At 71.5% G+C, this 57,671-nt stretch carries 52 protein-coding genes and 1 tRNA gene; 7 read left to right on the plus strand and 46 right to left on the minus strand.

The window, feature by feature from the left end:
- Nucleotides 1-138: 138 nt before the first annotated feature.
- Nucleotides 139-2,781, minus strand: coding sequence for a DNA polymerase I (polA, locus tag EDF48_RS09380; protein ID WP_228505226.1), 2,643 nt, complete (start codon nucleotides 2,779-2,781; stop codon nucleotides 139-141).
- 127 nt (nucleotides 2,782-2,908) lie between these two features.
- Here polA and EDF48_RS09385 point away from each other — a divergent pair, with 127 nt between their 5' ends.
- Entirely contained in the window at nucleotides 2,909-3,277 is a 369-nt protein-coding gene (locus EDF48_RS09385) for a hotdog fold thioesterase (RefSeq protein ID WP_111084165.1), read from the plus strand.
- Nucleotides 3,278-3,323: 46 nt separating this feature from the next.
- On the plus strand, nucleotides 3,324-3,698 hold the full coding sequence (locus tag EDF48_RS09390; protein ID WP_131879602.1) for a VOC family protein: 375 nt from the start codon (nucleotides 3,324-3,326) through the stop codon (nucleotides 3,696-3,698).
- Nucleotides 3,699-3,710: 12 nt separating this feature from the next.
- On the opposite strand, the gene EDF48_RS09395 is transcribed toward EDF48_RS09390, so the two are convergent.
- From EDF48_RS09395 to EDF48_RS09415, 5 genes are all read right to left on the minus strand, one after another.
- Complete coding sequence (locus EDF48_RS09395; protein ID WP_159571203.1) at nucleotides 3,711-4,181, minus strand: GNAT family N-acetyltransferase; 471 nt, start codon at nucleotides 4,179-4,181, stop codon at nucleotides 3,711-3,713.
- 276 nt (nucleotides 4,182-4,457) lie between these two features.
- Nucleotides 4,458-5,063: a response regulator gene (locus EDF48_RS09400; protein ID WP_071291723.1), complete on the minus strand. Its 606-nt coding sequence runs from the start codon at nucleotides 5,061-5,063 to the stop codon at nucleotides 4,458-4,460.
- A 74-nt stretch (nucleotides 5,064-5,137) separates the two neighbouring features.
- Nucleotides 5,138-5,219: transfer RNA gene (locus tag EDF48_RS09405), tRNA-Leu, on the minus strand.
- A gap of 12 nt (nucleotides 5,220-5,231) precedes the next feature.
- Nucleotides 5,232-6,740: a HAMP domain-containing sensor histidine kinase gene (locus EDF48_RS09410; protein ID WP_131879606.1), complete on the minus strand. Its 1,509-nt coding sequence runs from the start codon at nucleotides 6,738-6,740 to the stop codon at nucleotides 5,232-5,234.
- Nucleotides 6,737-7,420 carry a response regulator transcription factor gene (locus EDF48_RS09415; protein WP_243692451.1) on the minus strand — a complete coding sequence of 228 codons (684 nt, stop codon included), beginning with the start codon at nucleotides 7,418-7,420 and terminating at the stop codon, nucleotides 6,737-6,739. The genes EDF48_RS09410 and EDF48_RS09415 overlap by 4 nt, the downstream gene beginning before the upstream one ends.
- A gap of 147 nt (nucleotides 7,421-7,567) precedes the next feature.
- Between EDF48_RS09415 and EDF48_RS09420 the strand changes: the two genes are divergently transcribed.
- On the plus strand, nucleotides 7,568-8,050 hold the full coding sequence (locus EDF48_RS09420; protein WP_131879608.1) for a hypothetical protein: 483 nt from the start codon (nucleotides 7,568-7,570) through the stop codon (nucleotides 8,048-8,050).
- A gap of 79 nt (nucleotides 8,051-8,129) precedes the next feature.
- Here the strand turns inward: EDF48_RS09420 and EDF48_RS09425 are convergent, their stop codons facing one another.
- Genes EDF48_RS09425 through EDF48_RS09435 form a run of 3 tightly spaced genes read right to left on the minus strand, consistent with a single transcriptional unit; the run spans nucleotide 8,130 to nucleotide 11,300 of the window.
- Nucleotides 8,130-9,308, minus strand: coding sequence for a helix-turn-helix domain-containing protein (locus tag EDF48_RS09425; protein ID WP_131879610.1), 1,179 nt, complete (start codon nucleotides 9,306-9,308; stop codon nucleotides 8,130-8,132).
- A 52-nt stretch (nucleotides 9,309-9,360) separates the two neighbouring features.
- Entirely contained in the window at nucleotides 9,361-9,759 is a 399-nt protein-coding gene (locus EDF48_RS09430; RefSeq protein WP_111083940.1) for a DUF779 domain-containing protein, read from the minus strand.
- The gene (locus EDF48_RS09435) at nucleotides 9,759-11,300 is read right to left on the minus strand and encodes an aldehyde dehydrogenase family protein (protein ID WP_131879612.1); all 1,542 of its coding nucleotides are present in this window, start codon (nucleotides 11,298-11,300) and stop codon (nucleotides 9,759-9,761) included. Before EDF48_RS09435 ends, EDF48_RS09430 begins: the two co-directional genes overlap by 1 nt.
- 211 nt (nucleotides 11,301-11,511) lie before the next feature.
- Between EDF48_RS09435 and EDF48_RS09440 the strand changes: the two genes are divergently transcribed.
- Nucleotides 11,512-12,051 (plus strand): DUF308 domain-containing protein, encoded by a 540-nt coding sequence (locus tag EDF48_RS09440; protein ID WP_165901426.1) that lies wholly within the window; start codon nucleotides 11,512-11,514, stop codon nucleotides 12,049-12,051.
- Nucleotides 12,052-12,054: 3 nt separating this feature from the next.
- On the opposite strand, the gene EDF48_RS09445 is transcribed toward EDF48_RS09440, so the two are convergent.
- The 18 genes from EDF48_RS09445 to EDF48_RS09530 all read right to left on the minus strand — a co-directional run bounded on the left by EDF48_RS09445 (nucleotide 12,055) and on the right by EDF48_RS09530 (nucleotide 33,176).
- A complete protein-coding gene (locus EDF48_RS09445; protein WP_131879616.1) occupies nucleotides 12,055-13,149 on the minus strand; it encodes a VIT1/CCC1 transporter family protein in 1,095 nt (364 codons plus the stop codon).
- Between the two features lie 130 nt (nucleotides 13,150-13,279).
- A complete protein-coding gene (gene pyk, locus EDF48_RS09450; protein ID WP_123294333.1) occupies nucleotides 13,280-14,725 on the minus strand; it encodes a pyruvate kinase in 1,446 nt (481 codons plus the stop codon).
- Between the two features lie 157 nt (nucleotides 14,726-14,882).
- Nucleotides 14,883-16,340, minus strand: coding sequence for a glutamate synthase subunit beta (locus tag EDF48_RS09455; RefSeq protein WP_131846522.1), 1,458 nt, complete (start codon nucleotides 16,338-16,340; stop codon nucleotides 14,883-14,885).
- Entirely contained in the window at nucleotides 16,333-20,850 is a 4,518-nt protein-coding gene (gene gltB / locus EDF48_RS09460) for a glutamate synthase large subunit (protein ID WP_131879878.1), read from the minus strand. Before gltB ends, EDF48_RS09455 begins: the two co-directional genes overlap by 8 nt.
- 202 nt (nucleotides 20,851-21,052) lie before the next feature.
- A complete protein-coding gene (gene lgt, locus EDF48_RS09465; RefSeq protein WP_123294331.1) occupies nucleotides 21,053-22,051 on the minus strand; it encodes a prolipoprotein diacylglyceryl transferase in 999 nt (332 codons plus the stop codon).
- A gap of 98 nt (nucleotides 22,052-22,149) precedes the next feature.
- A complete protein-coding gene (gene trpA / locus EDF48_RS09470; RefSeq protein WP_123294330.1) occupies nucleotides 22,150-22,944 on the minus strand; it encodes a tryptophan synthase subunit alpha in 795 nt (264 codons plus the stop codon).
- Nucleotides 22,941-24,155 carry a tryptophan synthase subunit beta gene (gene trpB / locus EDF48_RS09475; RefSeq protein ID WP_123294329.1) on the minus strand — a complete coding sequence of 405 codons (1,215 nt, stop codon included), beginning with the start codon at nucleotides 24,153-24,155 and terminating at the stop codon, nucleotides 22,941-22,943. Before trpB ends, trpA begins: the two co-directional genes overlap by 4 nt.
- A gap of 64 nt (nucleotides 24,156-24,219) precedes the next feature.
- Entirely contained in the window at nucleotides 24,220-25,005 is a 786-nt protein-coding gene (trpC, locus tag EDF48_RS09480; RefSeq protein ID WP_123294446.1) for an indole-3-glycerol phosphate synthase TrpC, read from the minus strand.
- Nucleotides 25,006-25,021: 16 nt separating this feature from the next.
- Nucleotides 25,022-25,261: an HGxxPAAW family protein gene (locus tag EDF48_RS19095; protein WP_159571188.1), complete on the minus strand. Its 240-nt coding sequence runs from the start codon at nucleotides 25,259-25,261 to the stop codon at nucleotides 25,022-25,024.
- Nucleotides 25,258-25,923: a Trp biosynthesis-associated membrane protein gene (locus EDF48_RS09490; protein WP_123339700.1), complete on the minus strand. Its 666-nt coding sequence runs from the start codon at nucleotides 25,921-25,923 to the stop codon at nucleotides 25,258-25,260. The genes EDF48_RS19095 and EDF48_RS09490 overlap by 4 nt, the downstream gene beginning before the upstream one ends.
- Complete coding sequence (locus tag EDF48_RS09495; RefSeq protein ID WP_131879620.1) at nucleotides 25,920-27,464, minus strand: anthranilate synthase component I; 1,545 nt, start codon at nucleotides 27,462-27,464, stop codon at nucleotides 25,920-25,922. The genes EDF48_RS09490 and EDF48_RS09495 overlap by 4 nt, the downstream gene beginning before the upstream one ends.
- A complete protein-coding gene (hisI, locus tag EDF48_RS09500; protein WP_131879622.1) occupies nucleotides 27,461-27,907 on the minus strand; it encodes a phosphoribosyl-AMP cyclohydrolase in 447 nt (148 codons plus the stop codon). Before hisI ends, EDF48_RS09495 begins: the two co-directional genes overlap by 4 nt.
- Nucleotides 27,908-27,950: 43 nt before the next feature.
- Nucleotides 27,951-28,736 carry an imidazole glycerol phosphate synthase subunit HisF gene (gene hisF / locus EDF48_RS09505; protein WP_243692450.1) on the minus strand — a complete coding sequence of 262 codons (786 nt, stop codon included), beginning with the start codon at nucleotides 28,734-28,736 and terminating at the stop codon, nucleotides 27,951-27,953.
- On the minus strand, nucleotides 28,733-29,572 hold the full coding sequence (gene hisG, locus EDF48_RS09510; protein ID WP_111083926.1) for an ATP phosphoribosyltransferase: 840 nt from the start codon (nucleotides 29,570-29,572) through the stop codon (nucleotides 28,733-28,735). The genes hisF and hisG overlap by 4 nt, the downstream gene beginning before the upstream one ends.
- 70 nt (nucleotides 29,573-29,642) lie before the next feature.
- Nucleotides 29,643-29,906, minus strand: a complete 264-nt coding sequence (locus EDF48_RS09515) for a phosphoribosyl-ATP diphosphatase (protein WP_111084162.1) — start codon at nucleotides 29,904-29,906, stop codon at nucleotides 29,643-29,645.
- A 59-nt stretch (nucleotides 29,907-29,965) separates the two neighbouring features.
- On the minus strand, nucleotides 29,966-30,625 hold the full coding sequence (gene rpe / locus EDF48_RS09520) for a ribulose-phosphate 3-epimerase (protein ID WP_131879624.1): 660 nt from the start codon (nucleotides 30,623-30,625) through the stop codon (nucleotides 29,966-29,968).
- 44 nt (nucleotides 30,626-30,669) lie between these two features.
- Entirely contained in the window at nucleotides 30,670-32,244 is a 1,575-nt protein-coding gene (locus EDF48_RS09525; RefSeq protein WP_243698080.1) for a transcription antitermination factor NusB, read from the minus strand.
- On the minus strand, nucleotides 32,241-33,176 hold the full coding sequence (locus EDF48_RS09530) for a methionyl-tRNA formyltransferase (protein ID WP_131879626.1): 936 nt from the start codon (nucleotides 33,174-33,176) through the stop codon (nucleotides 32,241-32,243). The genes EDF48_RS09525 and EDF48_RS09530 overlap by 4 nt, the downstream gene beginning before the upstream one ends.
- 96 nt (nucleotides 33,177-33,272) lie before the next feature.
- Between EDF48_RS09530 and EDF48_RS09535 the strand changes: the two genes are divergently transcribed.
- Nucleotides 33,273-33,728 (plus strand): DUF4383 domain-containing protein, encoded by a 456-nt coding sequence (locus EDF48_RS09535; protein WP_123339707.1) that lies wholly within the window; start codon nucleotides 33,273-33,275, stop codon nucleotides 33,726-33,728.
- 210 nt (nucleotides 33,729-33,938) lie between these two features.
- On the opposite strand, the gene EDF48_RS09540 is transcribed toward EDF48_RS09535, so the two are convergent.
- The 14 genes from EDF48_RS09540 to EDF48_RS09605 form a co-directional block, all read right to left on the minus strand.
- Nucleotides 33,939-35,939 (minus strand): primosomal protein N', encoded by a 2,001-nt coding sequence (locus tag EDF48_RS09540; RefSeq protein ID WP_131879628.1) that lies wholly within the window; start codon nucleotides 35,937-35,939, stop codon nucleotides 33,939-33,941.
- An 8-nt stretch (nucleotides 35,940-35,947) separates the two neighbouring features.
- Nucleotides 35,948-37,159 carry a methionine adenosyltransferase gene (metK, locus tag EDF48_RS09545; protein WP_111083919.1) on the minus strand — a complete coding sequence of 404 codons (1,212 nt, stop codon included), beginning with the start codon at nucleotides 37,157-37,159 and terminating at the stop codon, nucleotides 35,948-35,950.
- 5 nt (nucleotides 37,160-37,164) lie between these two features.
- Nucleotides 37,165-37,428 carry a DNA-directed RNA polymerase subunit omega gene (rpoZ, locus tag EDF48_RS09550; RefSeq protein ID WP_114849971.1) on the minus strand — a complete coding sequence of 88 codons (264 nt, stop codon included), beginning with the start codon at nucleotides 37,426-37,428 and terminating at the stop codon, nucleotides 37,165-37,167.
- A gap of 27 nt (nucleotides 37,429-37,455) precedes the next feature.
- Nucleotides 37,456-38,358 carry a guanylate kinase gene (gmk, locus tag EDF48_RS09555; protein ID WP_131879882.1) on the minus strand — a complete coding sequence of 301 codons (903 nt, stop codon included), beginning with the start codon at nucleotides 38,356-38,358 and terminating at the stop codon, nucleotides 37,456-37,458.
- Between the two features lie 62 nt (nucleotides 38,359-38,420).
- Entirely contained in the window at nucleotides 38,421-39,305 is an 885-nt protein-coding gene (pyrF, locus tag EDF48_RS09560; RefSeq protein WP_279432383.1) for an orotidine-5'-phosphate decarboxylase, read from the minus strand.
- Nucleotides 39,302-42,595 carry a carbamoyl-phosphate synthase large subunit gene (gene carB / locus EDF48_RS09565; RefSeq protein WP_131879630.1) on the minus strand — a complete coding sequence of 1,098 codons (3,294 nt, stop codon included), beginning with the start codon at nucleotides 42,593-42,595 and terminating at the stop codon, nucleotides 39,302-39,304. The genes pyrF and carB overlap by 4 nt, the downstream gene beginning before the upstream one ends.
- On the minus strand, nucleotides 42,595-43,794 hold the full coding sequence (gene carA / locus EDF48_RS09570; RefSeq protein ID WP_131879632.1) for a glutamine-hydrolyzing carbamoyl-phosphate synthase small subunit: 1,200 nt from the start codon (nucleotides 43,792-43,794) through the stop codon (nucleotides 42,595-42,597). Before carA ends, carB begins: the two co-directional genes overlap by 1 nt.
- Nucleotides 43,791-44,354, minus strand: a complete 564-nt coding sequence (locus tag EDF48_RS09575) for a hypothetical protein (protein WP_131879634.1) — start codon at nucleotides 44,352-44,354, stop codon at nucleotides 43,791-43,793. Before EDF48_RS09575 ends, carA begins: the two co-directional genes overlap by 4 nt.
- Nucleotides 44,351-45,709, minus strand: a complete 1,359-nt coding sequence (locus tag EDF48_RS09580) for a dihydroorotase (RefSeq protein ID WP_131879636.1) — start codon at nucleotides 45,707-45,709, stop codon at nucleotides 44,351-44,353. The genes EDF48_RS09575 and EDF48_RS09580 overlap by 4 nt, the downstream gene beginning before the upstream one ends.
- Nucleotides 45,706-46,665, minus strand: a complete 960-nt coding sequence (locus EDF48_RS09585) for an aspartate carbamoyltransferase catalytic subunit (protein ID WP_111083912.1) — start codon at nucleotides 46,663-46,665, stop codon at nucleotides 45,706-45,708. Before EDF48_RS09585 ends, EDF48_RS09580 begins: the two co-directional genes overlap by 4 nt.
- Nucleotides 46,665-47,264, minus strand: a complete 600-nt coding sequence (gene pyrR, locus EDF48_RS09590; RefSeq protein ID WP_131879638.1) for a bifunctional pyr operon transcriptional regulator/uracil phosphoribosyltransferase PyrR — start codon at nucleotides 47,262-47,264, stop codon at nucleotides 46,665-46,667. The genes EDF48_RS09585 and pyrR overlap by 1 nt, the downstream gene beginning before the upstream one ends.
- A gap of 24 nt (nucleotides 47,265-47,288) precedes the next feature.
- Entirely contained in the window at nucleotides 47,289-47,741 is a 453-nt protein-coding gene (nusB, locus tag EDF48_RS09595; protein WP_123294314.1) for a transcription antitermination factor NusB, read from the minus strand.
- Nucleotides 47,742-47,749: 8 nt separating this feature from the next.
- Nucleotides 47,750-48,313, minus strand: a complete 564-nt coding sequence (efp, locus tag EDF48_RS09600) for an elongation factor P (protein WP_111083909.1) — start codon at nucleotides 48,311-48,313, stop codon at nucleotides 47,750-47,752.
- 90 nt (nucleotides 48,314-48,403) lie between these two features.
- Nucleotides 48,404-50,095, minus strand: a complete 1,692-nt coding sequence (locus tag EDF48_RS09605) for an AarF/UbiB family protein (RefSeq protein ID WP_131879640.1) — start codon at nucleotides 50,093-50,095, stop codon at nucleotides 48,404-48,406.
- 437 nt (nucleotides 50,096-50,532) lie between these two features.
- Between EDF48_RS09605 and EDF48_RS09610 the strand changes: the two genes are divergently transcribed.
- The gene (locus EDF48_RS09610; protein WP_123937793.1) at nucleotides 50,533-50,712 is read left to right on the plus strand and encodes a hypothetical protein; all 180 of its coding nucleotides are present in this window, start codon (nucleotides 50,533-50,535) and stop codon (nucleotides 50,710-50,712) included.
- A gap of 7 nt (nucleotides 50,713-50,719) precedes the next feature.
- On the opposite strand, the gene EDF48_RS09615 is transcribed toward EDF48_RS09610, so the two are convergent.
- Nucleotides 50,720-51,334: a nucleoside deaminase gene (locus EDF48_RS09615; protein WP_131879642.1), complete on the minus strand. Its 615-nt coding sequence runs from the start codon at nucleotides 51,332-51,334 to the stop codon at nucleotides 50,720-50,722.
- Between the two features lie 421 nt (nucleotides 51,335-51,755).
- Here EDF48_RS09615 and EDF48_RS09620 point away from each other — a divergent pair, with 421 nt between their 5' ends.
- A complete protein-coding gene (locus tag EDF48_RS09620) occupies nucleotides 51,756-53,069 on the plus strand; it encodes an LLM class flavin-dependent oxidoreductase (RefSeq protein ID WP_207913244.1) in 1,314 nt (437 codons plus the stop codon).
- Here EDF48_RS09620 and aroB read toward each other — a convergent pair.
- Genes aroB through mltG form a run of 4 tightly spaced genes read right to left on the minus strand, consistent with a single transcriptional unit; the run spans nucleotide 53,066 to nucleotide 57,624 of the window.
- The gene (aroB, locus tag EDF48_RS09625) at nucleotides 53,066-54,163 is read right to left on the minus strand and encodes a 3-dehydroquinate synthase (RefSeq protein WP_207913245.1); all 1,098 of its coding nucleotides are present in this window, start codon (nucleotides 54,161-54,163) and stop codon (nucleotides 53,066-53,068) included. The two genes, EDF48_RS09620 and aroB, sit on opposite strands and share 4 nt — an antisense overlap.
- Nucleotides 54,160-54,717 (minus strand): shikimate kinase, encoded by a 558-nt coding sequence (locus EDF48_RS09630; RefSeq protein WP_347812846.1) that lies wholly within the window; start codon nucleotides 54,715-54,717, stop codon nucleotides 54,160-54,162. The genes aroB and EDF48_RS09630 overlap by 4 nt, the downstream gene beginning before the upstream one ends.
- Before the next feature lie 59 nt (nucleotides 54,718-54,776).
- Entirely contained in the window at nucleotides 54,777-55,997 is a 1,221-nt protein-coding gene (gene aroC / locus EDF48_RS09635; protein ID WP_123294309.1) for a chorismate synthase, read from the minus strand.
- A 43-nt stretch (nucleotides 55,998-56,040) separates the two neighbouring features.
- Entirely contained in the window at nucleotides 56,041-57,624 is a 1,584-nt protein-coding gene (mltG, locus tag EDF48_RS19415) for an endolytic transglycosylase MltG (RefSeq protein ID WP_243698081.1), read from the minus strand.
- Between the last annotated feature and the right edge of the window lie 47 nt (nucleotides 57,625-57,671).

The following is a 57,671-nucleotide window of genomic DNA, read 5'->3' on the forward strand; positions in this document are numbered from 1 at the left end:
CGACTCGAGGGCATGAGCCCGGTTCAATACCGAGCTCACGCCCTCGCGGCCTAATCTGACTTCACGGTCCAACAAACCGGGACCAGTTCACTGGCACCGAGCCTCCCGTCCGTTCTGTGGTCGCGTCGCGACCCGCGGTCAGTGCGCCGCGCTCTCCCAGTTCGCGCCGAGGCCGACCGAGACGTCGAGCGGCACGGTGAGTTCGGCGGCGTTGCCCATCCGGGTGCGGAGGATCTCCTCGACGCGGTCCTGTTCGCCGGGCGCGACCTCGAGGATGAGCTCGTCGTGCACCTGGAGCAGCAGGTGCGACTCGAGTCCGCCGTCGCGCAGGTCCTGGTCGACGCCGAGCATCGCGATCTTCATGATGTCGGCCGCCGAGCCCTGGATCGGCGCGTTCAACGCGGCGCGCTCGGCGTTCTCGCGCAGGACGCGGTTCGGGCTCTTCAGGTCCGGGAACGGCCGGCGACGACCGAAGATCGTCTCGGTGTAGCCGTCCTCGCGCGCCTGCTCGACGACGTTGCGCAGGTAGTCGCGCACGGCGCCGAACCGGGCGAAGTACTCGGTCATGAGCGTCCGGGCCTCGGACTGCTCGATGCGGAGCTGCTTCGACAGCCCGAACGCGCTCAACCCGTAGGCCAGGCCGTACGACATCGCCTTGACCTTGGTGCGCATCTCGGCGGAGACCTCGGCCGGCTCGACGCCGAACACCCGGGCGCCGACGAAGCGGTGCAGGTCCTCGCCCTCGTTGAAGGCCTGGATCAGACCGGGGTCACCGGACAGGTGCGCCATGATGCGCATCTCGATCTGCGAGTAGTCGGCCGTGATGAGCGTCGTGTACGGCTCCGCGACGGCGAACGCCGACCGGACCCGGCGTCCGACCGCGGTCTTCACCGGGATGTTCTGCAGGTTCGGATCGGTCGACGAGATGCGGCCGGTGCTGCTGCCGGTCTGCTCGTACCGGGTGTGGATGCGCCCGTCGACGATCGCCGCGTCGAGCGTGTCCACGATCTGGCGGAGCTTCGTGGCGTCGCGGTGCTGCAGCAGCAGTCCGAGGAACGGGTGCGGGTGCTGCTCCTGCAGGTCGGCCAGGCTCGCGGCGTCGGTCGAGAACCCGGTCTTCGTCTTGCGGGTCTTCGGCATCGCGAGCTCGGTGAACAGGACTTCCTGCAGCTGCTTCGGCGACCCGAGGTTCACCTCGTGCCCGATCTCGGCGAACGCCTGCTGCGCCAGGTCGGCGGCACGCTCCCCCAGTTCCTTCGACAGCCCCGTGAGCACCGGGCGGTCGATGCCGACACCGATCGTCTCCATGCTCGCGAGCACCGACACCAGCGGGAGCTCGATGTCGTCGAGGACCTTGAGCGACGACTCGTCGATCCGGGCACGGAGCGCCGTGGTGACCCGCAGGACGAACCACGCGTGGACGCCGACGTTGACCGGGTCGGTCTCCGGCACGAGCTGGTTCGGGTCGGCGGTGGGGAGCTCTTCGCCGAGCTCCTGGTAGACGAGGTCGGCCAGCGGCTGCCCCTGCTTGCCGGGCTGGGCGAGCCACCCCGTGATGCGGGCATCGCCGGCGATGCCGTTCACGACGAAGCCCGCGGTCGCGAGCACCTTGATCGCGGTCTTGGCGTCGTGGAAGTGCTTCGGGGCGTCGGAGGCGAACCACGCCGACAGCTGCTCGTAGTCCTTCGCGCCGCTGCCACCGGGCACCTGGACGGCGTCGTCGTGCGTGGCGATGCCGATGGTGCTGAGTCGGCCGTCGATGACCTCGACCGCGACGCCGTAGCCGTTCGCCGCCTCGGAAGCGTTGCGGCGCTCGAGCCAGTACCCGAGTTCCTCGTCGATCAGGGTCTTCACCGACGGCGGGGTCGCGGCGCCGTCGGTTACCCCGCCCTCGGCCGGCTGCTCGGACGGTTCACCGGAGCCAGCGACCTTGAAGACGCGGTCGAGCAGCGTGCGGAACTGCAGCTTGGCGAACAGCTCGCGCACGGCGGTCTCGTCGAGGGGCCGGAGCGCGACGTCGGCCGGACCGACGGGCAGTTCGACGTCGGTGACCAGGCGGTTCAGCCGGCGGTTCCGGACCGCACGGTCCTGCTGCTCGCGCAGGTTGTTGCCGACGACGCCCTTGATCTCGTCGGCGTGCTCGAGGACCCCCTCGAGCGAGCCGTACTGCGTGACCCACTTGACCGCGGTCTTCTCGCCGACCTTGTCGATGCCGATCAGGTTGTCGCTGGTCTCGCCGACGAGCGCGGCGATGTCCGGGTACTGGTGCGGCTCGATGCCGTAGCGCTCGTACACCTTGTCGCGGTCGTACCGGGTGAGCTCGGAGACGCCACGGACCGACGGGTACAGCAGCGTCACGTCGTCGTTGACGAGCTGGATGGCGTCGCGGTCGCCGGAGACGACGTACACCTGGTACCCCTGCGCAGCACCCTGGGACGACAGGGTCGCGAGGATGTCGTCAGCCTCGTAGTCTTCCTTCGTCACCGTCGTGATGCCCATCGCCTCGAGCGCCTGCTGCAGCAGCGGGATCTGCCCCTTGAACTCGGCCGGGGTCTCGGAGCGGGTGCCCTTGTACGCCTCGTACTCACGGGTGCGGAACGAGAACCGGGAGATGTCGAACGCCACCGCCAGGTGCGTCGGCTTCTCGCGCTGCAGGAGCATGAGCAGCATCGAGATGAAGCCGTGGATGGCGTTCGTGTGCTGCCCGTCGCGGTTCACGAAACTGTCGACCGGCAGCGCGTAGAAGGCCCGGAAGGCGAGCGAGTGGCCGTCGATGACCATGAGGGTAGGCTTTGCGGAGTCCGACACCCGGACAGCCTACCGACGCCATCCGACACGGGAGTTCGAGCGCGTGACCGACGAAGCCACCATCACCGGGAACGTCGACGAGCGGCTCGCTGCCCGTGGGATGGGCGAGCTCGCCGACAAGATGGGCATGGTCATCACCGAGATGTCGGCCGACCGCGCCGTCGGCAGCATCCCGGTCGAGGGCAACCGTCAACCGGTCGGCCTGCTGCACGGGGGCGCCTACGTCGTCCTCGCCGAGAGCCTCGGTTCGATGGCCGCCAACGTGCACGCCGGCGAGGGCCGCTACGCCGTCGGCATCGAGCTGAACGCCTCGCACACCCGCAGCGCCACGTCCGGCACCGTCACCGGTGTCTGCACCGCGATCCACCTCGGCAACACGCTCACCACGCACGAGATCGTGCTCACCGACGACCAGGGGCGCCGCTGCTCCACCGTCCGCATCACCAACCTCATCCGCGAGGCACGCTGAACTGCGAACAGCGCTGAACCCCTCGCACGCACGCAGGGAGTCCGTCATGGACTGGAAGATCGAACTCGTCATGTTCCCCGTCAGCGACGTCGACCGGGCCCGCGAGTTCTACGAACGCATCGGCTTCACGATCGACCACGACCAGCGCGTGTCCGACGACGTACGGTTCGTGCAGGCCACCCCGCCCGGGTCGGCGTGCTCGATCGCGTTCGGCGAGGGCATCATGTCGCCCGACGTCCAGCCCGGGTCGCTGAAGTCCGTCCAGGTGGTGGTCCCCGACGCCGACGAAGCCCTCGCCCACCTGCAAGGACTCGGCGTCGACGCGATCGGTGTCGACGAACTGGCCTGGGGTCGCTTCGTGTTCTTCACCGACCCGGACGGCAACGCCTGGACGCTCCAGCAGCTCCCCGCGCGCGGCTGAGGCACCGGGCGCTCAGTCCTCGGGCGGACGCTGCAGCAGCAACCGTGCGTCGCCGAAGCCGAGCCGTCGGTACAGCCGCTCCCCGTCGACGCTCGAGTGCACCGAGGTCCGCTCGACGCCGAGGTCGTCCGCGATGTCGAGCAGCGCGGTGACGAGTCGTCCGGCGACGCCGAGCCCGCGCAGGTCGGGGTGCACGTAGACGGTCTGCACGTCGGCGGTCAGGCGTCGCCCCGGCCGGTCCGGGGTCGGCGGCCGGGCGACGAGTCCGAGCCACGCCATGCCGAGCACCGCACCGTCGCGCTCTGCGACGACACACCGGTGCGTGTCCGGGTGTTCGCGGGCGAAGGCCGTCATGGCCGCGCGGTAGTCGTCCGGCGTCGCGGCCGGCTCGGCGCCGCCCTCGCCGACACTCCACCGCCACCGCAGGTCGGCCACCGCCGGCATGTCGTCAGGCCGGGAGGCCCGGATCACCACGTCGTCCACGGCTCCAGCCTGCCAGGTGGTCACCTCCACCGCCCCACGCGCCCGTGGCCGCCAGTGCATGCGTCCGCACACTCCGACAGACCACGCGTCGATCGACCGGTGTCGTGTCGGAACATGCACACGCACAGGATGCGTCCGCACACTCCGACAGAACACGCGTCGATCGACCGGTGTCGTGTCGCAACATGCACACGCACCGAGCGCCCCACGCGCCCGGGAACGCAGCAGCGCCGCCGGACCGGGGTCCGACGGCGCTGGTGTGAGCGACGGGTGGTGCTACTTCTTGGCGCTGAGCTGCTCGATGATCGCCTTGGCGACGTCGTGCATCGTCAGGCGGCGGTCCATCGAGGCCTTCTGGATCCAGCGGAACGCCTCGGGCTCGGTGAGGCCCATCTTCTCGTTGAGCAGGCCCTTGGCGCGGTCGACGAGCTTGCGGGTCTCGAAGCGCTCGACCAGGTCGGCGACCTCGGCCTCGAGCGTGATGATCTGCTGGTACCGCGAGAGGGCGATCTCGATCGCGGGGAGCAGGTCGTTCGGGGTGAACGGCTTGACCACGTAGGCCAGCGCGCCGGCCTCGGTAGCACGCTCGACGAGGTCCTTCTGGCTGAACGCCGTGAGGAGGACCACCGGAGCGATGTGGTTCTTGGACAGCTTCTCGGCTGCGGAGATGCCGTCGAGCTGAGGCATCTTGACGTCCATCACGACGAGGTCGGGACGGAGGTCGGTGGCGAGCTGCACGGCGGTCTCGCCGTCGCCGGCCTCGCCCACCACGTCGAACCCGTTGTCGCGGAGGATCTCGACGATGTCGAGGCGGATGAGCGACTCGTCCTCGGCGACGACGACGCGGCGCGGTGCTGTTGCAGTTGCTTCTGTGTCACTCACAGCCGCAAGCCTACTAGACGTCAGAAGTGCTTCATGTCAGCACACGGCGATCCTTGGACAGAACAGCCGCCTTGTACGAGTGGCGGGACTTGAACCCGCACGCCGTGAGGCAGAGCATTTTGAGTGCCCCGTGTCTGCCGATTCCACCACACTCGCGAGGCCTCCAGGCTAGCAGGGCCCCCGCCCCTCGACCGCCGCCGGCAGCCGCAGCTCGAACACCGCACCGCCGAGCACGTCGCCCGCGCCGCCTTCGTGGTCGTCGGCGTGCTGCAGGGACCCGCCGTGCGCCTCGGCGATGCCCCGTGCGATCGGCAGGCCCAGTCCGGCCCCGCCGGAACGGGCGTCGCGAGCGGCCTCGAGGCGGACGAGTCGGTCGAACACCCGCACGCGGTCCTGGGCCGGGATGCCCGGACCGTCGTCCGCCACCCGGAGCACGGGGCCCGCTCCCCGGTCGTCGAGGGAGACGACGATCCGGCCGGCGGGTCCGGCAGCGCTGGCGGCGTTGTCGACGAGGTTCCCGACGACCTGGGCGAGCCGCTCGGGATCGACGTCGGCGCACACGGGCCGCTCGGGCACCACGACCTCGAGCGCGACGGACGGCAGCCGCAGCCGCAGCCGGTCGCCCTCCGCCACCAGGAAGGCGCCGAGGTCCACCGGTCGTCGGTCGAGTTCGATCCCCCGGTCGAGCCGGGCCATCGTGAGCATGTCCTCGATGAGCCGTGCGGCTCGGTCGGCCTGGCGGACGACGTGCACGGCGAGCACCTCGCGCGTGGCGACGTCGCCGCCACCGTCGCGCACGAGCGTGTCAGCCGCTGCCCGGACCCCGGCGACCGGCGTCCGCAGCTCGTGCGCGGCGTCGGAGAGGAACGAGCGGACCCGTGCCTCCGCGGCGACGGCCTCACGCTCCGCGCCCTCGACGGCGTCGAGCATCTCGTCCAGAGCGACGGCGACGCGACCGATCTCGGTGTCCCGCCGCGAGGGCCGGAGTCGCCGTCCGCGGTCGCCGCCCGCGATCGACCGCGCGGTGGTCGCCATCTCGTCGAGCGGCCGCAGGGACCGCCGGACGACGACCACCACCCCGAGGACGGCGACCCCGAGGAACGCCGCGGAGGCACCGCCCATGACCCAGCCGAGCTGCACCAGGGTGTCCTGCACGTCGCGGGTGCCGACGGTCAGCGTGATGCGGGTGCCGTCGTCGAGCCGGCTCACGAGGGTGAGCACCCCGTCGTCCTCGCGCACGGACGACGACGTGACCGCGGCGCCGTCCTCGGTGGTCGTCGGCGTCGCCGCGGCCGTGGGTGTGGTCCCGCCGACGAGTGCGCTGCCGCGCGGAACCGTCGCCGGCAGGCTGCCGGGGTCCGGCGGGCCCGTCCGCAGCTGGTCCGGCGTCGGACCGGCCTCGACGGCCCCGCCGTCCGGCCGGACGATGCGCACCGACAGCCCCTGCGCGGAGAGCCGGTCGGCGAGGTCCTCGGCGTCGACGGTCCCGACGAGCGCCGCGGCGGCCGACGCCCGGTCACGGAGCCGGTCCTCGGCCTGGGCGCGCAGTCGGATGCCGAGCAGCACCTCGACGGCGACCGCCAGCCCGGCGAGCAGCACCGCGAGCAGGACCACGATCGCGACGACCGTGCGCAGCCGCAACGAGGTCGTGCGGAGCGCACCGTCGTGGACCCTCACGCCGCCGTCCGCTCGTCGCTCAGCCGGTACCCGAGGCCGCGGACGGTGTGCACGAGCCGCGGCCCGTGCGCCTCCATCTTGCGTCGGAGGGCGCTGAGGTGGACCTCGACGACGTTCGCCGCGACGTCGTCGTAGCCCCACACCTGCGTCGTGATCTGCCCCTTCGACACGGTGCGGCCCCGGCTCTCGGCGAGGAACCGCAGCAGGCGGAACTCCGTCGCGGTGAGGTCGAGCAGGACCCCGGCACGCCGAGCGGTGGCGGCGTCTGGGTCGAGGACGAGGTCGCCGACCTCGACGACCGACGGGATCCGCCCGCGCCGCCGGAGCACCGCCGTCACCCGCGCCACCAGCTCGGCCATCGCGAACGGCTTCACCACGTAGTCGTCGGCACCCTCGGCGAAGCCGCGCAAGCGCTCGTCGAGCTCGTCCCGCGCGGTCATCATGACGACGGCGGCGTCCGAGGTGGAGCGCACCCGGCCGGCGAGCACGATGCCGCTCGGCCCGGGCAGCATCCAGTCCAACAGGACGAGGTCGGGTGCGGCGCGTCGGAGGTCCTCGACGAGGTCGCGTCCGTCGGATGCCTCGGCGACCGAGAAGCCCTCCGCACGCAGGGTCGTCGCGACGGAGGTCCGGATGGAGTCGTCGTCGTCGACGACCAGGATTCGAGCGGGAACAGGCACGGCGGACACCGTAGGACGCTCCGGCGGCCACCGAGCATGGAGGACGCTGGAGAACCCCTGTGCTTCAGGCATGCTTCAGATTCGGACTCGAGCGTCGTCTCCAGCGGCGGATCACCCGGATCCGCCCGGTCACGGAACGGAACCACCATGCTCGACGAACGAGACGACTCGACCACCACCGCCACCCCGCGACGCGGCGCACTCCTGCGACGGGTCGGGATCGGCACGGCCGCAGCCGCGGTGCTGGTGCTCGGCGGGTTCGGCATCGCCACGGCGAACGCCGCGACGACCACCCCGGCGCCGAGCGCCCCGACCGGTGCACCGAGCGGTGCACCGGACAGCGCGACCACACCGGCCCCGGTTCCGTCGGACGGCGACAGCGCGACGGTGCCCGCACCACCCGAGGGCGGCCCCGTGACGGCCCCCGGCTGCACGTCGCTGCCGAAGGCCGGCGACACCGCGACGGTGCCCGTGCCGCCGAAGGGCGACGGGGGGAAGGCACCCACCCCGCCGAAGGACGGTGCGAAGCCCACGGCACCCGCCCCACCGAAGGACGGTGCGAAGCCCACGGCACCCACCCCGCCGACGCCCGACGCGACCACCACGCCGACGCCGACCTCCGGTTCCTGATCACCAGGCCGGGAGGCGCGCACCGTCGGCGGTCCCGACCGCGCGGGGCGTGCCTCCAGGCCGGGTCGTCCCGACCGGTTCAGGGACCCTCGAGCGCCTCGATCGCCGCCACGAGACCGGCTCGTCGCGGCGACCGCCGCGGCAGGACCGCGAGCAGCGCGCGGAGCACGCGCGCGTCCGCCGCCCCGTCCGGCGTCCGCGCCCACGCCAGCAGCGCCTCGACGCTGCCGTCCGCGACGACCGACTCGCGGAACCGACCGCGCACCAGGTCGCGCACGGCGTCCACGCCCGGCGCAGCCGACCCCGGCAGGACCGGTCCGGTGTACCGGTCGACGGCCTGGAGGCGCGCCCCGCGGTCGAGCGCGGACAGCACGGTGTCGACGTCGGTCGCCATCCCGGTCACCCGGTACGGTCGCGACGTCACGGTCACGCCCGACGCGTGCTCCGCGAGGACCCGTCGGAGCCGCACCACCTCGGCGCGCAGCGTCACGACGGCGCCGGCGTCGCCGTACACGGCGTGCGCGAGGTCGGCGGCCGCCAACCCGTCGGGGTGAGCGGCGAGGACGACGAGGAGCTCGGAGTGCCGCGCGGACAGGTGGACCCGGCGGTCGTGGACGCGCAGGACGGCGGTGTCGGTGCCGAGGACCGTCAGCTCCGCGCCGGGCGCGCGCGGCGTCGACGCGGCGGGCCTCGGCAACCGGCTCGCGGCCAGGGCGAGCTGCGCCTCGGCGGCGGCGACCGTGGCCGCGAGGAGCGAGAGGGTGTGCCGTTCGACGGCCCGGTCGTCGCCTGTCAGGTCGAGCACGCCGACGGTGGCACCGTGAGCGTCGTGCACGGGCACGGCGCTGCAGGACCACGGTTTGACGGCGTTCGCGTAGTGCTCGTCGGAGCGGATCTGCACCGGCCGGTCGAGCCGCAGGGCGGTACCGGGCGCGCTCGTGCCGACGCGGTCCTCGGCCCAGTCGGCCCCGGGGACGAAGCCCATGTCCTCCGCCGCACGTCGGGCCGTCCGCGCGCCGTCGACCCACACGAGCCGACCGGAGGCGTCGCCGACGGCGAGGACGCAGCCGGCGGACCGGGTGTCGTCGAGCAGCAGATGCCGGACCACGGGCAGCAGGGTGGCGAGCGGGCCGTCCCGGCGGGCGGCGTCGAGCTCGTCGTCACCGAGCGCGAGCGATGGCACGCCGTCCGGGTCGACCGCTGCAGACCGTCGCCACGACGCTGCGACGAGCGGGCGGAGCCGGTCGGGTGCGCGCATGCGTCCTCCGATCGACCCCACCCGCCGCACCGTCGCGACGAGTACGGCCAGCCTACGTCCGGTGCGCGACCGGGACCAGGCCGAGATCCGCCAGCTCGGCGTCGTCGAACATCCGCGACCGGGTCAGGAACCGCTTGCCCTCGGGGCTCTCGACCGAGAACCCGCCGCCCCGCCCGTCGACGACGTCGATCGTCAGGTGCGTGTACTTCCAGTACTCGAACTGCGACACCGACATGTACACCTCGACGGGGTCGATGCCGTCGACCTCGAGCGCCCCGAGCAGCACGTCGCCGGAACCGGTCCGGAACATGCCGACGGGGTAGCACATCGGGCTCGAGCCGTCGCAGCAGCCGCCCGACTGGTGGAACATCAGCGGGCCGTGCCGGGCGGCGAGGGTGCGCAGGAGCTCCCCCGCCGCCGGCGTGACCGCCACGCGTGCGGTGTCGGGCATCAGAAGAAGCCCATCGGACCATCGGCGTAGGACACGAGCAGGTTCTTCGTCTGCTGGTAGTGGTCGAGCATCATCTTGTGGTTCTCGCGCCCGATGCCGGACTGCTTGTACCCACCGAACGCCGCACCGGCCGGGTACTGGTGGTACGTGTTCGACCACACCCGTCCGGCCTGGATGTCACGTCCGGCGCGGTACAGCGTGGTGGCCTCGCGGCTCCACACCCCGGCACCGAGTCCGTAGAGGGTGTCGTTGGCCGTGGCGATCGCGTCGTCGTAGCCGCTGAAGGACGTCAGCGCGAGGACCGGACCGAAGATCTCCTCCTGGAAGATCCGCATCGAGTTCACGCCCTCGAACACCGTCGGCGTGACGTAGTACCCGCCGGAGAGCTCCCCGCCGAGGTCCGCGCGCTCCCCGCCCGTGAGCAGCTTCGCGCCCTCCTGCTTGCCGATGTCGATGTAGCTCAGGATCTTCTCGAGCTGGTCGTTCGACGCCTGGGCGCCGATCATCGTGGACAGGTCGAGCGGGTGGCCCTGCTTGACGGCGCGCACCCGGTCGAGGCCGTCGGCGACGAACCCGTCGTAGATCTCCTTCGCCACGAGCGCCCGGGACGGACACGTGCAGACCTCGCCCTGGTTGAGGTTGAAGAAGGTGAAGCCCTCGAGTGCCTTGTCGTAGAACGAGTCCTTCTCGGCGGCGACGTCGGGGAAGAACACGTTCGGGCTCTTGCCGCCGAGCTCGAGCGTCACCGGGATGAGGCTCTGCGAGGCGTACTGCATGATCAGCCGACCGGTGGTGGTCTCGCCGGTGAACGCGATCTTCCGGATGTCCGGGTGCTGGGCGAGTGGTGCGCCGACCTCGATGCCGAAGCCGTTGACGACGTTGAGCACGCCGGCGGGCAGGAGGTCGCGGATGAGCTCGACGAGTACGTGGATCGACGCCGGGGTCTGCTCGGCGGGCTTCAGCACGACGCAGTTGCCCGCGGCCAGGGCCGGCGCGAGCTTCCACACCGCCATCAGGATCGGGAAGTTCCACGGGATGATCTGTCCGACGACGCCGAGCGGTTCGTGGAAGTGGTACGCCACGGTGTCGTGGTCGATCTCGCCGGCCGAGCCCTCCTGCGCGCGGATCGCTCCGGCGAAGTAGCGGAAGTGGTCGATCGCGAGCGGGATGTCGGCGCCGAGGGTCTCGCGGATCGGCTTGCCGTTCTCCCACGTCTCGGCGACGGCGAGCATCTCGAGGTGCTCCTCCATGCGGTCGGCGATCTTGTTGAGGATGACCGCGCGCTCGGCGGCGCTCGTCCGCCCCCAGGCCGGGAACGCCTTCCAGCCCGCCGCCACCGCACGGTCGACGTCGGTGGAGTCACCGCGCGCGACCTCGGTGAAGACCTTGCCGGTGACGGGGGTGGGGTTCTCGAAGTACTGGCCGCTCGCCGACGGGACGTACTCGCCGCCGATGAAGTGGTCGTACCGCGATCGGTACTGCACGAGGGAGCCCGGTTCGCCGGGTGCGGCGTAGCTGGTGGGCGATGGTGCGATGGTCATGGTGGTGGCCTTTCGACGACACTGTCGGGGCACGCACGGTTCGCGTGCTGCTCGCACCGTACGACCACGGGGGTTGCATCCGGTTGCACGGGCTCACGCCCGCTCCTCCGAGGACCGCACGGGCTCACGCCCGCTCGACCGAGGACCGCACGGGCTCGCCGTCGGCCGGGTAGCGTTCGGGACTCCAGCGGTCCGATCAGGAGGAGTGTCCGTGGATTCTCGTGCCGTCCGCACGTTCCGGGTGTTCGTCGTCGTCACAGCGGTCGTCGCGATCGCCCTGGGGATCGTCGCCATCGTGTGGCCCCGGCCGTCGCTCGTCCTCGTGGCGCTGCTGTTCGGCGTGTACCTCGTCGTCGCCGGCGCCCTGCGGGTCGTGGCTGCGGCGCGCGGGCACGGGACGCCGACGGTGTGGCGGTGGACCTCCGGGATCGTCGGTGCGCTCGTCGCGGTCGCCGGACTCGTCGCGCTGCTCGACCCCGCGATCCCCCTGGTCGTCTACGCCGTGCTCGCCGGGGTCGGCTTCGTGATCGAGGGCATCGTGTCGATCGTGGGCGGCTTCGTCGGCCACCCCGGGTCGTCCCGGGTGCCGACGCTGGTGAGCGGCGTGCTGTCGATCCTCGGCGGCGTCGTCGTGCTCGTCGCGCCCGGCCTCGCGCTCACCGTGTTCATGGTCTTCGCCGGCATCGCCCTCATCGTCGTCGGTGCCGCGGCCCTGCTGCTGCTCCCGCCGCGAGCCGCCGTCCGCCGGTAGGCGTCAGGCGGAACCGGTGCCGAACAGCAGCCCGAGCGCGTAGGTCACGACGGCGGCGCCGATCCCGATCGCCAGCTGCCGGAACGCCCGCTTGCCCGGCGACGCACCGCTCAGCACGCCGACGACCGCACCGGTGCCGAGCAGGGCGAGTCCGACGAGCGTGCCGGCCACCGCGATGGCCGCCCACCCCTGCATGCCGAACAGGAACGGCAGCACCGGGATGATCGCGCCCGACGCGAAGAACAGGAAGCTCGACACCGCGGCACTCAGGCCGTTGCCCACCGCCTCGTGGTCGTCGGTGACGGTGACCGGACCGGTCGACGGGTGTCGCTCACCGATGCCGGACAGCACGTGCGCTGCGTGCTCGGTCGCCTCGGCCTCGGACATCCCGCGGGCGCGGTACACCAGAGCGAGCTCGTTCGCGTCGACGTCGAGGTCCGCCACGGCGCGCCCGGCCTCGGGGTGCGGTGCGGACGCCTCGAGCAGCTCGCGCTGCGACCGGACCGAGACGTACTCCCCCGTACCCATCGACAGGGCTCCGGCGAGCAGGCCCGCGATGCCGCTCAGCAGCACGAAGTGCCGGTCGGCGCCCGACGCGCTGATGCCGATGATGAGGGCCAGGTTCGACACGAGTCCGTCGTTGGCGCCGAAGACCGCCGCGCGGAACGTGCCCGACAACCGCATCCGACCGCGGTTCGCGAGCCCGCGCACCACCTCGCCGTGGATGCGCTCGTCGGCGGCCATGCTCGCGGTCGCGTCGTCGTCGTCGGCGTACGGCGAGCGGTCCTCGGCGCGCTGCATCAACGCGAGGACGAACACCGACCCGAATCGCTTCGCCAGCGTCGCGAGGACCCGGGTGCGCAGACTGCCCCGCTGCGGACGTCCGACGTCGTCACCGAGCAGGTCGAGCCAGTGCTGCTCGTGCCGTCCCTCGGCCTCGGCCAGCGCGGCGAGGATCTCGCGTTCCTCGCCGGTCCGCCGAGCGGCCAGGTTCCGGTAGACCGCGCCCTCGGCGCGTTCGTCGGCCAGGTAGCGGCGCCAGCGGCGGACGTCGGCGCGCGGCGCCGGGTGTTCGGTCTGGAGGCTCACAGCAGCCATCCTGCCGCCTGCGGCCGACCGGTGGTCGCCACCAGGGCCGTGGAGACGCGGCAGGGCGCGGACCGGAGGCGACGCGTGTTCGTGCGCCGTGCCTCCTGTCCGCGCCCCGTCGGCGTCGGGATCCTGCGGATCAGTCCCGCACGTAGGCCGGAGCGGCCTCGGCGTGGGCGTCGCCCACCCGGTGCACGCGCAGGTCGTTCGTCGAGCCCTCGATCCCGGGAGGCGAACCGGCCGTCACGATGACGCGGTCGCCGGGGGCGGCCAGGCCGTTCTCGAGGAGGACGTCGTCCACCTGCGAGAAGAGCTCGTCGGTGTGGGTCTTGCGCTCGACCAGGAAGGACCGGACGCCCCAGGTGAGCGCCATGCGGCGACGCGTGGCCTCGTTCGGGGTGAAGGCGATGATCGGCAGGCCGTGGCGCAGACGCGACATGCGGCGCGCCGAGTCGCCGGACTCGGTGAACACGCAGAGGTACGACGCCTCGGTGAACTCCGCGATCTCGACCGCGGCGAGCGTGATCGCACCACCGAGGGTGCGCGGCTTCGTGCCGAGCGGCGCGATGCGCTCGAGGCCGTGGTCCTCGGTCGACTCGACGATGCGGGCCATCGTGCGGACGGTCTGCACCGGGTACTCGCCGACGCTGGTCTCGCCCGAGAGCATGACCGCGTCCGCACCGTCGAGGACGGCGTTCGCGACGTCGGAGGTCTCGGCGCGGGTCGGGATCGGCGACGAGATCATCGACTCGAGCATCTGGGTCGCGACGATGACCGGCTTCGCCATGCGGCGCGCGAGCTCGACGGCGCGCTTCTGCACGATCGGGACGGCCTCGAGCGGCAGCTCGACGCCGAGGTCACCGCGGGCGACCATGATGCTGTCGAAGGCGTCGATGATCTCCTCGAGCGCGTCGACGGCCTGCGGCTTCTCGATCTTCGCGATGACGGGGAGGCGCTTGCCCTCTTCGTCCATGATCTCGTGCGCGCGGACGACGTCCGAGGCGTTGCGGACGAACGAGAGCGCGATGAGGTCGGCGCCCTGGCGGATGCCCCAGCGGAGGTCGGCCTCGTCCTTCTCGCTCAGCGCCGGGACGTTGACGGCGACGCCGGGCAGGTTGATGCCCTTGTTGTTCGACACGGTGCCGCCGACGACGACCTCGGTGCGGACACGGACGCCGTCGGTGTCGAGCACGCGCAGGCGGACCCGACCGTCGTCGATGAGCAGCGGGTCGCCGGGCTTGACGTCCTGGGGCAGGCCCTTGAACGTCGTGCCGCAGATCTCCTTGGAGCCGGGGACGTCCTCGGTCGTGATCGTGAACACGTCGCCGACCGCCAGGTCGTGCGGGCCGTCGGCGAACTTGGCCAGACGGATCTTCGGACCCTGCAGGTCGACGAGGATCGCGACCGGCTTGCCGAGCTCCTCGGCAGCGCGACGGACGTTCACGTAGTTGGCCTCGTGGACGCTGTAGTCACCGTGGCTGAGGTTGAGTCGGGCGACGTCGACGCCCGCTTCGATGATCTCCTTGACGGTCTCGTAGTCCGACGTTGCCGGTCCGAGCGTCGAAACGATCTTTGCGCGTCTCAATGGATTCCTTCGTGGTGGTGGGTGATGCTCTGGTTTCCGCGCTGTGGGGCCGCGCGGAACGAAGCGAGGCCACCAGCACCTTATCGAGTGCTGGTGGCCCCTCGCTCACCGGGGGGTGAGCATCTGGTGGTGGTTGGTCATGCGGCGATCCGTCATCTCAGACCGACATCGCGCGGTCGGTCGCCTTCACCGGCGCCGGCAGGATCGTCGAGCCCTCGAGGTACTCGTCGACCTTCGCCGCCGCGGCACGGCCCTCGGCGATCGCCCAGACGATCAGGGACTGCCCGCGGCCGGCGTCACCGGCGACGAACACGCCCGCCTCGTTCGTCGTGTAGTCGGCGCGGCGGTCGAGCGCACCGGACACCGTCGTCGGCAGACCGAGCTGCGGCTCGATCGTGTCGGATTCCGGACCCGTGAAGCCCATCGCGACGAGGACGAGGTCTGCGGGGATCTCACGCTCGGAGCCGGCCTTCGGCACGCGACGGCCGTCGAGGTACTCGGTCTCGGCGACCCGGAGCGCACGGACCTCGCCGGCCTCGTTCGCCAGGAACTCGACGGTCGAGGCGAGGAAGTGCCGCTCGCCGCCCTCTTCGTGGGCGCTCGTGACCTCGAAGACGGTCGGGAACATCGGCCACGGCTGCTCGGACGGACGCTCCAGCGGCGGCTGCTTGCCGATCGCCAGGTTCGTCACGCTCAGGGCGCCCTGCCGGTGCGCGGTACCGATGCAGTCCGCACCGGTGTCACCGCCGCCGATCACGACGACGTGCTTGCCCTCGGCGGTCAGCTGGTTGTCGACCCGGGTGCCGGCGTTCGCCTTGTTCTGCTGGACCAGGTAGTCCATCGCGAAGTGCACGCCCTCGAGGTCGCGCCCCGGGATCGGCAGGTCGCGCGGCACCGTGGCGCCGGTGGCGACGACGACCGCGTCGTAGCGCGACTTCAGGTCGTCCCAGGTGATGTCGCGGCCGATCTCGACGCCCGCACGGAAGCGGGTGCCCTCGGCCTGCATCTGGGACAGGCGCGCGTCGATCTGGCGCTTCTCCATCTTGAAGTCCGGGATCCCGTAGCGGAGCAGCCCACCGATGCGGTCGTCTCGCTCGTAGACGGCGACGGTGTGCCCGGCGCGCGTGAGCTGCTGCGCGGCGGCCAGCCCGGCGGGGCCGGAACCCACGACGGCGACGGTCTTGCCCGTCAGGCGCTCCGGCGGGTGCGGGGTGACCCAGCCGTTCTGGAACGCCTCGTCGATGATCGAGACCTCGACCTGCTTGATCGTGACGGGCGGCTGGTTGATGCCGAGCACGCACGACGACTCGCACGGAGCGGGGCACAACCGGCCCGTGAACTCCGGGAAGTTGTTCGTCGCGTGCAGTCGCTCGATCGCCTGACGGCCCTCACCGCGCCACGTCAGGTCGTTCCACTCCGGGATCAGGTTGCCGAGGGGGCAGCCCTGGTGGCAGAACGGCACGCCGCAGTCCATGCAGCGGCCAGCCTGGCGCTTGAGGGCCCCCGACTCCTGCTGCTCGTAGACCTCTTTCCAGTCCATGAGCCGGACGGGCACGGGGCGCCGTGCCGGCAGTTCGCGTTCCTGGACCTTGAGGAATCCCTTGGGGTCAGCCACCGGTCACCTCCATGATTCGATTCCACACGACGTCGCCGTCGGGGTCGAGCCCCTCGTCGACGGCGCGCTGACGGGTCTCGAGCACCGCCGCGTAGTCACGCGGCAGCACCTTGACGAAGTCGCTCAGGTCGCCGGCCGCGAGCAGGTCGGACGCGAGCGTCGAACCGGTCTCCTCGGCGTGCCGGGTGAGCAGGTCGGTGACGATCTCGACGTCGGCGCTGTCGAGCGCCTCGAGTCGGAGTTCACCGGTCGCGAGGGCGTCGGTGTTGACGTGCTCCTCGCGCAGACCACGGACGTACGCGGTGCCGCCGGACATGCCGGCCCCGAGGTTCCGACCGGTCTCGCCCAGGATGAGCGCGAGCCCGCCCGTCATGTACTCGAGTGCGTGGTCGCCCACGCCCTCGACCACCGCGGTCGCCCCCGAGTTGCGCACCAGGAAGCGCTCGCCCACGATGCCGCGGATGAACATGCTGCCCTGGGTCGCGCCGTACCCGATCACGTTGCCGGCGATGACGTTCTCCGCCGGGTCGAAGCCCGAACCGGCGTCCGGCCGCACGATGATCTCGCCACCGGACAGGCCCTTGCCGACGTAGTCGTTGCTGTCGCCGATGAGGCGCAGGGTGATGCCGGCGGGCATGAACGCGCCGAGCGACTGCCCGGCGGAACCGCGCAGCGTGACGTCGATCGAGCCGCTGGGCAACCCGTGCTCGCCGTGCCGTTTGGTGACCTCGTGGCCGAGCATCGTGCCGACCGCGCGTTCGGTGTTGCGGATGGGCAGGTCGAGCGCGATCGAGCCGCCGTGGTCGAGCACGTCGGCGGTCTGCTGGATCAGCCCCACGTCGAAGTGCTGCTCGAGCTCGTGGTCCTGCTCGCGCTGGTGGCGACGCGGCTCGGCGTCCTCGAAGTGCGGTCCTGCGAGGACCGGTGCGAGGTCGAGCCCTGATGCCTTCCAGTGCTCGAGGGCACGGTCGACGTCGAGGGCGTCGGACCGGCCGATCGCCTCGTCGAGGGTGCGGAAGCCGAGCTCGGCGAGGAGCTCGCGCACTTCCTGCGCGATGAACTCGAAGAAGTTCACGACGAACTCGGGCTTGCCGGAGAAGCGCTTGCGGAGCTCGGGGTTCTGCGTCGCGACCCCCACCGGACACGTGTCGAGGTGGCACACGCGCATCAGGATGCAGCCCTCGACGACGAGCGGAGCGGTGGCGAAGCCGTACTCCTCGGCGCCGAGCAGAGCTGCCACGACGACGTCGCGCCCGGTCTTCATCTGACCGTCGACCTGCACGACGACGCGGTCGCGCATGCCGTTCAGCATGAGCGTCTGCTGGGTCTCGGCCAGGCCGATCTCCCACGGGGTGCCGGCGTGCTTGAGCGAGTTGAGCGGGGACGCACCCGTGCCACCGTCGTGTCCGGACACGAGCACGACGTCGGCAAGGGCCTTCGTCACGCCGGCCGCGACCGCGCCGATGCCGGACTGGCTCACCAGCTTCACGTGGACGCGGGCGGCCGGGTTGGCGCGCTTCACGTCGAAGATCAGCTGCTTGAGGTCCTCGATCGAGTAGATGTCGTGGTGCGGCGGCGGCGAGATGAGGCCGACGCCGGCGGTGGCGTGCCGGGTGCGGGCGACCCACGGGTACACCTTCTGCGGGGGCAGCTGGCCGCCCTCGCCGGGCTTCGCACCCTGCGCCATCTTCAGCTGGATGTCGGTGGCGTGGGTGAGGTACATGCTCGTCACGCCGAACCGCCCGGAGGCGACCTGCTTGATCGCGCTGCGGCGCTCGGGGTCGAGCAGCCGGTCGACGTCCTCGCCGCCCTCGCCCGTGTTCGAGCGGCCACCGAGGCGGTTCATCGCGATCGCGAGCGTCTCGTGGGCTTCCTTCGAGATGGAGCCGTACGACATCGCGCCCGTGTTGAAGCGCTTGACGATCGACTCGATCGACTCGACCTCGTCGAGCGCGACGGGCTTACGGACCCCGTGCTTGAAGCGGAACAGCCCACGGAGCGTCATGAGCTCCTCGGACTGGTCGTCCACGGCGCTCGAGTACTCACGGAAGATGTCGTACCGGCGGGCACGGGTGGCGTGCTGCAGCCGGAAGACGGTGTCCGGGTTGAACAGGTGCGGGGGGCCTTCGCGACGCCACTGGTACTCGCCGCCGGTCTGCAGCCGCTCGTGCGACAGGACCGCGCCGTCCTGCGGGTACGCCTGGGCGTGCCGCTCGGCGTTCTCCTTCGCGATGACGTCGATGTCGACCCCGCCGAGGATCGACGACGTGCCGGTGAAGTACTTGTCGACGAACTCCTGGCTGAGCCCCACGGCTTCGAACGCCTGGGCGCCGGCGTAGCTCGACACCGTCGAGATGCCCATCTTCGACATGATCTTCAGGACGCCCTTGCCGAGCGCCTTGATCACGTTCTTGACGGCCTGTTCCGGGGTGATCCCGGTGATCATGCCGGCACGGACCAGGTTCTCGCAGGTCTCCATCGCGAGGTACGGGTTGATCGCCGACGCGCCGTACCCGATGAGGGACGCCACGTGGTGGACCTCGCGCACGTCGCCGGCCTCGACGATCAGGCCGACCTTCATGCGCTGCTCGGTGCGGATCAGGTGGTGGTGCACGGCGGCGAGCAGCAACAGGCTCGGCACGGGCGCCTGCTCGGCGTTGCCGTCGCGGTCCGACAGCACGATGAACTGCTTGCCCGACTCGATCGCGGCGTCGACCTCGTCGCACACGGCGGCGATGCGCTTCTGCATCGCCTTCTTGCCGGCGTCGACGCGGTACAGGCCCTTGATCGTGACCGTCAGGTGCCGCCCCGACTCCGTCTCGAAGTGCTGCACCTTGGCGAGCTGGTCGTTGTCGATCACCGGGAAGTCGAGCGTGATCTGCTTCGCGTGCTCGGGACCGGCCGACAGCAGGTTCCGCTCCGGACCGAGGCCCATGCCCATCGAGGTGATGACCTGCTCGCGGATCGAGTCGAGCGGCGGGTTCGTCACCTGGGCGAACTGCTGGGTGAAGTAGTCGAACAGCAGCCGTGGTCGCTGCGAGAGCACCGCGATCGGGGTGTCGGACCCCATCGCACCGAGTGGCTCCGCGCCCACCTGCGCCATCGGGCGGAGCAGGATGCGGACTTCTTCCTCGGTGTAGCCGAACGCACGCTGGCGGCGGGTGACCGACGCCGGGGTGTGCACGATGTGCTCGCGGTCGGGCAGGTCGTTCAGGTTGATGCGACCCTCGTCGAGCCATTCGCCCCACGGGCCGGAGGACGCCAGGCCCTGCTTGACCTCGTCGTCCTCGATGATGCGGCCAGCCTCGGTGTCCACCAGGAACATCCGGCCGGGGCGCAGACGGCCCTTGCGGACGACCTTCGCGGCGGGCACGTCGATGACACCGGTCTCGGACCCCATGACGATGAGCCCGTCGTCGGTGACGAGGAAGCGCCCGGGACGCAGCCCGTTGCGGTCGAGGGTCGCGCCGACGAGCGAGCCGTCGGTGAAGGTGATGGCGGCCGGACCGTCCCACGGCTCCATGAGCATCGAGTGGTACTCGTAGAACGCCCGCAGCTCCGGGTCCATCCCGACCTGGTTCTCCCAGGCTTCCGGCACCATCATCGACACCGCGTGCGGCAGCGTCCGGCCGGTCAGGGTCAGGAGCTCGAGGACCTCGTCGAACGACGACGAGTCGCTCGCACCGGGGCTGACGATCGGCAGCAGCGGCGCGACGTCGCCGAGCAGTTCGCTCTCGAGCTGCGACTGGCGTGCGCGCATCCAGTTGCGGTTGCCGCGCACCGTGTTGATCTCACCGTTGTGCGCGATCGTCCGGAAGGGCTGCGCGAGCGGCCACGACGGGAACGTGTTGGTCGAGTAACGCGAGTGCACGATCGCGAGCTTGGACGCGAAGCGCTCGTCGCTGAGGTCCGGGTAGAACGGCTCGAGCTGCAGCGTCGTGACCATGCCCTTGTAGACCATGGTGCGGCTCGACAGCGACATGAAGTACAGGTCGTTCGCGTGCTCGGCGCGCTTGCGCAGCCGGTAGGTCTGGCGGTCCAGGGCGATGCCGCTCCAGGAGGCGCCGTGCACGTCGTGGCGCACCGAGGCGACGAACAGCTGCTCGAACGCCGGCATCGCCGCACGTGCCAGGGTGCCGAGCACCTCGGGGCGCACCGGGACCTCGCGCCAGCCGAGGACCTTCAGGCCCTCTTCGCGCGCCAGTCGTTCGACGGCGCCCTTGACGGCGTGCCGGTCGCCCTCGTCGGTCGGCAGGTAGGCCGTGCCGACCGCGTACTCCCCCGCCGCCGGCAGGTCGAACGGCACCACGGCGCGCAGGAACTCGTCCGGCACCTGGCACAGGATGCCCGCGCCGTCGCCCGTACCGGCGTCCGAACCGACGGCACCGCGGTGCTCGAGGTTGCGGAGGGCGCCGAGTGCAGCGTCGACGATGTCGTGGCCGGGCGTCCCGCGCAGCGTCGCGACCATCGCGAGACCGCAGGCGTCCTTCTCGTTCGCCGGGTCGTACATGCCGGTGGCGTCGGGGACCGCCGAGAACCGACGGTGCGGCGGCACGAGGGACTTCGGTGCCGAGGGCTGGAGTGGCTGGAGCGCCATGGGGGAACCGTCCTCACGAGGAAGTGGAACAGGGACAGCGGTGGCCCGGTGGTGCGTTCCGCCCAGACGGGCGGGACTGGTGCCCGTGCCCCGCTTGTGGCGGGGAGGAGTGCTCCTAGGCGCGGTCAGTGGGAGTCGTGACCGCTCCGGAGCCCTGGGCGACGAGGCGTTCGTCGTCGTCCTCGTGCTCCGAGAAGGTGTCGTCGGAGTCTACATCGGACTTCGGACGCGGCTCGCGACCGGGCAGGTACGGGCTCGGTTCCTTGCCGGTGTGCCGACGGGTCTGCACGATGAAGATGACGATCCCGAGCAGGATGGCCGCGAACGACATCCAGACGTTGGTGCGGATGCCCGCGAAGGTCTCGCTGGTGTCGACGCGGATCGACTCGAGGAAGGACCGGCCGACGCCGTACCAGATCAGGTACAGGGCGAGGACCTTGCCCCACTGGAGCGTGAACTTGCGGTCGAGCAGCAGGATGACGACGACGCCCAGGACGTTCCAGATGATCTCGTAGAGGAACGTCGGGTGGAACAGCGTGCCCTCGGGCAGGCCCTTCGGGAACGCCGCGTTCGTCGACTCGATCTGCAGGCCCCACGGCAGGCTGGTCGGCATGCCGAAGAGCTCGTGGTTGAAGTAGTTGCCGAGCCGACCGAATGCCTGCGCGAGCAGCACCCCGGGCACGACGGCGTCGATGAACGACGTGAACCGCAGGCCGACCTGGCGGCAGCCGATCCAGGCACCGACGGACCCGAGGATCAGGGCGCCGAAGATGGCGAGCCCGCCCTCCCAGATGTACAGGAAGGACAGCGGGTCGATGCCGGGGCCGAAGTAGTCCGACACGTGCGTGAACACGTGGAAGAGCCGCCCGCCGATGATGCCGGCAGGCACCGCCCAGATCGCGATGTCGATGATGATCCAGCGCTCGACGCCGCGCGCGTTGAGGCGGCGGTTCGCGAGCAGGACCGCGGCGACGATCCCGAGCAGGATGCAGATCGCGTACGCGTGGATGCGGAAGTCGAGCGGCAGCGACCAACCGAACACGTCGCGCAGCCAGGCGGTCAGGTCGAAGTACTGCCAGGCGGTGCTCGGGCTCGGGATGCTCAGGAGGGGCATGGAGGAACGGTCGCCTTTCGGAACTGACGGGGCGCGGTGTCGACGTGTCGTCGGCCCCGCTCACTGTAGCGCGGGTCGTGGGCCCGCCAGGAACTGGACTAGGAGCGGCGGGCGCCGGTGGTGAGGTCGGCCGCGCGGTCGGCGACCCCCTGCACCCCGAGGTCGGCCAGTGCGCGGACGAACGCCGAGCCGACGATCGCGCCGTCGGCGTACTCCAGGACCTCGGCGACCTGCTCGGCCGTCGAGATGCCGAGGCCCACGCAGGTGCGCGCGACGCCGGCGTCACGGAGCCGCGACACCACGGTGCGTGCAGCGACGTCGACGCCGGCCCGTGCTCCGGTGACGCCCATCGTCGAGACGGCGTAGACGAACCCGCGGCTCGCCTGCACCGCCTGCTGCATCCGGGAGTCGGACGAGGACGGTGCCGCGAGGAACACGCGGTCCAGGCCGGTCCGCTCCGACGAGGCCATCCACTCGGCGGCTTCGTCCGGGATCAGGTCGGGCGTGATGAGCCCGGCGGCACCGGCGGCGACGAGGTCGTCGGCGAAGCGGTCCACGCCGTAGCGGAGGACCGGGTTCCAGTACGTCATCACGAGCACCGGCACGTCGGCGCGCTCGGTGATCTGGTGCACGGCGTCGAAGACCTGCGCGACCCGGAAGCCGTTCGCCAGGCTCTCCTCGGCCGCACGCTGGATGACCGGGCCGTCCATGACGGGGTCGGAGTACGGCAGGCCGAGCTCGATGACGTCCACGCCGTTCTCGGCGAGGGCGACGGCAGCGTCGACGCTGGTCTGCACGTCGGGGTACCCGGCGGGCAGGTAGCCGACGACGGCCCCGGCACGCTCCGCGTTGGCGGTGTCGATAGTCGTGGCGACGGTCTGGTTCGTGGTCACAGCTGCACCGCGTTCTCGTCGAGGATGCCGAAGTAGCGACTGGCGGACGCCACGTCCTTGTCGCCACGGCCGGACAGGTTCACGAGCACGACGCCCTCGGGGCCGAGCTCCTTGCCGAGCTTCATCGCACCCGCGAGCGCGTGCGCCGACTCGATCGCCGGGATGATGCCCTCGGTCTGGCTGAGCAGCCGGAACGCCTCCATCGCCTCGGTGTCGGTGATCGGCGCGTACTGTGCGCGACCGATCGACGCCAGGTAGGCGTGCTCCGGACCGACGCTCGGGTAGTCGAGCCCGGCGGAGATGCTGTGGCTCTCGATGGTCTGGCCGTCCTCGTCCTGCATGAGGTAGGACTTCGCGCCCTGCAGGACGCCTTCGCGACCGAGCGTGATGCTCGCGGCGTGCCGACCGGTCTCGACGCCGTCGCCACCGGCTTCGAAACCGTGCAGCGCGACGGACTCGTCGTCGAGGAACGCCTCGAAGATGCCCATCGCGTTCGAGCCACCACCGACGCACGCGGCGACGGCGTCGGGGAGACGCCCGACGCGGTCGAGGACCTGCTGGCGGGCCTCTTCGCCGATCACCTTGTGGAACTCGCGCACCATCTCGGGGAACGGGTGCGGGCCGGCGACCGTGCCGAGCAGGTAGTGGGTCGAGTCCACGTTCGCCACCCAGTCGCGGAGTGCCTCGTTGATGGCGTCCTTCAGCGTGCGCGACCCGGTCTCGACCGGGATCACCTCGGCGCCGAGCAGGCGCATCCGGGCGACGTTGAGCGCCTGCCGCTCGGTGTCGACGGCACCCATGTACACGACGCAGTCCATGCCGAACAGCGCCGCAGCGGTCGCCGTGGCCACACCGTGCTGGCCGGCACCGGTCTCCGCGATGAGGCGGGTCTTCCCGAGCCGACGGGCCACGAGCGCCTGACCGAGCACGTTGTTGATCTTGTGCGACCCGGTGTGGTTCAGGTCCTCGCGCTTCAGGATCACGCGGGCACCGCCGGCGTGCTTCGCGAACCGCGGCACCTCGGTGATGATCGACGGACGACCGGTGTAGTCGCGCTGGAGCTCGTCGAGCTCGGCACGGAAGGCCGGGTCAGCCCAGGCCGTGCGGAAGGCTGCCTCGAGCTCGTCGAGCGCCAGGACGAGCGACTCGGGGACGAAGCGTCCGCCGAAGTCACCGAAGTACGGGCCGTGCAGGTCGCGGAGTGAGGTCACGATGGGTCTTCCCGGGACGTGTCCGACGCGACCGGCGGTGCCGGTGGTCGGACGGGTGGAACGTTCAGCCGCGGTCGGCGGCCTCGATGAACGACGCGAGGGTGGTGGCGGGGTCGGCACCCGTGACGAGGGCTTCCCCGACCAGGACGACGTCGGCACCCGCTGCGCGGTAGTGGGCGACGTCGGCGGGACCGGCGACGGCGGACTCGGCGACGCGCACGACCCCGTCGGGGATGCGGTCGGCGAGCGACCCGAAGAGGTCGCGGTCGAGCGAGAAGTCGGTGAGGTCGCGCGCGTTGACGCCGAGGATCCGCGCACCGGCGTCGAGGCCACGGGAGACCTCGTCGGCGGAGTGCGCCTCGACCAGCACGCGCATGCCGAGCTCTTCGGCCAGCGTGTGGAGCTCGACCAGCTGCTGCTGCTCGAGCGCGGCCACGATGAGCAGCACGACGTCGGCTCCGGCGGCCCGGGCCTCGACGACCTGGTACGGGTCGGCGATGAAGTCCTTGCGCAGCACGGGGATGCCCACGCGGGCCTTGACGGCTTCGAGGTCGGCGAGACTGCCGAGGAACTTGCGTCCCTCGGTCAGGACACTGATCGTCGACGCGCCACCGCGCTCGTAGTCGGCTGCGAGTGCGGCCGGGTCCTCGATGGGGGCCATCGAGCCACGGGACGGGCTGGCGCGCTTGACCTCGGCGAGGATCTTCACCCGGTCGCCCGGGGCGAGGAACGCGAGGGCGTCGAGCGGCGACGCCACCCGGTCGAGGTCGCGTTCGACGTCCGAGTACGGGCGGTCGACGCGACGGGCGGCGGCGTCCTCGAGCGCGCCCGCGACGAGGGTCTCGAGCACGTTCGGCATGCGAGTCCTACTCGGCGTGGTGCTTGGCGACGTACTTCGGGCCGTTCACGCCGTAGCCGGCCTTGGCCATGACCGCGCCGATTACCAGACCGATGACGACGACGGCAGCGGAGACCCAGACGCCCCACGGCTGGTCGAACCAGAAGAACAGCGTGCCTGCCGCGAATCCGATCAGCATGATCACGACGGCGGTCCAGGCGGCCGGCGAGTGGCCTTCGCCGAGTTCTGCGGGCTCAGTGTTGCTCACGGTGCTCCTCGTTCTGCTCCGGCGTCGTCGGTCGACCGACGCCCATCCGATCCTACCGTGCCGTCGGTCGGGTCGACCCCAGCACTGAGGTCGTCCCAGTCCACGACGGCGTCGCGCACGACCGGGGCTGCGGCGCGGGCGTCGGCGGCGGCTCCCGCGGTCGCCGCGCCGTACTTCCGGCTCGGACCGGGCCACGCACGCTGCACCACGATGACGACGACACCGAGCAGGACGGCCAGGACCCCACCGGCGATGCCGACGGCCGGCCAGAGCGACACGTCGACGCCGGACACGACGCGGCGCACGGCGGTCAGGTCGCTGACCCCGGCCACCGCGCCGACGGCACCCTTCGCCGCGGCGACCGGGTCACCGAGTGCGGTGATGCCGCTGACCACGACGCCGAGTCCGAGCAGGATCTCGACGCACGCGAGCACGATGCGCAGCACCCGGCCGGCGATGGTCATCGCGAGGAACAGGGCCAGGCTCGCGATCGCCAGGGCGGTGTACTGCGGCACGACCGCGGCCCCGTCGGCGTCGACCGTCGAGGTGACTGCCGCACCGGCGTGCAGGTCCACCGTGAACCAGGTCTGCGTCCACGCGAGCATGATGATGCCGGCGACGAGCAGTCCGGCGACGACGACGATCGGGCGCGAGCGCTTCACGAGCGCACCTCGCGCATCCGGTTCGCCGTGGCCACGGCCCGCAGGGGTGCCGCCGCCTTGTTGATGGTCTCCTCGTGCTCGGTGGCCGGGTCGGAGTCCGCCACCAGGCCGGCACCGGCCTGCACCCGTGCCACGCCGTCCTTGATCAGGGCGGTGCGGATCGCGATCGCGATGTCCGCGTCACCGGCGAAGTCGAAGTAGCCGACGACACCGGCGTAGGCACCGCGCTTCGCCGGCTCGAGCTCGTCGATGATCTCCAGCGCGCGGGGCTTCGGCGCACCGGACAGGGTGCCGGCCGGGAACGTCGCCCGGAACACGTCGATGGCGGACATCCCCGGACGCACCGCACCCTCGACGCTCGACACCAGGTGCATGATGTGACTGAAGCGCTCGACCGTCATGAACTCGGTGACCGCGACGGTACCGGGCTCGCAGACCTTCTGCAGGTCGTTGCGGGCCAGGTCGACGAGCATCAGGTGCTCGGCGCGTTCCTTCGGGTCGTCGAGCAGGTCGTCGCCGAAGCGGACGTCCTCTTCCGGGGTCGCACCACGTGGACGCGACCCGGCGATCGGGTGCGTGATGGCGCGGCCGGACTGCACCTTCACCAGGGCCTCCGGCGAGGCGCCGACGATCCAGTACCGCTCGTCGGCGGTGTCCGCCAGGGCCAGGAAGTACATGTACGGACTCGGGTTCAACGTCCGGAGGACCCGGTACACGTCGAGCGGGTCGGCGGTCACCTCGTGGTCGAAGCGCTGCGAGATCACGACCTGGAACACGTCGCCGTCGCGGATGAACTCCTTCGAGCGCTCCACCGCGGCCATGTACTCGTCCGGCGTGGAACGGTGCGTCGGCGTCGGCTCGGCGATCTCGAACGCCTCGGCGACGGTCGCGACGCTCGGCTGGACGAGGTCGGCCTGCAGGCGGTCCAGGCGGCGCTGCGCGTCGGACCAGAGCGTGTCGGCGTCGTCGGTACCGTCGTTCAGCACGCTCGCGACGAGCAGGACGAGCCCTGTGCGGTGGTCGAGCGCGACCAGCTCGGAGACGAAGGACAGCGCCTGTCCGGGCACGTCGAAGTCGGCCGGCGGCACGTTCGGCAGGTGCTCGAGCTGGCGCACGGCCTCCCACCCGATGAACCCGACCGTCCCGCCGACGAGCGGCGGGGAGCCGGGCACCCGCGGGGTGGCCCAGCGCTCGTGCAGGCGCGCCAGGACCTCGAGCGGTTCGCCGTCGAGCGAGCCGACCGCACGTTCGGCGTCGATGCCGGTGTCGATCCAGGCGGCGCGGTCGCCCTCCTGCGTGAGGACGCCGAAGCTGCGCACACCGACGAACGACCAGCGCGACCAGAGGCCGCCCTGGCCCGCGGACTCCAGCAGGAACGACCCGGGCCGGCCGTCGGCGAGCTTCCGGTAGACACCCACCGGCGTCTCGCTGTCGGCGTAGAGCGCGCGCACCACCGGCACGACGCGGTGGTCGCGCAGCAGGGCGTCGAACTCCGGCCGGGAGGTCGTGTGCGGCGCATCGGAGATCGTCGCGGTCGTCATCGGGTCGCCTCCACTGCCGTGTCGGCCGGGGCAGACATGGTCGCGTCCGTCGGCGCCGACGCCGCTGTGCCGGTCGGGGCTGACGCCGTCGTGGGCGCGAGCGGATCGACGTCGAAGCAGCGGTGCGCCCCGGTGTGGCACGCGGCCCCGACCTGCTGCACGGTGACGAGCAGGGTGTCGGCGTCGCAGTCGAACGCCGCGTCGCGCACGTACTGCGCGTGCCCCGACGTGTCGCCCTTCCGCCAGTACTCGTTCCGCGACCGCGACCAGAAGGTCACGCGCCCCTCGGTGAGGGTGCGGCGGAGCGCTTCCCGGTCCATGTACCCGAGCATGAGGACGTCCTTCGACGACTCCTCTTGCACGATGGCGGGGAGCAGCCCGTCCGCACCGAAACGTGCGCGGTCGAGGACCGCGTCGGTGTCGGTGCTGGTGCTGTCGGTCATGAGACTCCTAGCCTACGGCGGCGGATCAGCGGGCGGCGGCGGTTCAGCGGACGGCGTGGCCGGTCGCGCGCAGCGCGGCCTTGACGTCGCCCACCGTCATCTCGCCACGGTGGAAGACGGACGCGGCGAGGAGGGCATCCGCACCCGCGTCGACGGCGGGGGCGAAGTGGTCGACCCGACCCGCGCCTCCCGAAGCGATGACCGGGACCCGCGCGACCGACCGCACCGCGGCGACGAGCTCGAGGTCGAACCCGTTCTTCGTGCCGTCCGCGTCGATGGAGTTGACGAGCAGCTCCCCCGCACCCCGCTCGACGGCGTCGCGCGCCCAGGCGATCGCGTCGATGTCGGTCTCGGTGCGGCCGCCGTGCGTGGTGACCACGAAGCCGGACGCAGTCCGGTCGGAGCGCTTGACGTCGAGCGACAGCACGACGGCCTGCGCACCGAACCGGTCGGCGATCTCGCCGACGAGGTCGGGCCGGGCGATCGCTGCGCTGTTCACGCCGATCTTGTCCGCGCCGCACTGCTGCAGGCGGGACACGTCGTCGACGGAACGGACGCCGCCACCGACCGTGAGCGGGATGAACACCTGCTCGGCGGTGCGGGTGACCGTGTCGTACATCGTGGCGCGGTTCTCGACCGTGGCACCGACGTCGAGGAAGGTCAGCTCGTCGGCGCCCTGCTCGTAGTAGCGCGCGGCGAGCTCGACCGGGTCACCGGCGTCCTGCAGATCGAGGAAGTTCACGCCCTTGACGACCCGGCCGCCCTTGACGTCGAGGCACGGGATGACGCGGACGGCCACGCCGCCCGGCGCCGTGGCTGCCGCGGTCACAGCCGGGCCGCGTGGATCGGGCTGACGAGGATGGCGCGGGCACCGAGGTCGTACAGGGCGTCCATGATGAGGTTCGCGTCGTCGCGCGGGATCATCACGCGCACCGCGGACCAGTCGCGGCCGTGCAGCGGCGAGACCGTCGGCGACTCGATGCCGGACGCGACGGCCGTCGCCTGCTCGAGCAGCGCGGTGGGGATGTCGTAGTCGAGCATGACGTAGCCGCGGGCGACGAGCACGCCCTGCAGCCGACGGCGGAGCACGTCGATGCCCGGGATCGTCTCGTCGGTCGACACCAGTAGCGCGGTCGACTCGAGGATGACCGGACCGAAGATCTCGAGGCCGGCCTGCCGCAGCGTGCTGCCCGTCGACACCACGTCGGCCACGGCGTCGGCGACACCGAGACGCACCGCGCTCTCGACGGCCCCGTCGAGCTTGACGAGCGTCGCCGTCACCCCGTGGCGGGCGAGGAAGTCGCCGACCAGGCCCGGGTAGCTCGTGGCGACGCGGACGCCGTCGAGGTCCTGCAGGGTGCTGTACCGGCCCGGCGTGCCGGCGAACCGGAAGGTGGAGTCGGCGAAGCCGAGCGCGTCGACCTCGTGCGCCTCGGAACCGGAGTCGAGCAGCAGGTCACGGCCGGTGATGCCGACGTCGAGTGCGCCGGAGCCGACGTAGGTCGCGATGTCCCGCGGGCGGAGGAAGAAGAACTCGACGCCGTTGCGCTCGTCGAGCAGGTGCAGCGCCTTCGGGTCGCGGCGACCGGCGTACCCGGCCTCGCGCAGCATGTCGGACGCGGTCTCGGACAGGGAGCCCTTGTTGGGCACGGCGATGCGGAGCATCAGGGGGTCTGCTTTCTGGTCGGGGTCGTGGCGGATCGAGGTCGGTGCGCGGGCGGTGCCCGAGCGCGTCCTACAGATGTCGCCAGATGTCCGCCGGGGACAGCCCCTTCGCGACCATGAGGACCTGCAGGTGGTACACGAGCTGCGAGATCTCCTCCGAGGTGCGCTCGTCGCCCTCGTACTCGGCCGCCATCCAGACCTCGGCCGCTTCTTCCACGATCTTCTTGCCGATCTGGTGCACGCCGGCGTCCAGTTCGGCGACGGTGCCGGAGCCCTCGGGGCGCGTGCGCGCCTTCTCGGTGAGCTCCTGGAACAGGTCGTCGAACGTCTTCACGCGGTCCAGGCTACCGGTCTCCACCGACGCTGCCGACGTACCGTCCGGACGGGTCGCGCTCATGCCCGCGCCCGCGCGGCCGCTTCGCGCAGGTCCGTGATCCGCGCGGCGGGCTCACCGCCGTACACGGCCGACCCGGCGACGAGCGTGTCGGCGCCGCTGCGCACGGCCTCGGGGACGGTGTCCACCGAGATGCCGCCGTCGACCTCGAGCCACACGTCGAGCCCCGAGGCGTCGACCGCCGCACGGGCGTCGGCGAGCTTCGGCATCACGGACGGCATGAACGACTGCCCGCCGAAGCCGGGCTCGACGGTCATCAGCAGGATCATGTCGTAGGCGTCGAGGTGGTGCAGCACCTGCGTGATCGAGGTGCCGGGCTTCACCGCGACGGCGGCACGGGCCCCGTTCGAGCGGATCGCAGCGGCCGTGGCCACGGGGTCGTCCGCGGCCTCGAAGTGGAACGTCACGCTCGACGCACCGGTCTCGGCGTACTTCGGTGCGTTGACGTCGGCGTCGGTGATCATGAGGTGGACGTCGAGCGGCACCGGGGACACCTGCTGCAGGCGCTCGACGATCGGCAGCCCGAGCGTCAGGTTCGGCACGAAGTGGTTGTCCATCACGTCGACGTGCACCAGGTCGGCGCTCTCGATGCGGTGGAGTTCACGCTCGAGGTTCGCGAAGTCGGCGGACAGGATGCTCGGCGAGATGCGGATCGTCACCGGGCAAGCCTACCGGCGCGTGCGCGACGCCCCACTCGACGGCCTCAGCCGACGCGACGGAACAACGCGATGAACATCGCGTCCGTGCCGACCCGGTGCGGCCAGAGCTGCGCCGTGTTGCCGTCCGCGATCTCCGGGTCGCGCGCGGCGACCCCGCGCACGATCGTCGCGGTGTCGAGCTGCTCGAGGACTCCCCCGTGCCGCCCCATCAGCGCGTCGACCTGCCCGCGCGTCTCGGCCAGGTGCGGCGAACACGTGACGTACGCGAGCGTCCCACCCGGTGCGAGCACCCGGACCGCGGCGTCGAGCAGCTCGGTCTGCAGGGCCGCGAGCTCCTGGACGTCCTCGGGGGTCTTCCGCCAGCGTGCTTCCGGACGCCGACGCAGGGCGCCGAGGCCGGTGCACGGCGCGTCGAGCAGGATGCGGTCGAAGGTCATCCCGGTGCCGTCGCGGCCGTAGCGCCTGGCGTCGCCCTCGACGACGCGGACGTGGTCGCCGAACACCCCGAGGGCGTTCCGCACGAGTCCGGCACGTGCCGGCACGAGCTCGTTCGCGACGAGGGTCGCGCCACCCTGCTGCGCCTCGGCGGCGAGCAGCGCGGCCTTGCCACCGGGGCCGGCGCACATGTCGAGCCAGCGCTCGCCCGCGCGGACCGCGGACGACCGGCTCAGCGCGAGGGCGGCGAGCTGCGAGCCCTCGTCCTGCACGCGCAGGCGCCCGGCAGCGACGCCCGGCACGCGCGCGGGGTCACCGGAGATGCCGCGGATCCCGACGGGCGAGACCGGCAGGGCGTCGGCGGCCGGCACGGGGTCGGCGGTCCGGACGGGAGGCACGGTGCCGGTCGCGCCGTCGGCCTCCGGTTCGTCGTCGGCGGGCACCAGGGTCGCCGGCACGTCCGCCGCGCCGGTCGCGTCGGCGAACGCGGCATCGGCGTCTGCGTCTTCGTCGAGCACCGTGCGCGTGGTCGCGGTGGCGATGTCCTCGTCGGTGGCGAGCCCGGGCAGCGCCGCGAGCTGCACCCGGGGCGCGGCGTTGTCGGCGGCGAGCAGGGCGGCGAGCTCGTCGCGGGAGCGTTCGGCGGCGAGGGCGTCGCGCAGTGCCGAGACGACCCAGACCGGGTGCGACCACCGCGTGGCGAGCAGGGCGTCGCCACCACGGCCCTCGGTGATCTGCGCGTCCCACTCGTCGTCGGTGCGCGCGGCGATCTTGCGCATCACGGCGTTCACGAAGCCGGTGGCACGGCGGGCACCGACCTCGCGGGCGAGCTCGACCGTGGCGTCGACCGCGGCGTGCGTCGGGGTGCGCATGGCGAGCAGCTGGTGGGCGCCGAGCCGCATCACGTCGAGGACGTCGGCCTCGATGTTCTCCGGCCGACGACCCGACGCCAGCGCGATGATGACGTCGTAGCGACCGAGCATCCGGATCGAGCCGTAGGTGAGCTCGGTGGCGAACGCGGCGTCGCGCGCGGTGAGGCCGGCACGACGGATGCGTGTCGGCAGCAGCAGGTTCGCGTACGCGTCGTCGACCTGCACGGCGCGGAGCACGTCGAACGCGACACGACGGGCGTTCGCGGGACGGGGACCGCGGCGGGCGCCCCGGGTGTTCGTCGGCTGGCTCATGCGAGGACCTTCCCGTCCAGTTCGCCCAGGCCACGGGCCCAGGCTGCGGCGTCCATCGCCTTCTTGCCGGCCGGCTGCACCTCGAGCAGTGCCAGCGGAGTGTCACCGGTCCCGACCAGCAGCCGACCGCCGTGGAGTGCCAGCGCACCGGGCGCGAGCTGCGGGGCGGGGTCCGCGGGGCCTCCTGTCAGGCGGTTGCTGCGGAGCAGCTTCACGCGGGTCTCGCCGAGGTGGGCGTACGCGCCGGGCTCGGGGGTGACCCCGCGCAGACGGGCGTGCACGACCGCCGCCGGAGCACCGAAGTCGATGCGCCCGTCGTCGATGGTCGTCTTCGGCGCGAGCGTCGGCTCGCCGGTCTGCTCGGTCGCGACGGCCGTGCCGGCGGCGATGGCGTCGACCACCCGGGCGACGGTCTCGGCGCCGGACTCCGCCATGGCGGCGAGGACCTCGCCGGCGGTGGCCTCCGGGTCGATCTCGAACGGGTCAGCTGCGAACACCGGGCCGGCGTCGAGCGCCTCGACGAGCTGGAAGACCGACGCGGCGGTGCGGGTGTCCCCCGCCATCACGGCCCGCTGGACCGGCGCCGCGCCGCGGTACGCCGGCAGGTCGGAGAAGTGCAGGTTCACCCAGCCGAGGCGCGGGGCGTCGAGCGCGGGACGGCGGAGCAACGCGCCGTAGGCGACGATGACACCGAGGTCGACGTCGAGGTCGGCGATGCGCGCGGTGACGTCGTCGTCGACGCGGCTGGCCTCGATGACGGGCAGCCCGAGCTCCGCGGCGACCTGCGCGACCGGTGTCGGCGTCAGGACGCGCTTCCGGCCCTGCGGTGTCGGCGGACGCGTGAGGACCGCGGCGATCTCGTGGTCGGACGCCGCCAGGCGGCGGAGGGTGGGGACGGCCGCAGCGGGGCTGCCGGCGACGACGAGACGCATGGGTTCGATCCTCCCACGCGCGCGCTCGGTGGACTGACCCGAACCGGGCCCGCGCCGGGTGGGTACGGTCTGCGGGACAGCACGAGAGGGGTTCCCATGTCCGACGTCACCACGTCCACCGACCGCTTCGCAGGGTCCAGCATCCAGAAGGTCGCGCTGCTCGTCGGCGTCGTGTTCCTGCTCGTCGGCATCGCCGGGTTCGTACCCGGGCTGACGTCCGGCTCGCTCGCGGGTGCCGGCCACGGGTCGATGGCGATGCTGCTCGGGGTCTTCCAGGTGTCGGTGCTGCACAACGTCGTGCACCTGCTGTTCGGGGTCGTCGGGGTCCTCGCGGCGGGGTACGCCACCGGGTCGCGGATGTACCTGGTGCTCGGCGGGGTCGTCTACTTCGTGCTCTGGGTCTACGGGCTGTTCACCGCCGGGCACTCGTTCGGCGCGAACTTCGTGCCGCTGAACTGGGCGGACAACTGGCTGCACCTCGTGCTCGCGGTCGGGATGGTCGCGCTCGGCGTGGTGTTCCCGCGCGTCGGTGGGCGGGCCGTGCGCGCCTGACGCTGCTGCGCCGCGGACTCGTTTCGCGACGAACCACTCGTTGATCGACGCGTGGATCGTCGGAAGGTGCACACGCATCGGGTGCGTGCGCATCGGCCGACAGAACACGAGGTGATCGACGCGTGGAACGTCGCAAGGTGCGAACGCACACGGCCCGGGAGGCGCGGCGCAACTCCGCCACGGAGGCCCCGCCCCGACGGCCGGTGCGGCTCAGACCTCGCTGAAGGGTTCCGCGTCGTCGAGCCGGACCCGCAGCGTCGGTGCCGCCCGACGCCGGTTGCCGCCCTTCAGCACCCGCCGGGTCGACGACCGCCGGATGACCTCGGCCTTCAGGGTCGCCGCGACCTCGGCACCGTGGGCGTACGGGAACCGCACGATCGCTCGGACCGTGCCCGGCAGGGCGTCGTCCTCGACGGGGACCGGGCCGAGCACCGGGCCCGCGGTCGCCCCCTCGAGGGCCTCGACCGCAGCGGTCACGGCCTCGTCGGTGCCGGTCATCGTCGCCACGCGGACCGCCGGCGGGAAGTGCAGCTCACGCCGGTCGGTGAGTTCGTCGTGCGCGGGACCGTCGAGCCGCCAGAGCGCCATCGCCGTCGCGAGCTTGCCGCCGATGCCGACCAGGTACGCCTCGGCCCCGGGAGCACCCTTCGCCGCGGCGTTCGTCCAGAAGCGGAGCACGTCCTCCTGCACGCGCAGTCCTTCGCGCGCGAGCATCTTCTCGCCGTCGAGCAACAGCACGCACGCGTAGCCTCCGGGCACGCTCGGCTCGGCGCCACGGGTCGCGACGACGACGGAGGGCCTCGCGGGCACCTCGTCGAGCGGGCGTGAGCCGTCGGCCACCACGATCCGGGTGCCGGGGAACGCCCGCCCGAGTTCGTCGGCGGTGCGTTGAGCGCCCTGTCCCACGGGCTTCACGGTGCCGTTGCCGCACGTCGGGCAGCGGAACCCCACGGCGAGGGCACCGCAGAACCGGCACTGCGGCGTGGCACCGCGGTGCGGACTGCCGAGCGGACCGCCGCAGATCCGGCAGTGCGCCCGCTCACCGCACTCCGCGCAGACGAGCCCGGTGCCGAACCCGGGGCTCGCGACCTGCACGAGCACCGGGCCGTGCTGGCTGGCCTCGCGCGCGGCACGCCAGGCGGAGCTCGGGATGCGCGCCTGTGCGGCGTACCCCTCGGCCGAGGTCTGCTGCACGGTGGGGATGACCTTCGGGGTCTTCACCCGGAACGGCGTGACGTCCTGCAGCCAGTGCAGTTCGACGAGCCGCTGCACGTCGGTGCTGCGGGCGTGCGAGACGAACAGCAGTGCGGCACCCGACTGCGCAGCCCGCACGAGGGCGACGTCACGCGTGTGCACGTACGGCGCGCGCTGCTCGATGAACGAGGCGTCGCCGTCGTCCCACATCGCGATGAGCCCGAGGTCGGTCGCCGGTGCGTACACCGCCGTGCGGTTGCCGATCGCGACGACGGGGTGCGTCCGCGCCTGCAGCAGTGCCTTGGCCCGCTGCCCGTTCGTCTGCTTGGCGTCGAAGCGCACGACCCGTTCCGGCGGCAGCACCGCGAGCAGGGCGCGCTCGAGGTCGATGACGTCGCGGAAGTCGGGGACGGCGATGACGGCGGACTGCTCGCTCGCCAGCGTGTGGGCGGCGGCCTGGGCGAGGGTTGCCGCCCAGCCGGGCACCCAGATCGGATCGGAGTCGCCCTCGTTGCTGGTGGGCCCGGCCAGCGCCACGGGGTGGGGAACGGCGGCGACCGCAGCGCGATCGTGCTCGGCGATCACGCCTTCGAGCATGCCCGGGGTGTAGCCGGTCACCGGCGGTGCGGACACCGGGGGCGGGGACCACGAGGTGTCCCGCGCGAGCCAGGCCTTCTCGGCGCGGACCTGGCGGGTCGGCACGGCCAGGCGGAGGACGTCGGACGCCACACCGGCGGCACGGTCGGCCACGGCGCGGGCGAGCTTCCAGATCTCCGGCGCCAGGACCGGGACGGGTGACACCAGGGTCTCGATCGCGCTGAGCTCACCCGGGTAGTCGCCCTCGTCGACGATCTCGACGACGTAGCCGTCGGACATCCGGGCCCCGGTGCGGAGCGGGACCTTCACGCGGACGCCCGGCACGCAGTCGTCCTCGAGCTCGGCCGGCACCCGGTAGTCGAACAGACGGTCCAACTGCGGGAGCGGCGAGTCGAGGACGACGCGCGCGACGGTGGTCACGCGGTGCCTCAGACGGCGGCGGTGACGAGCCCTGCGGCGGCGCGGAGTTCCTCGACGCGGTCGAGCTGCTCCCAGGTGAACCCGGGGAGCTCGCGGCCGAAGTGTCCGTACGTCGCGGTCTGCGCGTAGATCGGACGGAGCAGGTCGAGGTCGCGGATGATCGCGGCCGGACGCAGGTCGAACACCTGGCGGATCGCGGCTTCGATCGTGGCGTCGTCGACGTGTCCGGTGCCGAAGGTCTCGACGTAGAGCCCGACGGGCTTCGCACGGCCGATCGCGTAGGCGACCTGCACCTCGAGCCGGTCGGCGAGGCCCGCGGCGACCGCGTTCTTCGCGACCCAGCGCAGCGCGTACGCCGCCGAGCGGTCGACCTTCGACGGGTCCTTGCCGCTGAACGCGCCGCCGCCGTGACGGGAGGCCCCGCCGTAGGTGTCGACGATGACCTTGCGGCCGGTGAGCCCGGCGTCGCCCTGGGGGCCACCGATCTCGAAGCGACCCGTCGGGTTGACGATGACGTCGACGTGCGAGGAGTCGAGGTCGACGAGGTCGAGCACCGGACGGATCACGTGCTCGGTGATCTCGGCGGTGAGCTGCTCCAGCGTGACGCTCGGCGAGTGCTGCGTCGACAGGACGACGGTCTCGACGGTCTTCGGCACGACGCCGTCGTAGCCGACGGTGACTTGCGTCTTGCCGTCCGGGCGCAGGAACGCCAGCTCGCCGGACTTGCGCACGGCGGCCAGACGCTCGGCCAGGCGGTGCGCCAGCCAGATCGCGACCGGCATGTACTCGGGGGTCTCGTTCGTCGCGAAGCCGAACATGATGCCCTGGTCGCCGGCACCCTGGCGGTCGAGCGGGTCGACCGCGCCCGTGCGGGAGTCGAGCGACTCGTCGACGCCCTGCGCGATGTCCGGCGACTGCGCACCGATCGACACCTCGACGCCGCACGTGGCGCCGTCGAAGGAGACGTCCGACGAGTTGTAGCCGATGCCCGTGATGACGTCACGGACGAGCTTGGGGATCTCGACGTAGCCCGAGGTCGTGACCTCACCGGCGACGTGCACGAGGCCGGTCGTCACCATCGTCTCGACGGCGACCCGAGCGTGCGGGTCCACCGTGAGCAGTGCGTCGAGGATGCTGTCCGAGATCTGGTCGCAGATCTTGTCGGGGTGCCCCTCGGTCACCGACTCGGACGTGAAGAGGCGCAGAGCAGCTGCAGTCACCGGGATCAGTCGGAGGGCTGCTGCTGCTTGGTGACGGTGAGCTTGTCCTCGTTGATCTCGTGGAGAGCCACGGACAGCGGCTTGTCGTCGATCGTCGAGTCGACGAGCGGGCCGACGTTGTCGAAGAGCGAGCCCTCGTGCAGGTCGGCGTAGTAGTCGTTGATCTGACGCGCGCGCTTGGAAGCGAAGATGACGAGCGCGTACTTCGACTCGACCTTGCTGAGCAGGTCGTCGATGGGCGGGTCGATGATGCCCTGGGGGTTGGCCATGGAGTCTCCTCGTCGTCGGTGCACCCGTCAGGGCGCAGAGAACAAGTCTACGACCTGTCGTGCCGCGGTGCCGACATCGGAGTTCACGATGCGGACGTCGAACTCGTCCTGGGCGGCCAGTTCGACCTTCGCGGTGTCGAGTCGACGCGCCTGTTCCTCGGGCGACTCGGTGCCGCGGCCGATGAGTCGACGCACCAGTTCTTCCCACGTCGGGGGCAGCAGGAACACGAGCACGGCCTCGGGCATGGCGTCACGGACCTGGCGAGCACCCTGCAGGTCGATCTCGAGCATGACCCGCTCGCCGGCGTCGAGCGCTCGGTCGATCGGCGGCCGCGGGGTGCCGTACCGGTACGAGTTGTGCACCGTGGCCCACTCGAGCAGTTCGCGCTCGCGGATCATCCGGTCGAACTCGGCGTCGTCGACGAAGTAGTAGTGCACGCCGTCGGCCTCGCCCGGGCGGGGCTTCCGGGTCGTGGCGGAGACGCTGAGGTTCACGTCCGGGTACTGCTCGCGGATGTACGCGCTCACCGTTCCCTTGCCGACGGCGGTCGGCCCGGCGAGGACGACGAGCTTCGAGGCACCGCGCTTGCGACCGCGCGCGGCGAGCCAGTCGGCCAGGGCCGTGCGCTGCCGGGTGCCGAGGCCCCCGAGGCGCTTCGACGGCGCGATGCGCAGCGTGCCCATGATCGACTCGGCACGCGCCGGACCGATGCCGGACAGGCTGACGAGCAGGTCGCGCACCCGGAGCGAGCGCTCCGCCGAGGTCGTGTCGACGAGGGCGTCGTCCCATGCCGATCGAGCGACCTCGAGTGCCGAGCGCTCCCCCGACGCGACCTGGGACTTCACCGCGGCCCGGGCGCGTCGCGCGGCGACCGCTGCCTGGGCCGCCGCGACGCGGTCGACCTCCGGTGGCGTGCGGTGGGCCGGCAGTTCGGTGCCGTCGGTGCGGTCGCCGTCGGTGCGGTCACCGTCGGTGCGGTCACCGTCGGCGGTCATGCTGCGGCCCCGAGTGCCGCGCGGATCCGGTCGGCGCGGTCGGACACGAGTGCCGCGACCCCGTCCGGACCGTCGGTCAGCAGACCGCGCGACTCGCTCACGAGCACCTGCTCGGCGCGCGCACCGTACAGCGCACGGAGGTCCTCGATCCGGGCGCCCTGGGCACCGAAGCCCGGGGCGAGCACCGGCGCGGTGCCGATCGCGTCCGCGTCGATGCCGAAGTCGTCGAGGTGAAGGGTCGCGCCGAGCACGAGCCCGACGTCGCCGAGGGCCTGGTCACCCGCGGCCCGGTTGTCGTCTGCCACGTCCAAGACGATACCGGCAGCCACGGACCGCCCGGCACGCGGGCCCTCCGCCAGGACCGCGGTCTGCAGCACCCGCGCCTCCGGGTTGCTCGTCGCGGCGAGCACGAAGACCCCGGCACCGTTCCGCCGAGCGACGTCGACCGTCCCGCTGAGCGAGCCGTAGCCCAGGTACGGCGACACCGTCATCGCGTCGGCCGCGAACGGCCCGTCACGGTCGAGCCACGCGAGTGCGTAGTCGTCACCGGTCGACCCGATGTCGCCCCGCTTCACGTCGGCGACGACCAGGAGGCCCACATCACGTGCACGACGGATCGTCGCGTCGAGCGCGCGGTAGCCCGCCACGCCCGCCGCCTCGAAGAAGGCGATCTGCGGCTTCACGATCGCCGCGCGGCCGGCGGCCGCGTGGACCAGGGCCGCGCCGAAGGCCGTCAGGCCCTGCTCGTCGCGGCCGAGCCCCCACGCCGCCAGGGTGGTGGCGTGGGGGTCGATGCCGACGCAGAGCGGTGAACGCTCGCGCATCGCGGACGCGAGCCGATCGCCGAAGGAGGCCGGGCCTCCCGTCTGCCCCTCGCTCACCAGGTGGCGCGCTCCCGCGCGTAGTCCTGCAGGCTCCGGACGTTGAGCGGCGTGCCGATCGTCTCGATCGCCGCGACCGCCGCACCGATCTGCGCGATCGTCGTGAACAGCGGCTTGTCCGCTGCGACCGTGGCCGCACGGATCTCGTACCCGTCCGCACGACCGGCGGCACCCGACGGCGTGTTGATGACGATGTCGACCTCGTTGCGCGTCAGCAGGTCGACGACGCTCTCGCCGCCCTGGCTGTACTTGCCAACGATGCCGACCTCGATGCCGTTGCGGCGGAGGATCTCCGCCGTGCCCTCGGTCGCGATGATCGTGAAGCCCAGCTGCTGCAGGCGGTGCACCGGCAGCACGATGGCGCGCTTGTCGGTATCCGCGACGCTCACGAAGACCGTGCCGCTGGTCGGCAGGCCGCCGTACGCGGCGTCCTGCGACTTGAGGAACGCCCGTGGGAAGTCGCGGTCGATGCCCATGACCTCGCCGGTGGAGCGCATCTCGGGGCTGAGCACCGAGTCGACGACCTGGCCCTCGCGGGTGCGGAAGCGGCGGAAGGGCAGGACGGCCTCCTTGACGGCGACCGGGGCCTCCATCGGGACGAACGCCCCGTCGCGGGCCGGCAGCATGCCCTCGGCGACGAGCTCGTCGACGCTCGTGCCGGTCATGATGCGCGACGCGGCCTTGGCCAGCGCGATGCCGAGCGCCTTCGAGACGAACGGGACCGTGCGGCTGGCGCGCGGGTTCGCCTCGAGGACGTAGAGCACGCCGGCGCCGATGGCGAACTGGACGTTGAGCAGACCCTGCACGCCGATGCCGCGGGCGATCTTCTCGGTCGCGTCGACGACGCCCTGGATCTCGGCGCGGCCGAGGCCGACCGGGGGCAGGGTGCACGCGGAGTCACCGGAGTGGATGCCGGCCTCTTCCAGGTGCTCCATGATGCCGCCGATGTAGAGCCGCTCACCGTCGAAGAGCGCGTCGACGTCGATCTCCACCGCGTCGTCCAGGAACCGGTCGACGAGCAGCGGGAGCTCCGGGCCGATGATCGCCTGGTCGGCCATCCGGTCGAAGTAGTCGGCGAGCGACGGGGAGTCGTACAGGATCTCCATGCCGCGGCCGCCGAGCACGAAGGACGGGCGGACGAGCACCGGGTAGCCGATCTCCTCGGCCACGGCGGTCGCGCTTGCCAGGTCGTGGGCGGTGCCGTTGCGCGGCGCGAGCAGCCCCGCGGCGTCGAGGATGGCGGAGAACTGGCCGCGCTCCTCGGCGGAGTCGATCGCCGTCGGGCTGGTGCCGAGGATCGGGATACCCGCCGCCTCGAGCGGCTTCGCCAGGCCCAGGGCGGTCTGCCCGCCGAGCTGCACGACGACGCCGACGAGCTCGCCCGACGCCGCCTCGGCCTCGATGACCTCGAGGACGTCCTCGGCCGTGAGCGGCTCGAAGTACAGACGGTCCGAGGTGTCGTAGTCGGTGGAGACCGTCTCGGGGTTGCAGTTGATCATGATCGTCTCGAACCCGGCGTCGCTCAGCGCGAAGGACGCGTGCACGCAGGAGTAGTCGAACTCGACGCCCTGGCCGATGCGATTCGGGCCGGAGCCCAGGATGACGACCTTCTTGCGGTCGCTCGCGACCACCTCGGTCTCGGCGTCGTACGACGAGTAGTGGTACGGCGTCAGGGCCGGGAACTCGCCGGCGCAGGTGTCGACGGTCTTGAAGACGGGGCGGATGCCGAGGGCGTGCCGGTCGTCGCGGACCTGCTGCTCGCTGACCGGGTGCTCCGGGGTGCTGCGCAGCGCCGCGATCTGGGTGTCGCTGAAGCCGTGCTCCTTGGCCCAGCGGATGGTGTCCGCGTCGAGCTCGTCGGCGGCCGCGACCTCGGCGGCGACCTCGTTGATGAGCACGATCTGGTCGATGAACCAGGGGTCGATCTTCGTGGCTTCGAAGACCTCGTCGGCGGTGGCGCCGGCGACCAGGGCCTGCTGCACCGTGACGATCCGGCCGTCGGTGGGGACGGACGACTTCGCGAGCAGGGCGTCCTTGTCGAGCTCCGCCGCCGGGGTGTCCCAGTGGAAGCTCGAGCCGCGCTTCTCGAGCGAGCGCAGCGACTTCTGCAGCGCCGTCGCGTAGTTGCGGCCGATGGCCATCGCCTCGCCGACGCTCTTCATCGTCGTGGTGAGCGTGGCGTCCGCCGCGGGGAACTTCTCGAACGCGAAGCGCGGGGTCTTCACGACCACGTAGTCGAGCGTCGGCTCGAAGCTGGCCGGGGTCACCTTCGTGATGTCGTTCTGGATCTCGTCCAAGCGGTACCCGATGGCGAGCTTCGCGGCGATCTTCGCGATCGGGAAGCCCGTGGCCTTCGAGGCCAGCGCCGACGAGCGGGAGACGCGCGGGTTCATCTCGATGACGATCAGACGGCCGTTCGACGGGTCGACGGCGAACTGGATGTTGCAACCACCGGTGTCGACACCGACGCGACGGATGATGTCGATGCCGATGTTGCGCATGTTCTGGTACTCGCGGTCGGTGAGCGTGAGCGCCGGGGCGACGGTGATCGAGTCGCCGGTGTGCACGCCGACCGGGTCGACGTTCTCGATGGAGCAGATGACGACGGTGTTGTCGTAGTTGTCGCGCATCAGCTCGAGCTCGTACTCCTTCCAGCCGAGGATCGATTCCTCGAGCAGGACCTCGGTCGTCGGGCTGGACTGCAGCCCGTCGCCGACGAAGCGGACGAGCTCGGCTTCGTCGTACGCGAAGCCCGAACCGAGACCGCCCATGGTGAAGGACGGGCGGACGACGAGCGGGTAGCCGAGGTCCTTCGCGAACTCCTTCGCCTCGTCCAGCGTGTGGGCGATGTGGCTCCGGGCCACGTCGGCGCCGGACTCGAGCACGAGCTCCTTGAAGAGCTGGCGGTCCTCACCGCGCTGGATGGCGTCCACCTTGGCACCGATGAGCTCGACGCCGTGCTTCTCGAGGATGCCGGCCTCGTCGAGCGCGATCGCCGCGTTCAGGGCGGTCTGGCCGCCCAGCGTCGGCAGGACCGCGTCCGGCTTCTCGATGCGGATGATCTCCTCGAGGCACGCGTTCGTGATCGGCTCGATGTAGGTCGCGTCGGCGAAGTCGGGGTCGGTCATGATCGTCGCCGGGTTCGGGTTGACGAGGATGACCCGGACGCCCTCGGCACGGAGGACACGGCACGCCTGGGTGCCGGAGTAGTCGAACTCGGCGGCCTGACCGATGACGATCGGGCCGGAACCGATGACGAGGACGGAGTTGATGTCTGCGCGCTTGGGCATCAGTTCGCTTCCTTGGTGATGTCTGCTGCGGGAGTGGTCGCGTCGGCGGTGGCCGCGTCGAGCGGCTCCCCGTCACGTCGCGCGCGCACCAGGTCCGCGAACCGGTCGAAGAGGTACATGCTGTCGTGCGGACCAGCGGCGGCCTCGGGGTGGTACTGCACGCTGAACGCGGGCACGTCGAGCGCCCGCAGGCCCTCGACCACGTTGTCGTTCAGCGAGTAGTGCGAGACCTCGACCCGACCGAAGCCGGCCGGGGACTCGAGGACCTCACCGAGGGGTGCATCGACCGCGAAGCCGTGGTTCTGGCTCGTGATCTCGACCTTGCCCGTGGTGGTGTCGAGCACCGGCTGGTTGATGCCGCGGTGACCGAAGGGCAGCTTGTAGGTGCCGAAGCCGAGCGCGCGGCCGAGCAGCTGGTTGCCGAAGCAGATGCCGAAGAACGGACGCCCGGTCCGCAGGCTGCCCTGCAGCAGTTCGACCTGGGCGTCCGACGCGGCGGGGTCGCCGGGGCCGTTCGAGTAGAACAGGGCGTCCGGTGCGAGCTCCTCGAGCGCCGCAGCGGAGATGTCCTGCGGCACGACGTGCACCTCGAACCCGCGCTGGGCGAGGTAGCGGGTGGTCGATGCCTTCACACCCAGGTCGAGCACGGCCAGTCGACCGATCTGCTCGCCCTCGGCCGGCACGACGTAGGTCTCCGGGGTGGACACGATCGCCGAGAAGCTCGCGCCGGCCATCGTGGCCTGCGACCGGACGGCGTCCAGCTGCTCCGACTCCGACAGCTGCGCGTCGGCGCCGCTGAACACGCCGCCCTTCATGGCGCCGGCGTCGCGGATCCGGCGCGTGAGGGCGCGGGTGTCGAGGCCGGAGATCCCGACGATGCCGTCGCGCACCAGGTGGTCGTCGAGCGACGCGTTCGCGCGGTGGTTCGAGACCACGCGGCTGGGGTCGCGCACCACGTACCCGGCGACCCAGATGCGACGGGACTCGGGGTCCTCGTCGTTGACCCCGGTGTTGCCGATGTGCGGTGCGGTCTGCACCACGATCTGGCCGGCGTAGGACGGATCGGTCAGCGTCTCCTGGTAGCCGGTCATGCCGGTCGCGAAGACCACCTCGCCGAGCGTGCGCCCGCGGGCGCCGTAGGCCCAGCCGTCGTACCGGGTGCCGTCTTCGAGGACCAGGACGGCCCGTTCGCGTGTCATGCTTTCTTCCCTTCGCCCGCGGTTCGCGGGGCATCGGCCGCAGTCGCCTGCGGCCCGGTCTCGGTCAGTCCCTGCAGGGCGAGCAGCGCGGCTGCGTCGCCCTCCGGGAACCGGAAGTACGTGTCGAGGTCCGTCGCACCTGCGGCGCCGGTCGCCGTCCATCGCAGACGGACCAGTCCCCCGGGCTCGACCACCCGGTCGATCGCCCACGTCGAGCGGTCGGCCCCGCGGACCGCAGCACGTGCGATCCAGCGGTCGTCCGCGCCGGCGAGTCGCAGGACCACACCGGTCGCGTGGACGCGCACGCCGCCGCGACCTCGGAACCCGAGTCCGCCGGCGGTGATGCGTTCCAGCGGCTGGTCGGCGCGGGTCGTCGCGACGGAGAAACCGTCCCAGGACCCGACTTCCGGTCCGATCGTGGTCGGGACGGGGACGGGAGGCACGGATTCCGACTGCTTCCTGGTCCGCGTCCGCCAGGTGCGCGCCATGGCGACGAACAGCGCGGCCACCGCGAGCAGGATCACCCCGCCGAGCAACCAGCGCGCGGCGTCGCCGCTCATGCGCGCGCCCCCGTCCGGAGCGCCGCGGCGTGCGCGGCGACGGTGTCGGCGTCGACGAGGCGGCCGTCGAGCACCGTCGGCGCGCCCAGGTGGAACGTGGCGACGACCCGGCCGGGCAGCGTCATGCCGAGGTACGGCGAGTTCTGCGACTGTCCGGCGAGGTCGGCGACCGCGAACTCGCGGTTGGCCGTCGGGTCGTAGAGCGTGATCTCGGCGGGCGCACCCTCGGCGATGCGCTGACCGTGGCCCTCGACCTGGCCGATGCGCGCGGGCGCCTCGGACAGGACCCGGGCGACGTCGGCCCAGTCGAGCTGGCCCGACGCGACGACGGCGGACTGCACGACGCTCAGCGCCGACTCGAGGCCGACCATGCCGTTCGCCGCCGCGGGCCACTCGCAGCACTTCGCCTCGGCGGTGTGGGGTGCGTGGTCGGTCGCGACGATGTCGATGGTGCCGTCGGCCAGGGCGGCACGCAGGGCGTCGACGTCCTCGCGGGCCCGGAGCGGCGGGTTCACCTTGTAGCGCGCGTCGTACCCGGGTGCGCCGTCGTGCCCGGCGATGAGGTCCTCGGTGAGCACGAGGTGGTGCGGGGTGACCTCGGCGGTGACGTCGATGCCGCGGGACTTGGCCCAGCGGATCACCTCGACGCTGCCGGCGGTCGACACGTGGCAGACGTGCAGCCGCGCGCCCACGTGGTCGGCGAGCAGGACGTCGCGGGCGATGATCGCCTCTTCCGCCACGGCCGGCCAGCCCGCCAGCCCGAGCTCCGACGACAGGCGGCCCTCGTTCATCTGCGCGCCGATGGTGAGTCGGGGTTCCTGCGCGTGCTGCGCGAGCACCCCACCGAAGCCCTTGATGTACTCGAGTGCGCGACGCATGAGGAGCGGGTCGGACACGCACGAGCCGTCGTCCGAGAAGACCCGGACCTTCGCCCTGCTCGTCGCCATGGCACCGATCTCGGACAGGTGCGTGCCCTGCAGCCCCTGCGACACCGCGCCGATCGGGCGGACCGTGACGTAGCCGGCGTCGTCGCCGAGTGCCTGCACCTGCTCGACGACCCCGGCGGTGTCGGCGACCGGGCTCGAGTTCGCCATCGCGTTGACGGCGGTGAAGCCTCCGGCCGCCGCGGCACGGGAACCGGTGAGGACCGTCTCAGATTCTTCGTGACCGGGCTCGCGCAGGTGGGTGTGCAGGTCGACGAGACCCGGCAGGGCGATGAGCCCGTCGGCGTCGACGACCGTGGCGCCGCCCGCGTCCACACCGGACCCGATCGCCGTGATGCGGCCGTCCTGCAGTCGGATGTCGGCGCGCGAGCCGTCGACCAGCTGCGCGCCGCGGATCAGGTGAGCGGTCATGCTGCGGACTCCTTCGGTTCGGTGCCGGTCAGGGCCAGGTAGAGGACCGCCATGCGGACCGAGACGCCGTTCTCGACCTGCTCGACCACGGTGGAACGGGGGTCGTCGGCTGCGACGCCGGCGATCTCCAGCCCGCGGTTCATCGGACCGGGGTGCATGATCAGTGTGCGCTCGGACAGCCGCGCGAACCGCGCTGCCGTCAGGCCCCAGTGCCGCGTGTACTCGCGCGGGTTCGGGAAGAACGCGTCGTCCATCCGCTCCTGCTGGATCCGGAGCGTCATGACGACGTCCGGGTCCTCGGCCAGGGCGGCGTCGAGGTCGTGGTGCACCGCGGCTCCGAACGGCGTCGTCGTCGCGGGCAGGAGCGTCGGCGGTGCGGCGAAGGTCACGCTCGCGCCGAGGGTCCGGAGCAGCCACGCGTTCGACCGGGCGACGCGGCTGTGCAGCACGTCGCCGACGATGAGGACCCGGACCCCGTCGAGGCCCTGTCCACGCGACCCGGCACCGTGCAGGCGACGGCGCATGGTGAAGGCGTCGAGCAGTGCCTGCGTCGGGTGCTCGTGCGTGCCGTCGCCGGCGTTCACCACGGGGACGTCGATCCAGTCGGCGTCGGCGAGCACGCGCGGCGCACCGGACGCGCCGTGCCGCATCACGATGCCGTCGATGCCCATCGCGCCGAGGGTCTGCACGGTGTCCTTGAGGGACTCACCCTTGGAGACGCTCGAGCCCTTGGCCGCGAAGTTGATGACGTCGGCCGACAGGCGCTTCGCCGCGGCCTCGAACGAGATGCGCGTGCGGGTCGAGTCCTCGAAGAACAGGTTCACGACGGTCTTGCCGCGCAGGGCCGGGAGCTTCCGGACCTCGCGCGTGTTGACCTCGGCCATCTCCTCGGCGACGTCGAGGATGTGCACGGCCTGGTCGCGCGACAGGTCGGCGGTGGAGAGCAGGTGCCGCATCACGCCACCCCCTGCTCGATGAACACGGTGTCGTCGCCGTCGGTCTCGGACAGGTGCAGGGTGACCCGCTCGTCCGAGGCGGTCGGCAGGTTCTTGCCCACGTGGTCCGCGCGGATCGGCAGCTCGCGGTGGCCGCGGTCGACGAGCACGGCGAGCCGGACGGCGCGCGGCCGGCCGATCCCCTGCAGGGCGTCGAGCGCTGCACGGACCGTGCGACCGGAGTACAGGACGTCGTCGACGAGCACGACGACCTTGCCGTCGATGCCACCGGCGGGGATCACCGTGCGGTGCGGGGCACGACCGATGCCGTGCCCGAGGTCGTCCCGGTGCATGGTCACGTCGAGCGTGCCGACCCGTTCGGATCCGATGCCCGCCCGCGCGGACTGCCACTCGGGCTCGATGTCCGCCAGGACGCGGCCCAGCCGTTCGGCGAGCACGGCGCCCCGGGTCGGGATGCCCAGGAGGACGAGGTCCGAGCCGCCGTGGTTGGCCTCGAGGATCTCGTGTGCGATGCGCGTCAGAGCGCGCGTGATGTCGGGTTGCTGCAGGACCGTTTTGGTACCCACGTCGACCCCCTTCCCCGCCTCACTGGACGGCATTAAAGGATGCTGACGTGCACAAGCCTAGCGGGACTCCTGGTCCCCTGCGACCGTCCGACCGGACGGTGCACGACCGCCGGCGACGGCTCCGAGGACACCGTTCACGAAGCCCGCGGAGTCCTCGGTCGAGAGCGACTGTGCGAGCTCGACGGCCTCGGCGATCGCGACGGCGTCCGGCACCTCCGGGTTGAACCGGAGCTCCCAGACGGCCATCCGCAGGATGCAGCGGTCGAGGACCGGCATCCGGGCGATCGACCACCCCTGGGCGTGGTCGATGATGACGGAGTCGATCTCGTGACGGGCGTCGTCGACGCCCGTCACGATCTGCCGTGCGTAGTCCCAGCTCGAGGCACGCTCGGGCTGGTCCAGGTGACGGACGGTCTCGGTCGCCAGGACGTCCGTGATCGGGAGCTCACGCACCTCGGCCACGTACAGCATGTCGAGGGCGCGCTTGCGGGCCTTCGAACGAGCACTCATACGGACGCCTAGGAGTTGACGCGGCCGAGGAAGCTGCCGTCGCGCGTGTCGATCTTCACCGTGGTGCCGCTCTCGAGGTACAGCGGGACCTGGATGCGGTGGCCGGTCGCGATGATGGTCGCGTCCTTGGTGCCACCGGAGGAGCGGTCGCCCTGCAGGCCCGGCTCGGTCTCGACCTCGGTCACGATCGACGTCGGGAGCTCGACGTAGAGCGGGTTGCCCTCATTCATCGCGATGGTGACCATCGCGGACTCGAGCAGGTAGTTCTTCGCGTCGCCGACGACCGTCGCCGAGACCGGGATCTGGTCGTAGGTGTCGGTGTCCATGAACACGTACGAGTCGCCGTCCTCGTAGAGGAACTGGTAGTCGCGGCGGTCGACCACGGCGGTGTCGATCTTCGCACCGGCGTTGAAGGTGCGGTCGACGACCTTGCCGGAGACGACGTTCTTCAGCTTGGTGCGGACGAACGCGCCACCCTTGCCGGGCTTGACGTGCTGGAACTCCACGACCGACCACAGCTGGCCGTCGATGATGAGAACGGCGCCGTTCTTGATGTCAGTGGTACTGGCCATGAGTCTTCGGTGTCCCGTTCGGTCGTGTTGTGAAAGGTCTTCGGGCCGCGCTGGCCCCGGACGAGTGTAGCGGACGCCCGACCGTCGCCATCAGCGCCGTCGCCGGGCGCGCCAGGAGTCGATCGCGGCCCAGCCGAGCAACACCACGGCCGCTCCCCCGAGCAGTGCCCCGGCCACCGCGGTCGAGATCGCCGCGTCCGGTCGGGCGGGCAGTGCCAGGTAGACGATCGCCAGGATGCCGGCACCGGCGCCGAGCAGCACGAGCAGGATGCGCCGGATCATGCCGGACACGAGTTCGCGGTCGCGGCGGTCCGCGAAGAGCCGGATGTTGACGGTGAACTTGCCCGTCTCGATCGCCTCGCCGATCCGGTCGACCCGGCGCGGCAGTCGTCGGGCCGCGGAGACGACGCCGATCAGCTCCTTCGCCGCCAGGTCGCGCAGCTTGCCGGGGCGGAGCTGGTCGGTGATCTGCTCACGGGCGAGCCCGCGGGACTCCTCGAGCAGGTCGAACGAGGGCGCGAGCGTCCGGAGGGTGCCCTCGAAGATCGCCAGCGCCCGCGCGGCCGCGACGAAGTCCGGCGGCGCCTTGAGCCGGTACCGCCCGAACACCTCGACGGCGTCGTCGACGGTCTCGACGCCGATGCGCGCGCCCGGTCCGAGCTCGTCCGCGACGAAGCGCGCGATGTCCCGACGGAAGTCGGGCTCGTCGTGCGCGTCGCGCACCGGTGCCATCCGCAGGACCGCATCGGCGATCCGCGAGGTGTCGTCCTGCAGGTAGGCGACCAGCAGGTCCTGGACCGTGTCCCGGAGGGTCGGGTCGAGCCTCCCGACCGATCCGAAGTCGATCAACGCGGGCCGCCCGTCGGGCAGCACCAGGACGTTCCCGGGGTGCAGGTCGGCGTGGTACAGGCCGTCGAAGACGACCTGTCGCAGGAACGCCCGCAGGATCGCGCGCATCGGGCCGTCGAGGTCGCGGTCCGCGCGCTCGGCGCGGATCGCGCTGAGCGTGTCGCCCTCCAGGAACTCCATCACGAGCACGCGGCGCCCGGACAGGTCCGGGTACGGGTCCGGGAAACGGACCTCGTCCGGACGGGCACTGCGGGCCTGTGCGGCACGCAGGGCGGTGAGGTTCCGCAGCTCGGAGACGAAGTCGACCTGGCGGACCAGGTCGTCGGCGTACTGCGCGGCCACGTCCTGCACGCCGACCTGCCGGGCCTCGGTCGACCATCGCGCCATGAATCGGACGACACGGAGCGCGATGTCGACGTCGCGGCGGACGGCGGCGTCGATGCCGGGACGCTGCACCTTGACCGCGACCGCGGTGCCGTCGGGCAGGCGGGCGCGGTGGACCTGGGCGATCGAGGCCGCGGCGACGGGCACCGGGTCGAAGGACGCGAAGACCTGGTCGACCGGTGCGCCGAGTTCCTGTTCGAGCAGGGCGAGCACCTGGTCGGCGGGGGCGGCGGTGACGTTGCGCTGCAGGTGGGCGAGTCCCTCGGTCCACTCCTCCGGTAGCAGGTCGTCGCGGGTGGAGAGCAGCTGGCCCATCTTCACGAACCCGCCGCCCGCCTCTTCCAGCGCACGGCGCAGGTGCTCGGCCTGGCTGCGGCGCAGGTCGGCGGTGGCCGGGTCGTGCGAGAAGTCGAGGCGACGGAACGGGACGAGGCGGTGGCGTCGCGCGATCGACAGCAGTTCGGTGAACCGGCGGCCGCGGGACCGGAGGGTGCCGGTGTCGGCCTCCTGCGAGCCGGACAGGTCGCTCAGTCGGGGTGGGTTGGGCACGTCGTCAGTCTGCTCCCCGCTGCTGGGTCCGCCGGGTGCGCCCGTTGTCCTGCACAGGCCGGGAGGCGCGGTCCGGCATCCACAGGTCGGCTCACGTGTCGCGTCGGGTCGCGTCCACTGCCGCAGGCTTGCCCCATGGAGACAGCACTGGTCGCGGCGTGCATCGCCGCCGGCGCGGCGATCGTGGCGGCGGTCGTCAGCTGGTTCGGGGCGTTCCAGAGCCGGCGGACGACCGATCGAGAACACGCCTGGAAGCGGTTCACCTGGTCGCTCGCCCAGCCACGAGGCGGCGGTGCATACGACATTTCGAGAACTGTGCTCCGGGAACTCGAGACCGTACGGTGGTGGTCGAAGGCGGACCGACGGCTCGCCACTCGTGCACTCCGGAGGCGAACCGCCGCCGATCACGTCCACCCTGAGGAAGAGGAGTCCACCTGATGCCGATCTTGCGACCCTTGCCGGATGCGCCCGACGTGGACGCGGACGACGACGTGCTCTTCGCGTGGGACAACGGAGCCACCGTCGCGGAGTTCCGGGAATGGCAGCGGACCGGCGTCCTCACCGTGTCGATGCAGGTCAAGTGGTGGTGGCGACGGACGCGGCGGGTGTTGCGCTGACGCCGGGTCAGGCACCGCTGCCGTTGTAACGCGCGGTGGCGCCGGACTCGACCAGGTCGCGGTAGCGCTCGAGCGCCGTCTCGGCACCGGTGCCGTGCTCCTGGTGCACGTCGATCCCCCGAGCAACGAGCTGCTCGCGCCAGTCCCCCGGCACCGGGCCCTCGTCGAAGCCCGTGATCCGCTCGACCGTGGCTCCGTCGGCGGCGAACTCCAGCGCGGAGACCCCCGACCACAGCAGGGCCCCGAGGCACATCACGCACGGTTGGGCGTTCACCACGAGCACACGCCGGTGGCCGACGTCACGGCCGAGGTTCCAGGCCCCCATCCGAGCCTGTGCGAGTCCGAGGGTGACGACCTCGGCGTGCATCGACGAAAGATTGGTGTGCAGTACCAGGTTCACCCCGAGGGCGACGACCGCGCCCGTGTCCTCGTCGACGACGGCCGCCGCGAACGGACCGCCGGTGCCCTCCTCGACGTTCCGTTCGGCGAGGGCGTTCACGAGCGCGAACCGCTCCGCACGGGTGCCGAGGTGTTCCGGAGCAGCGGCCTGCGCGTCGCGGAGCCAGTCGGGGACGCCGACACGGAGCTCGGTCGGGAACGGGGCGAGGGCTGCTGCAGACATGCGGCGACGCTAACGGCGCATCGTTTCGACGGTGTTTCCCGATCGAAACGATGCCGAAACACCACGCCCGTAGCGTCGTCCACCACCGGCTCGAGCCGGTGGGAGAACGCGACACGAGCACGGGCGACAGGGGGGCGACGATGACGGCACACCACGCGACCGCCGCGTCCCGCTGCTGGCCCCGCGGCGCCATCGCGCACGGACACTGACGTCCGTCCGTCCGTCCGACCGACCGACCGACCGTCCGTCTGACCGCCGCGCGCCGATCCGCTGGGCGGTCCACGTGCTCTGGAGCGCGCCGTCTCGCCGAGCCGCGCCGATCCGCGCACCCTGCTCCGTGCCTCCTGGCCGTCCGCCGGAGGCACCCACCCACCTGCTGCACCGTCCCACCTGCTGCACCGTCCCCTCCGAGAGGACCCCCGTGACCACGATCCACCTCGCAATGTTCCTGTTCCCCGGCTACCACCTCGGCGCCTGGCGCCTGCCGGACGCCGTCCCCGAGCTCGACCTCGGCATCGACCACTACGTCCGCGCCGCCGAACTCGCCGAGGCAGCGAAGCTCGACGCCCTGTTCTTCGAGGACCAAGCGGCAGTCCGGCGCAGCAACGACATCCTGGCCGGCGACACCTACGGTGCCGCGAACCCCCGCTCGATCCACTTCGACCCGACGATGCTCCTGCCCGCCCTGGCGATGCGGACCACGCACCTGGGTCTCGCGGCGACGTCGACCACGACCTTCAACGACCCCTACAACCTCGCGCGGCGCTTCTCGACCCTCGACCACATCAGCAAGGGCCGCGCGGGGTGGAACCTCGTGACGTCCTTCAACGAGGACGAAGCCCAGAGCTTCGGACTCGACGCCCACGTGCAGCACGCCGCGCGGTACGAGCGGGCGAGCGAGTTCGTCGACGTCGTCACCGGGCTCTGGGACTCGTGGGACCCGGACGCGATCGTGCGCGACAAGGAGTCCGGCACCTACTTCGACATCGAGAAGATGCGGTTCCTGCAGCACGACGGCGAGCACTTCCGCGTGCGAGGACCGCTGACGACGGGTCGGAGTCCGCAGGGACGGCCCGTCGTGTTCCAGGCGGGTGCGTCGGAGCCGGGCCGCGCACTCGCGGCGCGCACCGCCGACGTCGTGTTCACCCTGCAGTCCGACCCGGACGAGAGCCGTGCGTTCCGCGACGACATCCGAGCGCGCGCCGAACGGTTCGGCCGCGACCCCGACCACGTCAAGGTGCTCGTCGGGATGACCCCGATCGTCGGCGACACCGACCAGGACGCACGCGACCTCGCCGACCGGATGATGGCGTTGATCCCCGACGACCTGGCACTGAGCAACCTGAAGCCCCTCGCCGGTGGCGTCGACTTCCGGCAGTTCGACCTCGACGCGCCCGTGCCGGAGCTGCCCGAGTCGAACGCCGGCAAGTCGCACCGGGCAGCGATCATGGCGGTGTCACGGCAACAGGGGCTGTCCGTCGTCGAGACCGCCCGGTACTTCGCCGAGGGCAGCTACCGGAAGATGATCGGGTCGCCGTCGACGATCGCCGACACGATGCAGGCGTGGTCGGAGGCCGGGGCGTGCGACGGGTTCCTGGCGGTGCCGACGCACTTCCCGGCCGGGGTCGAGGACTTCACCCAGAAGGTCGTGCCGGAGCTGCAGCGCCGCGGACTGCACCGGACCGAGTACACCGGACCGCACCTGCGCGACCACCTGGGCGTGCAGAAGTACTAGACGCCGACCTCTTGGTAGGCGGTGAACAGCAGGTGGTCCTCGGGGCCCTCGAGGATCACCGGCTTGCCGACACCGTCGAGGATGATGAAGCGGAGCATGCCGGCACGGGCCTTCTTGTCGCGACGCATCGCGGCGAGGAGGCCCTGCCACCGTCCGAGACCGTACGACGTCGGCAGGTCCAGGGAGTCCAGGATCGTCCGGTGCCGGTCCACGGTCGCGTCGTCGAGGTGGCCCGTCAGGCGTGCGAGCTCGGCGGCGAACACCATGCCGACCGACACCGCAGCACCGTGCCGCCACTGGTACCGCTCCGCGTGCTCGATGGCGTGCCCGAGCGTGTGACCGTAGTTCAGGATCTCGCGTCGTCCCTGCTCGGTGAAGTCGTCGGACACGACCTCGGCCTTCAGGGCGATGGCGAGTTCGACCACGCGGCGGAACTCCGGCGACGTCGGGTCGGTGACGCGGGCGACGTCGGCCTCGATGATGTCCAGGATCTCCGGCACGGCGATGAACCCGGCCTTCACGATCTCGGCGAAGCCGGTGAGGATCTCGTTGCGCGGCAGGGTGCGGACGAGGTCGAGGTCCGCGACCACCGCGCGGGGGGCGGAGAAGGAACCGACGAGGTTCTTGCCCTCGTTCGTGTTGATGCCGGTCTTCCCGCCCACGCTGGCGTCCACCATGCCGAGCACGCTCGTCGGCACCGACACGTACGGCACCCCGCGCAGCCACGTCGCCGCGACGAAGCCCGCCAGGTCGGTGACGGCACCACCGCCGAGGCCGATGACGGCGTCGGTGCGGGTGAAGTCGGACTGGCCCATGATCTGCCAGCAGAACGACGCGACCTCGATGCGCTTGGCGGCCTCGGCGTCGGGCACCTCGGCGATGAGGGCTTCGAGGCCGGCGTCGACGAGCAGGTCGCGCAGGTCGTTCGCCCGCGCACCGAGGGTCGGGGCGTGCACGATGAGGACCTTGGCGACACGGGGGCCGAGGATCGCGGGCAGCGAGCCGAGCAGGCCCGAACCGACCGCCACCACGTAGCCGTCGTCACCGCCGACGCGGATCTCGGTGGTGCCTGCGGGCAGGATCGGGTCGGTCACGGTGCTCCTTCGGTGGTGGTGCTGGTGTCGTCGCGTCGGCTGGCGCTGCTGTCGCTGCTGTCGCTCCGCAGCCAGGTGACGACCTCGTCGACCACCCGGGACATCGGACGGCGCGAGGTGTCGACGACGACGTGCGCGAGCTCGGCGTAGGTCGCTGCACGCTCGTCCATGATCGTCTGCCAGGCGTCGATGCCGCCGTTCGCGAGCAGGGGCCGGTCCGAGCCGGCGATCCGCTCGGCGACGGCCTCGGGCGAGACGGTGAGCAGGACGATGCGGGCACCGGACAGTGCCTCGCGGGTGGCGGCGTGCGTCACCGCTCCGCCGCCGACGGCGATCACACCCCCGGTGCCGAGCGCGGTCCGGACGGCGTCGGCTTCGAGGGCACGGAAGGCCGGCTCACCACGGTCGGCGAAGATGCCGGGGATCGGTCCGTGCTCGCGGACGATGACCCGGTCGGTGTCGGTGAACGGCACGCCCAGCGCCTTCGCGACGCGCTTGCCGACGCTGGACTTGCCGGCGCCCATCGGGCCGATCACGACGACGGGCGCAGCCAGACCTCGCGCGGCACCGCCGGACGGGACGTCGCCGGGCGCGGCGCCGCCGCCGTTCGTGCTCACGACGCGTCGGCCGGTGCCGCCGGCTCCGTCCGACGGGTACGGAGCGTCTCCGGGATCGACGCGAGGTAGGCGTCGAGGTTGCGCTTGGTCTCGACGACGTTGTCGCCACCGAACTTCTCGAGCACGGCGTCGGCGAGCACGAGCGCCACCATCGCCTCGGCCACGACCCCGGCGGCCGGGACCGCGCAGACGTCGGACCGCTGGTGGTGCGCCGAGGCGTCCTCGCCCGAGACGACGTCGACGGTGTGCAGCGCGTGCGGCACGGTCGCGATCGGCTTCATGCCGGCACGGACGCGCAGGACGGTGCCCGTGGACATGCCGCCCTCGGTGCCACCGGCACGGTCGCTCGTGCGGTAGATCTCGCCGTCCTCACGGTAGAGCTCGTCGTGGGCCGCGGAGCCGCGACGGCCAGCGGTCGCGAAGCCGTCGCCGACCTCGACGCCCTTGATCGCCTGGATGCCCATGATCGCCGCGGCCAGACGGGCGTCGAGCCGACGGTCCCACTGGACGTGCGAGCCGAGCCCCGGCGGAACACCGTAGAACAGCACCTCGACGACGCCACCAAGGGTGTCGCCGTCCTTCTTCGCGGCCTCGACCTCGGTCACCATGCGCGCCGAGGTGTCGGCGTCGAAGCAGCGCAGCTGGTCGTCGTCGAGACGGTCGACGTCGTCGGGGAGCGGCAGGTCGGTGCCGTCCGGCACGCGGACCGTGCCGACCTGCAGCGTGTGCGCGACCGACCGCATGCCGAGTTCGGCGAGGAAGGACTTCGCGACGGCGCCGAGCGCGACGCGGGCCGCGGTCTCACGGGCGCTCGCGCGCTCGAGGATCGGGCGGGCCTCGTCGAAGCCGTACTTCTGCATGCCGACCAGGTCGGCGTGGCCCGGACGCGGGCGGGTCAACGGGGCGCTGCGGCCACGCGACATCTCGGTGGACTCGACCGGCTCGGGGTTCATGACCTCGACCCACTTCGGCCACTCGGTGTTGCCGATCCGGATCGCGATCGGGCTGCCGAGCGAGAACCCGTGCCGGACACCGCCGGACACGTGCAGCTCGTCCTGTTCGAACTTCATGCGCGAGCCGCGACCGTAGCCGAGCTTGCGGCGCGCGAGATCGGTACGGATGGACTCGAACGACACCGGGACACCCGCGGGCAGGCCCTCGAGCATCGCGATCAGTTCGGGTCCGTGGGACTCACCAGCAGTCAACCAACGAAGCATGCTGCAATCCTCCCACAGCGCACCGCCGTGCGACGTCGCCGCCCTACTGGTAGTCGGGGTGTGCCCGGAGCCACGCCTGGAACTGCTTCACGGCGACGAGGTGCTCGTCGTAGGTGTTCGAGAACACCGTCTCGCCGGTCTCCAGGTTCACCGTCACGAAGTACAGCCACTTGCCCGGGGCCTCGTTCGTCACGGCCTTGATGGCGATGTCCCCGGGGTTCGAGATCGGTGCCGGCGGCAGCCCCTCGTGCACGTACGTGTTGTACGCGTTCGACTCGTCGGCGCGTTCTGCGTCGGTCGTCGTGACGGTGTGGGTGTTGCCGGTGCCGTAGGCGACGGTGGCGTCGGACTGCAGGCGCATGCCCTGGTCGAGCCGGTTCTGGAACACCCGCGCGACCTTCGGGTAGTCGGCGGCGAGGCCGGCTTCCTTCTGCACGAGCGATGCGAACACGATGACGTGCTCCTGGTCGGCCTCCTTGACGCCGGCGGCGGCCAGGTGCTCCTTCATCGTGTCGACCATCGACCCGAAGTACTGCTCCGCGGTCCACCCCGGGTTGATCGGGTACGTCGCGGGGAACAGCCAGCCCTCGAGCGTGGTGACGCCGGACGGCAGGTCGTACGCGGACACGTCCTTCGCGGCCTTGGCGACCTCGGTCTTGGTGAGCCCGGCCTTCGAGACCATGCCGGCCTCGATGTCCGCCAGCGCGGTGCCCTCGGGGATCACGATCGAGGCCTGCACGCGGTTCTTCTCGTCCTGCAGCGCGGCCAGGGCCGACTTCGAGCTCATCTGCTTCTTCAGCGAGTACGAACCCGGCTGGAACTGCACGTCGGGCGACGCCAGCAGCAGCTTGTAGAAGACCTTCGAGTCCTTCACGACCCCGCTGCGCTGCAACGTCGCGGCGACGTTCTCGCCGATGTCGCCCTGCTTGATCGTGATGGTGACCTTGGCCTTGCCGGAGCCGGTGTAGTCGTCCGGTTCGGTCGAGCCGCTGACCGCGGCGACGATCTGCTGGATCTTCGGGGCGGCGAACGCGTACGCGCTCACCCCGCCGGCCACGACCACGGCGACGATCACGATGCCGGCGATGAGCGGCCCGCGTCGGCGCTTCGGGCGCGGTTCACGCGGCGGCCTGGAGGCTCCCCCGCGTCCGCCACGGCCACCCCGTCCGCCGCCTCCCGCGGCTCCACCGCCACCGGTGCGCCCGGCGTCGTCGGTACCGTCGGGCCCGTCGGACCCGGCTCCGCCGGCGGCGGGCGCCGAGGGCACCTCGCCGGTCAGCAGCGCGGCGACCTCGGGATGGAGTTCGAGGGCCGCCTGCTGCGGTCGCACGGGCTCCGGTGCCGGCTGCTCGCGCGGAGCGGTCGAGTCGGGGTCCACGCGGTCGGCAGCGGCGGCGGGCTCCCCGGGTGCCGGCTCGGAGTCGGGCCCGGGGGCGGCGTCGCGACGAGCGCGCTCCGCTTCGAGCGCCCGAGCCTCGCGGCGGGACATCGGACGGTCCGGCTGCGGGGTCACCCGCGAGGCGTCGTCACGGTCATCGGTACCTGCTGCGCGGTCGGAAGTGGTCTTCCGCCGCTCGGCTTCGTTGCCGGGCGCGATGATCGCGTTCCAGTCCAGATCGTCTGCCAACGGTTCTCGGTCTCTCGGTCGGGAACTCCGCCTGGGCACCGTCGTCC

It is taken from the genome of Curtobacterium sp. PhB191 (assembly GCF_004346515.1).
Taxonomy (GTDB): Bacteria; Actinomycetota; Actinomycetes; order Actinomycetales; family Microbacteriaceae; genus Curtobacterium.

Coding starts and splice junctions, on each gene's coding strand:
- polA (WP_228505226.1), bottom strand. CDS start 2,781: ATGGTCATCGACGGCCACTCGCTCGCCTTCCGGGCCTTCTACGCGCTG.
- EDF48_RS09385 (WP_111084165.1), top strand. CDS start 2,909: ATGGGCGAGCTCGCCGACAAGATGGGCATGGTCATCACCGAGATGTCG.
- EDF48_RS09390 (WP_131879602.1), top strand. CDS start 3,324: ATGGACTGGAAGATCGAACTCGTCATGTTCCCCGTCAGCGACGTCGAC.
- EDF48_RS09420 (WP_131879608.1), top strand. CDS start 7,568: ATGCTCGACGAACGAGACGACTCGACCACCACCGCCACCCCGCGACGC.
- EDF48_RS09425 (WP_131879610.1), bottom strand. CDS start 9,308: ATGCGCGCACCCGACCGGCTCCGCCCGCTCGTCGCAGCGTCGTGGCGA.
- EDF48_RS09430 (WP_111083940.1), bottom strand. CDS start 9,759: ATGCCCGACACCGCACGCGTGGCGGTCACGCCGGCGGCGGGGGAGCTC.
- EDF48_RS09435 (WP_131879612.1), bottom strand. CDS start 11,300: ATGACCATCGCACCATCGCCCACCAGCTACGCCGCACCCGGCGAACCG.
- EDF48_RS09445 (WP_131879616.1), bottom strand. CDS start 13,149: ATGGCTGCTGTGAGCCTCCAGACCGAACACCCGGCGCCGCGCGCCGAC.
- gltB (WP_131879878.1), bottom strand. CDS start 20,850: ATGTACGACCCGGCGAACGAGAAGGACGCCTGCGGTCTCGCGATGGTC.
- lgt (WP_123294331.1), bottom strand. CDS start 22,051: ATGCCCCTCCTGAGCATCCCGAGCCCGAGCACCGCCTGGCAGTACTTC.
- EDF48_RS09495 (WP_131879620.1), bottom strand. CDS start 27,464: ATGACGACCGCGACGATCTCCGATGCGCCGCACACGACCTCCCGGCCG.
- hisI (WP_131879622.1), bottom strand. CDS start 27,907: ATGACCGACAGCACCAGCACCGACACCGACGCGGTCCTCGACCGCGCA.
- hisG (WP_111083926.1), bottom strand. CDS start 29,572: ATGCTCCGCATCGCCGTGCCCAACAAGGGCTCCCTGTCCGAGACCGCG.
- EDF48_RS09525 (WP_243698080.1), bottom strand. CDS start 32,244: ATGAGCCAGCCGACGAACACCCGGGGCGCCCGCCGCGGTCCCCGTCCC.
- EDF48_RS09530 (WP_131879626.1), bottom strand. CDS start 33,176: ATGCGTCTCGTCGTCGCCGGCAGCCCCGCTGCGGCCGTCCCCACCCTC.
- EDF48_RS09535 (WP_123339707.1), top strand. CDS start 33,273: ATGTCCGACGTCACCACGTCCACCGACCGCTTCGCAGGGTCCAGCATC.
- rpoZ (WP_114849971.1), bottom strand. CDS start 37,428: ATGGCCAACCCCCAGGGCATCATCGACCCGCCCATCGACGACCTGCTC.
- carB (WP_131879630.1), bottom strand. CDS start 42,595: ATGCCCAAGCGCGCAGACATCAACTCCGTCCTCGTCATCGGTTCCGGC.
- carA (WP_131879632.1), bottom strand. CDS start 43,794: ATGACACGCGAACGGGCCGTCCTGGTCCTCGAAGACGGCACCCGGTAC.
- EDF48_RS09575 (WP_131879634.1), bottom strand. CDS start 44,354: ATGAGCGGCGACGCCGCGCGCTGGTTGCTCGGCGGGGTGATCCTGCTC.
- EDF48_RS09580 (WP_131879636.1), bottom strand. CDS start 45,709: ATGACCGCTCACCTGATCCGCGGCGCGCAGCTGGTCGACGGCTCGCGC.
- EDF48_RS09585 (WP_111083912.1), bottom strand. CDS start 46,665: ATGCGGCACCTGCTCTCCACCGCCGACCTGTCGCGCGACCAGGCCGTG.
- pyrR (WP_131879638.1), bottom strand. CDS start 47,264: ATGCCGTCCAGTGAGGCGGGGAAGGGGGTCGACGTGGGTACCAAAACG.
- nusB (WP_123294314.1), bottom strand. CDS start 47,741: ATGAGTGCTCGTTCGAAGGCCCGCAAGCGCGCCCTCGACATGCTGTAC.
- efp (WP_111083909.1), bottom strand. CDS start 48,313: ATGGCCAGTACCACTGACATCAAGAACGGCGCCGTTCTCATCATCGAC.
- EDF48_RS09610 (WP_123937793.1), top strand. CDS start 50,533: ATGCCGATCTTGCGACCCTTGCCGGATGCGCCCGACGTGGACGCGGAC.
- EDF48_RS09615 (WP_131879642.1), bottom strand. CDS start 51,334: ATGTCTGCAGCAGCCCTCGCCCCGTTCCCGACCGAGCTCCGTGTCGGC.
- aroC (WP_123294309.1), bottom strand. CDS start 55,997: ATGCTTCGTTGGTTGACTGCTGGTGAGTCCCACGGACCCGAACTGATC.